Raw genomic sequence first — 50,789 nt, 5'->3', positions numbered from 1 at the left:
TCGAACCCGGCCATGATTGTGCCGAATGCCCGGTCCTGCTCGGCCATCAGGCAGTCGGCAGGGACGAAGACATCATCGAAAAAGACAGACCCGCGACCGACCGGCTTCGTGCCAATATCATCGAACCGGGTACGGGATATGCCTTTTTCGGAAAGATCGACAAAGAAGGCGCTGACCCCCTTGGCGCTGCTCGTGCCCTCCGTGGTTCGGGCGAAGATGACGGCGGCATCGGCCTGATCGGAGAAACTCATGGAGGTTTTCTCACCGTTCAGGCGCCAGCCATTGCCGGTCTTTTCTGCTTTCAGTTGAAGTCCGGCGGCGTCCGATCCGCCGCGGGGTTCGGTCAGGCCGAGCCCGACAACCTTTTCTCCGGCAATGATCTGCGGTAACCATTCCTTGGAAATATCTTTTGTAGCATGTTTTGCGATCATGCCCCCCATCAGGGAGGCGAGAAGCTGGATATAGCTAACATTAAAGTCAGCGTAGGCGATCGCCTCTGTAATCAAACCGGCAGTCACAAAATTCTGGCCCATCCCGCCATATTCTTCCGGCAGGTCAGGTCCAATAAGACCGAGAGCACCCATTTCCCGCATAAGAGCCTTGTCGATCCCGTGCTTCTTCGACCGGGCAAGATAGCCGTCACTCAATCGCTCGCGGGCAAATCGCGCCGCCGTATCCTGGAATGCCTGCTGGTCTTCGGTGGGTAGAAAGTTCATCTCCGGCCTCCCTTGCCATCTGTGAAGTTCTTGATTTTTAAAAATCCTAACAAATGTTAGAAAATATGGCAAGTGGGTAAAATTGGAAATGAACGATTGTTGATTTTCGTGGACCGGGACAGCAAATGGCGCAGTCGCAAAACCCGAAAATTAAAAAGGCGGTGACGGAGTTTCACCGGCACCGCCTTCAGCTTGAACGCAGGATTTCCTATCCGTGCATAGTCAGGCCGCCGGAAACCGAAATTGTTTGTCCGGTAATAAAGCTGGCATCATCGGAGCCGAGAAAGCAGACAATTCCCGGAAAGTCCGTCGGCTGGGCGAGGCGTTTCATCGGGATCGCCCGTTTCAGGCCTTCCGTGATTTTTCCACCGGCGTCCCCAGCGGCAATTTCGGCAAAAAGTGGAGTATCAGTAGGGCCGGGGCAAACGACATTCAACTGAATCCCTTTGCGTGCAAGCTCACGCGCTGTCGTTTTCGTGAAGGAAATGATACCGCCTTTGCAGGCTGAGTAAACTGCCTCTCCCGAGGAGCCGACACGCCCGGCATCGGAGCTGATATTGATGACGCGTCCCCCCCCATTCTTGACCATGCCGGGCAAGACCGCATGATGCATATGCAGAGGGCCATAGAGATTGATATCAATTACCTTTTTCCACAGGTCGACATCGGTGTCGAGGAACGGGACGACCTTGTCCCAGCCGGCGTTATTGACCAGAATATCGACCGGGCCCATCTTTTCAACTTCCTGAACGGCGGCATCAACCGTGCTGCGATTGGTGATGTCCACGACATGGGCCGACGCCTGTCCACCGGCTTTCTCGATCAGGGCGACCGTCTCGGACGCGCCTTTTTCGTTCATGTCAAAAATGGCAACAATGGAGCCTTCCTCGGCAAACCGGCGGGCGATTTCTCGTCCAATTCCGCTGCCGGCACCTGTGATGATTACGCGTTTGTCCTTAAGCCCTCGCATGCGACCCTCTCTTTCTTCCGTGAGTGTTTATTTGTTCTAATATTGATTTTCACTTTCGAATGGGCGTAAAATCGAATAGTTGTTAGATTTATCGTATAGACTGTTCTTTTGTCCAGAGGGAATAGGCCGGAGAGAATAACTAATGAGTTTGAAGCCACGTGTTTCAGAATCTTCCAAGGCCGTATTGAGTAAGTCAGAGCAAACCCGCTTGGTGATTCTCTCGGCAGCAGCGAGTTTGTTTCGGGATCAGGGATATACGGCCTCAACACTTCGGAAAATCGCCAATACGGCGGGCATGGAAGCCGGAAGCATCTATTATCATTTCAGTTCCAAGGACGAAATTCTTGACGAGGTGCTGGATCTCGGGCTCCGGCATGTTTTCGACGCGGTGAAGGAAGCCTGCGTCGAGGGTGAGGCCCGGGGTGCGGAATTTCGCGAAATTTTCGGGACTATGGTTCACACTCATCTCATTTATCTGCTTGAGGCAAGTGACTTCACCTCCTCGAATATCCGTAATTTTTCGATGCTGCCGTCAGCAATGCGCGAACGGCACCGGCCGTTGCGACAGGCCTATAGCGATTTGTGGGACGAGGCACTTGATAAGGCCTTGAAAGCGGGGGATATCCGCTCCGACATCAAGGTCATCCCGCTTCGGCAATTTGTCATTGGCGCGCTGAACTGGACGGTGGAATGGTTTGATACAAGCCGCTATTCCATTCAGCTGTTTTCAGAAAAGGCAGCGGAATTAATTCTTGACGGTATGTTGTCCGATCCCGGGGAACCCGTTGCCGCCGTCGATGCCCCGGGCAGCGGTAAAGTCGACCTGGCGGACATTCGGAAAATTGACGCGCCGGAAGGATCCAAGGCAGTACAGACGCGTCTGCATATCCTGTCGTCCGCCGCGCGGGTGATGCGTAAGCGCGGCTATAGCGCCTCGACCTTGCGCCATATTGCCGACGCCGCCAATATAGAGGCGGGAAGTATCTATTATCATTTTGATTCCAAGGATGAAATCCTTGACGAGGTTTTGGATCGTGGTCTTCGCGACCTGTTCGAGGGGGTAGCGAAGGTGTTGAACGGCGACGCTATTTATCCGGATCACCGCAGCCGGATTGCCGCCGCCATCCGGACCCATATGATGTATCTTTTTGCCCGCAGCGAATTCAGCTCGGCCAATATCCGTATCTATGGCCAGCTACCCGAGGAGGTTCGCTCGCGTCATCGCCCGATTCGCCATGATTATTCGCGGATCTGGGATAAAAGCCTGAACAAGGCACGGGAGGCTGGGGAAATCCGCCCTGATATTGGTGTTACGCCGCTCCGCCAGATCATGCTGGGGGCCCTGAACTGGACTGTGGAGTGGTTCGATCCGGAAAAAGGCGACAACGAGGGGTTTTACACCCTCGATGAGATGATTGCGATGCTGCAGACACTTCTGCTGGACGGGATTGGCCATCATAAAACTTCGAATAATCCCTGACCCTAATTGTAAACCAAATTGTCCGGGATGACAGAATTCAGAAAGCGCATTAATTCTCAACAATGCGTATGTTGTGCAGCTAGTTATAGGCGCGCGGATTTTTTTCGGATAAAGTTAAATATAGCTTGATAGAAAATCTAACGGGTGTTAGTTTTTAAAAAAAGACGGGATAACATCGTCTGAAAGGGGAGCTATGGAAGAGTCATCAGTTCGTAGGTTCGGATTCTCCGAATCTCGACTAAGGGAGAATCCGACTGTATTCAAGACCGACCTGTTCGCGGGACAAGTGGTTATTGTCTCCGGTGCCGGGAGCGGCCTCGGCCGCGCGATCGCGGCGTTGTTTGCGCGTCTTGGGGCGAATCTGGCCATTTGTGGCCGGGATCCGGAAAAACTGGACAAGGCGGCGACATTTCTGCGCAGCTTTGGCGGCGAGGTCATGACGGGTCAGCTGAGTATCCGTGATAATGAACAGGTTGATAAATTTATCGATGACGTTCATGACCATTTTGGTCGTCTTGATGTTCTCATCAACAATGCGGGCGGACAGTTTCCGCAAGCGGCGCTCGACTATTCCGCCAAGGGCTGGAATGCTGTTATCGATACCAACCTCAATGGGACCTGGTGGATGATGTCGGCGGCTGCCCGAAAATGGGTGGCGAACAAGCAATCAGGCTCGATCGTGAATATCATCGCGAGTTTCTGGCGCGGCATGCCGGGCATTGCCCATACTGGCGCGGCGCGGGCGGGTGTTGCCTATCTTTCCAAATCAGTTGCCGTTGAATGGGCACCGCATAACATCCGGGTTAATTGTGTCGCCCCCGGCTGCTGTGAAAGTACCGGTTTTTCGCGCTACCCGCCGGAAGGCGCGGCGACCTTCGAAGAATCAAATCCGATGCTGCATGCTGGCGATGAATGGGACATTGCCGAAGCCGTGATTTATATGTCGGCAAGTTCGGGAAAGTTTATCACGGGCGAGGTGCTGACAGTGGATGGCGGCCAACAGTTGTGGGGAGACCCCTGGCCTACGGGGCGGCCCGATTATTTTCAGACGAGCGGAACGCGCGACCGGGAGTGATCTTACCGTAACGGGGAACATAAATGCAGGGGGGCATGAATTATGTATGAGGGATTGCGGACACCATGAGTGTAAACAGGGACGGGGTTACGGTCAGGGAGGGAGTGCCGTTGCTTGAATGCAGATCGGTCGAACGGCGTTTTGGCGGCCTGGTTGCCGTAACTGGCGTGGATATGGAAATATGGCCGGGAGAAATCTTTGGTCTTGTCGGTCCGAACGGAAGCGGGAAGACAACCCTGACAAACGCAATCACCGGCTTTTATCCACCTAATACAGGCACAATCAAGCTTGACGGCAAGGATATCACGGGAACGTCACCGCATAAGGTTGCGGCCCTAGGGGTTGCCCGTACCTTCCAGAATCTAGCGCTTTTTAACGGCATGAGCGTTCTCGACAATATCCTGCTGGGCCGCCATATCCATATGCGACCCGGCGTTCTGCGGACGGTTCTGTACTGGTGGCTGGCGCGCCCAGCGGAAATGGCCAATCGCGAGATCGTTGAGGAAGTGATTGAATTTCTCCAGCTTGAAAGCATTCGCCATGAACTGGTCGACGGCATTCCGATCGGCCTTAAAAAGCGGGTGGAACTGGCACGTGCATTAGTCGCCGAACCACAACTTCTCATTCTGGATGAACCGATGGCGGGTATGAACCAGGAGGAAAAGGAATATATGGCGCGATTTATTCTGGATGCGCGGGCCGAGCGGGGAGTAAGCGTGTTGCTGATCGAACATCATATGGACGTTATCACTGGTATTTGCGACCGGATGCTGGCCCTGAACTATGGGGAGATGATCGCCAGTGGCATCCCGAAAGATGTCGTCAAGGATCCGGGCGTCATCAAGGCCTATATCGGAGATGGTCATGCGGAATAAGGACGTGGCATCCCAGACGAAATCGGTGACAGGCCAAACGCAGGACACCTCGACATTGATCCAGATGCTGATGCGGAACGCGGACGAACATGGCAAGAAAATTGCGATGCGCGAAAAGGATCGGGGCATTTGGCGTGAGATGAACTGGGCCGAGTATGCCGAGGAGGTCATAAAATGTGCGGCCGGTCTGGATGCGCTCGGTCTGGGCGCGGGTAACGGCATGCTGGTGCTAGGCGATAATCGCATTCGTCTGTATGCAGGGATGACGGCCTCTGCGGTCTTGCGCGGATATGCAATGCCGACCTATTCCGGCGCCACCCTGGCGGAGTTGAAGCATTTTGCCGATGAAACGCCGATGGCGGCGGCTCTTGCTGAAGATCAGGAGCATGTGGACAAGGTTCTCGACCTTCGTGCCGCCGGGTGTGACATTCCGTATATCATTTATGACGAGGAGCGCGGTCTGGGGGATTACGACGTTCCGGGCCTGCTCTCCTGGACGGCTTTGTTGGAAAAAGGCGTTGAAAATCTTGCCGCAAACAAAGACCTTCGGGACCGCCTGATCAATCAGTCGACCCTGAATGATCCAGCAATATTCATGCATTCATCGGGTACGACGGGCAAACCTAAAGGGATTGTATTGAGCCAGCGGAATGTCATTGCGGCAGTCCGCAGTGCATATGCCGGTGGTGGCTTCGATGAAGGCGAGGAAATCCTCGCCTATCTGCCGATGGCGTGGGTCGGCGATTATGCCCTGACCGTGGCGGCGGCTATTTTTTGCCGGTTTACGGTGAATGTCCCGGAGCGACAGGAAACGGTTCTTCGCGATATGCGCGAGATTGCGCCGACCTACTATCTGGCGGCACCCAGAAGCTGGGATAATATTCTGACGACGATACAGGTGGGCATTGAAAACTCGACACCGTTCAAGAAATGGCTGTATCATTTTTTTATGGACCGGGCGGTGACAGCGGAACGGCAGAAACTCGATCATAAAGACGCGGGCAGCCTCGAATGGATGTGGCGGACACTTGGCGAATGGATCATTTTCGGCCCGATCAAGGACCAGTTTGGGCTCAACCGGGTCAAGAACGCCTTTACCGGCGGGGAGGCCATGGGCGAGGATACGTTCGTTTTCTACCGCGCCCTCGGTATCAAGTTGCGTCAGCTTTACGGCCAAACGGAAAACAGTGCCTTCAACGCCATTCAGTCTGCGGACGAGGTTCGCCTGCATACGGTTGGCCGTCCACTGCCAGGAGTTGAGGTGAAAATCGAGGAGGACGGGGAAATTCTGGTCAAGGGTGACGCCGTTTTTGCCGGATATTTCGAGAATCCCGAAGCGACCCGCGAGGCAATCCGGGACGGCTGGCTGCATTCCGGGGATGCCGGCTATTTGGAGGAAGACGGTCATCTTGTCGTACTTGGCCGGGTTTCGGAGGTGGTTCGCACCGCCGCCGGGGAACGCTTCGTTCCGAACTATATCGAAAACCGGTTGAAATTCAGCCCTTATATCCGGGATGCCGCTGTTGTTGGTTCGGGCCGCGACGAACTGGTCGCCATGGTTTGTATTGATTTTGAAGCGGTGGGCCATTGGGCGGAGGTCAACAGTGTGCCCTATGTTTCTTACGCCGATCTGTCGCAGCGCAAGGAAGTGGCCGTCCTCATCAAGGAGGCCTTTGTGCGGGTGAATGCGGCTCTACCGGAAACCCTGAGGCTCTGTCGTTTTGCCAGCCTTCACAAGGAATTTGATCCCGACGATGGCGAGATCACCCGCACCCGCAAACTTCGCCGCAAAGTGGTTGAAGAACGGTATGCACCGGTGATCACGGCGCTCTATGATGGGTCCAGTGAGGTCCGCATGTCCGCGATTGTTACTTATGAAACCGGCGAGACAAGCACGGTGGAACGCACCCTGCAAGTATGGGAGGTTTGAATGGATCTGATTTTTCTAGCTGAACTATCAGTTAATGGCGCATTGACGGGCCTTTTGTATTCGCTTTTCGCGATTGGCCTGGTGCTGGTTTACAAATCATCCTCGGTGCCGAACCTTGCCCAGGGCGGCTTGACGATGCTGGGAGCCTATGTGGTGCTGGCGTTTTCCATTCAGCTCGGCCTCCCGCTCTGGCTGGCGATACCGATCGCGGTTGTCCTCATGTTCTTTGTTGGACTTGGGATCGAAAGAGTAGCCCTTCGGCGTCTCGCCGGGCGGCCGATCGTGATGATATTGATGATGACGCTCGGTCTCGATATTTTTATCCGCGGCAGTACGTTGGCGGTCTGGGGCGGGACGTCCCGCCCGATGGGGCTGGGGATAAGTTATGACCCTTTTTTCTTGGGTCCATTGTTGCTCAGCCGGGTCAATATGGTCGGCGCGGCGGTGTCGATCGCCCTGTTTATCGCCTTTCTGTTTTTCTTCCGCAGTCGCCTCGGCATCCGCCTCAGGGCTATTTCAGATGACTATACTGCGTCCTGGTCGGTGGGCATTTCGGTCGAACGCGGGGTCGGACTGTCCTGGGCGCTGGCATGCGTAGTGGCGGTGGCAACCGGTGTCATCTGGGGTGAAATCCAGGGTGTCGACCAGTCTTTGTCCCTGCTGTTATTGAAAGGCCTGACAGTCGCGGTTCTCGGTGGATTGGATAGTATTATCGGGGCCATTGTCGCAGGCATTCTGCTGGGCGTTATTGAAAATGTCGGATCGGCCTATCTTGATCCGCTGGTCGGGGGAGGCAGCCGCGAGTTGCTGGTGGCCATCGTCCTGATTGTCACCGTCATGGTGCGGCCGCACGGTTTGTTCGGTAGACACGACATCGAAAGGGTTTGAGGCTATGTTCTATCGTCAGGCCGGCATACGGCATCGCAGCTATGTCTCTGAAAATAAACTTTTTCCGATCCCTGCGGATCGCAACATCCTCTGGTTCCTATTGGCTCTCGGGGTTCTGGCGCCGTTTCTCATAGATTCCCTGTATTTGAACAGTTATATTCTGCCCTGGCTGATCTGGAGCGCGGCGGCGCTTGGTCTTAATCTGGTCACAGGTTGGGCGGGACAATTGCATCTCGGCTATGCCGCAGTGATGGCGGTCGGTGCCTATTCGGCTGTCCATGCGGCCCGCTTTGGCGTTCCCTGGGAATTTGCGTTGCTTATCGCAGGCTTTTCATCGGCCCTGATCGGAAGCGTGTTTGCCTTCGCTGCTATGCGAGTGAAGGGGCTGTATCTGGCGCTCACCACACTTGCCATGCAGTTTGTCATGGACTGGGTTCTGTCCCATGTTCCGGCAATTACCGGCGGCTCTCACGCGTCGTTGCAAGCACCAACGTTCAAGCTGCTCGGGCAGCCGATTACCTCAGACGCCGGGTTGTATTATGTCGCGTTCGGCTGGTGCGTTCTGGTAACGATTTTTATTTTGAACATGCGCCGGACGGGCCTTGGTCGGGCGCTGGTTGCGGTTCGGGAGAAGGATTATGCCGCGGCAATCCTTGGCGTGAACAGTTTCTATTACAAGATCATCGCCTTTGCCACGTCCTCCTTTATCGGCGGCATAAGCGGTGCGATCCTTGTTGCAACCTTCTTTTTCCTGGCCTCGCCGGAGCAATTTTCCGTCACGGTCTCTATTCAGGTACTGGCCATGGTGATTGTCGGCGGGCTTGCCAGCATCATTGGCAGCTATTTCGGTGTTGCCCTTATCCTGTTGATGCCGGGCATCGCCAACAGCCTGTTTACCCTGCTTGCCGATTTTTCCGGTTTGCAGTTCAGTCCCGAAACACTGGCTCATATACCCAACGCGGTCTATGGCGCGCTGATCGTCATATTCCTGATGGTGGAGCCGCTGGGACTTGGAAAAATTTACTCCAATATCCGGGACTATCTTCTTGTATGGCCCTTTGACCAGATAAAAAAATAGGGACGCTCATGACCAGCACGGCAGATATGGACACCACAGGCGATCCGATCCTTGTCCTTAACAGTATAGAGGTTTTGTACGACTCAGTGCTTTTGGCGATCAAGGGCGTTTCGCTGGAGGTGCCAAGGGGCGGCATGGTGGCGCTGCTTGGCGCAAATGGTGCTGGAAAAAGTACGACATTGAAAGCGATCAGCGGATTGCTCAAGGCGGAACGCGGCAAGGTCAGCCGGGGCGAGATCACGTTTGACGGCCAGATCATCGGCGACCTCCTGCCTCAGGACCGGGTTAAATTAGGCATTTGCCATGTCATTGAGGGGCGTCGGGTGTTTGAGCATTTAACGCCGGATGAAAACCTTGAGGCGGCGGCGCCGATCTCCATGTCACGGCAGAAAATAAAATCGGAAAAAGAACGAATCTACGAATATTTCCCGCGACTGGCGGAGCGTAAATCTGCAGAGGCTGGATATCTTTCCGGCGGTGAACAACAGATGTTGGCCATTGGCCGGGCATTGATGACCCAGCCACGCCTGCTCATGCTGGATGAGCCGAGCCTTGGGCTGGCGCCATTCCTGGTAGCAGAAATTTTCGATATTATTCAGAAAATCAATCGAGAACAGGGGCTTTCGGTGTTGCTGGTTGAACAGAATGCTGTCGCGGCGCTGAGAATTGTCAGTCAGGGATATCTGATCGAGAACGGCCGGGTTGTCATGCATGACACTGCTGCGGCGTTAAAGGCGAATTCAGATATTCAGGAGTTTTACCTGGGAGGAGGTGAAGGGAAGAATTTTCATGAAATCAAGCATTACCGTAGACGCAAGCGTTGGCTGACCTGATCAATCGCGCCCGTCCAGTTTAACCAATGGAGGAAATGATGTTAAAAATCAATAAATACGTAAAAGGATTGGCCGCGGGCGCCGTTCTGGGGGGCGTTGCGCTTTCTTCGTCTATGGCCCAGGCCGCTGAGCCGGTAAAATTCGGGATTTGTTATGACTTGAGTAAGGCTTATACCTTCGTCACACCACAGGTTGTCCAGGCGGCCCGTGACCTCGCCGACCTTAAGAATATGAATGGCGGCATCGACGGCCACCCGATCGAACTGATCGTTCAGGATCATGGCAACGAGCCGCAACGCGGCATCGAATGCTACGAAAAGCTCAAACGTGATGGCGTTTTCATTTTTGATATGCTGTCTACACCGGTTTCAATTGCCGTGCTGCCCCGCGTTATGAAGGATAAGAACATACTTCTGCAGTCGCTTGCCGGTCGCGGCGATGCCATAGACGGCAGTGTTTTCACCCAGGTTTTTCCGATTGGCCCGACCTACTGGGGACAGGTTGCTAACGATATTGAATATATTCGTCTGCAGCACAACGGTGACCTGAAAGGCGTCAAGGTTGCTTTTGTTTACATTGATTATCCTTTTGGGCAGGAACCGATTGAAATTCTGAAAACTCTCGCCGAAAAAGAAGGATTTGAGCTTGGTCTCTTCCCGTATCCACTGCCTGGCAGTGACCAGTCATCCGCCTGGACCCAAGTGCGTCACTTCCAGCCCGATGCGATTATCAGCTGGTCGCTTTCCAAGATGCATGTGGTTGCGTCGCGCGAAATGAAACGCAACGGCATTTCAATGGACAAGTATATTTCAGTCAACTGGCTGAATGAAACGGACATTGCGAATATCGGCCCGGAAGCGGCGAAAGGCTTAAAGCGTGGAACCAATGTTGCCGGTGGTCAGGACCTCCCGATTATGAAGGAAATCAAGTCCACACTTTATGACAACGGCAAAGGGAATGGCGACGTGGCCGCCATGAAAGATGTGTACTACAATACTGGCCTTGCCATCTACTCTGTCGCATTTGAGGCGGCACGGCTGGCAATTGAAGAGGGTGGCTGGCCGCTGACGCCGGAGACCATGAAAGCCGGTCTTGAAAGCATCAAAGATTATGATGCCAACGGATTGTTCGCCCCTGTGACGGTGACGGCCGATGACCATGGTGGTGGCGGTAAAACCCGCATCGAAATGTGGGATGGCAAAACCTGGGTCCCGCAAACCGACTGGATCGGCGCCTATAACGATATTGTTTGGGATGTCGTCAAGAAAAGCTCCAAGTCATTCAAGGTTGAATAATTTGAACTGCGTTGCCGGAGGGGCGATATCCTCTCCGGCAATTTTTTTTGCTATAGAGACAACGCCGGCTGGGCGCATTGCTTCAGACTAGTTTGATCAAGCTCGTTATAAAAAGCTTCTCGCGCCGCTGCGAGACGGGATTTAAGCCGACAGCTTGGTGTAAGAACACAGGCGCCACCATCAATCCTGAAACATTCGACCAGCGGGTACCGGGCTTCCAGCGAGCGGACGATTTCGCCGATTGAAATCGTTTCCGGCGGCCGGGCAAGGCGAAATCCGCCGCCGCTACCGCGTTGTGTAACAACAATATCCGATCTCGCAAGATCGCGGATTGCCTTGGTGAGATGATTGCGGGAGATGCCGAGTTCCGTGGCAATTTCCTCCGTTGTAAAGGTCCGTCCCGTATCGCTGGCCGCCCGCATCAGGGCCCGCAAGGCGAAATCGGTAAATTTGGTAATGCGCATCACTCACTTCCCGAAAAAAATAATTGGAATTTGCATTTTAACATGTTAAATAGGTATTTAAAATACTTATTAGGATATGCCATGACAGCTGTGCCTCAACGGGTTGCTATAACTGCGGAAATCACTGAGCGGACCGGAATTGATACATCGATGATCGAGAACCTGGTCCATACGTTTTATGGACATGTCCGGGACGATAATCTGCTGGCCCCAATATTTGATGCGCGGGTCAAGGACTGGGACGCACATCTGCAACAGATGTGCAGATTCTGGTCATCAGTTGCCCTGATGTCAGGAGAGTATCAGGGGCAACCCATGGGAAAGCATATCGTCCTGCCAATTGACGCGCGCCATTTCGATCGCTGGCTTGCATTATTTAAGGCGACCGCGAGAACCGTTTGTCCGGAGGCGGCGGCCGATCATTTTATCGACCGGGCGCGCCGCATTGCCGCGAGCTTTGAACTGGCTGTTGCTGGGCAACATAATGTGCTGCTACCCAGGGGCGCACGGTTTACCAACGATGCCTTGGATTGCGGAGATTAGGGAAATAAAACAGGGGAGATGGGAACATGACAGTAGACGATGAAGACGAACAGGCAAGCTTTGCGTCACCTCCTTGTTTCATGCATGAAATCGATCCGGTGTACATGGGGCTGGCACCAGCCAATGATCCGCGCGCCGCGGCAGATGTGCTGCGCTGGCGAAAAGCGGAACGGGCCCGCCTGATCGCGGACCGCATCTCGATAAACGTCGTAGATCGACGACTGCATTCCAAAAAAATCATGGATTTCCTCACCGAAGCCATCGGTAATATGACGGGCCTCACGATCAGCATCTACTGGCCGTTTCGCGGCGAGCCTGACTTGCGGAACTGGGTTGAAACGGTTACCGCCAGCAACGGGCATCTAGCCTTGCCTGTCGTGATCAAGCGGGCGGCGCCTCTCATATTTCGGCACTGGAAACCCGGCGACCTTTTGGAGCCGGGAATCTGGAATATTCCTGTCCCGGTCAACGGCGATGCCATAATACCCGATGTCGTCATCGCACCCGTGGTCGGCTTTGACAGCGGCAATTATCGCCTCGGCTATGGGGGAGGGTTTTTTGATCGGACCCTAGCGTCGTTCGACCGCAAGCCGCGGGTTTTTGGCGTAGGATTTAGTCAGCAGGAAATTCCGACAATCTACCCGCAATCCCATGACATTGCCATGGATGCGATCATCACCGAACAAGGGCTGTACAAACCTGCCTAGCCGCCCAGAACCGGCTTACCGCGAACATGGATATTCGCCAATGAATCTTGATAATTTTGCCGATATACTCCTGCAACAAATGCCGGATGCGCTGGTAGTGTCCGATGAAGCCGGAATAATACAGTTATGGAATAACGGCGCGCAGCGTATTTTTGGATTTACGGCGTCCGAAGCGATTGGCCAGCCACTTGATATTATCATACCGGAAAACCTGAGAGCCCGCCACGGCAACGGTTGCCGCGAGACGATGCGAACTGGAATCACGAAATATGCGGCCGGCGAGCTGTTGGCAGTGCCTGCGCTTTGCAAGGATGGCAAACGGATATCTATTCAATTCTCCATTCTTCCATTGGCCGATCCGGACGGAAAATGGATCGGCGTCGCCGCAATTATGCGGGATGTGACGGCGGAGTTTGCCAAACGCCGGGAACTTGAAAAATCCGTTTCTGAATATCGTCGCATGGCCCGCGCAAACAAGGCTTAACCGGTCAGGGCCTGCCAAGGCATCACACCATCTGACAGGTAGACACCAGATAGTCATTCAGTCGGCGAGAGCGAAAGATTGCTGTCTGATCCTGTATAGTGAGGAGCGCAGGCTCATCGGAGCGCCTCTGACACAGTGCGATCAGTGCCGCTGGAATTGGAAACTCAAGGGAGCCGGTGGTGGCCTTGCAATAGGCCTCGAACAAGGTCCAGAGCCGGTATTGATCCACTTGCCGTGCGGGGAGGTCTGCTTCACAGAGCCCGGTGACGGCCTGTAGTAGCACGGACATATCGCGAGGCACTGTTGTTTTTTCAACGTCGATCCCGATTGATCCAATTTTAGAGACCGTCGCGCAAATGAAGTCACGGCTATGACTGATACTTCCCCAGAGTGGACGGGTTTCGCCTTCGCAATGAAGTTTTACAGCGCCATTTTCAATCGTTGTCATCTTCCAGTCCGCCGGCGAACGCTGTAGGGAATGGGCGCAGAGCATTCGTAGTAGCGCCCGCCCGAGCAGGCTTTGCTCCTGCCGCCTGGGGGAACTAAACTTTCGCGAATGCGTATGATCTGATGCCTCCGCCCATTGCAAAACGGACTGTGGATCACTGGATGAGGTCAGGTCGAGAAAACTGAGAATGAGGTGGTTCCTTTTTCCTTAAAAGTTAATGTCGGTCTGGCTTTTAAGCTTTAGTAGCTGTAAATCTAAATCCTTCGTACGATCAAACCGTGGATTAGCGAAAATATTCGGCTCTCTTGTGAAAGGAATGAATTTATGAAACCACTATATCATATGGCAATGGCGATAGTATTGGCAATTATCGTGAGCGGGTGTGGCGTGCGGTTGCAGCCTGTCTACAACGCCGACCAAATACCCGTTCCTGTGGCGCTACAGGACTCTTCCAGTTCGACAGTTGCAAATATTATTAAAACCTCAGCCATAAATCGTGGGTGGCGGGTGGAAGACGTGAGCCCGAACGTCGTCCGGGCAACATTGGACAATAGAACTCATGAGGCGGTTATCGATATTCACTATTCGAAAACCTCCTATTCGATTGACTATGTTTCCAGCAAGGACCTCTTGTATAACGGCACGCAGATTCACCGGAATTACAATAGATGGGTGAAGACGTTGGAGAATGACATAAATAAAAATCTGAATCTGGCGGCAATGACCAAAAGCTAAGGATTCCAAAATGGAAAGCGGGATCGCTTTCGCGGTAAACCATTGGTCCGCATGGGCGCCGGGGCTGGATAGTCCCGAGGCCTGGCGGTCCTGGGGTGAGACGGTGCAAGACCTACCGAGGGAAGAAGGAAACCCCGATGTTCGGGATCTTCCCGCGGGCTTGCGCCGCCGCCTATCGCGATTGGGTAAAATTGCCCTGCGGGTGGCACTGGACACGGGGCAGGCGGAAAATACTCGCGTTGTGTTCAGCTCTCGCAACGGTAACGTCGTGCAGACGCTGCAACTGTTGCAAAGTCTGGCGGCGGACGACCCGATTTCACCCACGGGATTCGGCATGTCGGTTCATAATTCACTGGCGGGCATGCTCTCTATTGTCACCGGCAACTGCGAGGCACAGACGGCCATAGCTGCCGGTGCAGACAGCCTTTGTCTTGGTATGTATGAAGCTCTGATGTTGTTGCGCGAAGATCCCACCCGGCCGGTGCTGCTGCTTCATTGTGATGAGACGGTGCCAGAATTTTATGCGCCCTCGCGGGACATTTCCGTGCCGACCGGTGGTTTGGCCCTGTCATTACAGCAGGCCGAAACAACATCCGGACATATGACATTCGGGTATTCGGGCGAGGCAACAGCCCGAAAAAGGGGGGACCCGTTGGAAACATTCCTGCGGTTTTTGCTTTCCGAGGACCGGCGCTGGTCCTGGACCGGCGAGCAGGGGATATGGTGGTGTGAACGCCATGCTTGAGCGGCTGAACTACCTCTGGAGACTGTTGGGAACGGGGCTGGCTTTTGCCAGTTTCGGCCTCGGCGGACTGTTTATGACGCTCGTCATCTTTAACATTATTTCGCTGATAACGCGGGATGAAGCGCTTCGTATTCAGCGGGTGAGGCGCGTGATTTATTATGCGTTCCGGTTTTTCGTCTTCTCACTGCGGGCAGGGGGAGTCATCGATTCCCGCTTTCACGGGACTGAACGGCTTGCGACCTGCCGGGGATGTCTGATTGTCGCCAATCACCCGTCCCTGCTGGATACGGTTTTTTTGATGTCCCGTATGCCCGACGTACAATGCATCGTGAAATATGAGCTCTGGGACAATCCGTATCTCGGGGGTGTCATGCGGGCGGCAGGCTATATCAGCAATAACGGTGATGCGGCGGTAATGCTTGAGCAATGCCGGAATGCACTGTCGAGAGGCCAGAATATTCTCGTCTTTCCTGAGGGAACGAGATCAGTGCCGGGCCGCGCCATTAAATTTCAGCGGGGGTTTGCCAATATTGCCACCCACTTCAAGTCGCCCATCCAACTTGTGACTATTAAGTGCAAACCATCAACCTTAACGAAAGGAAATCCGTGGTATGCCATTCCGTCGCGTCAGGCATGTTTTGATATAACATTTGATCAACAACTGGACATGAGCGATTATCTGGAGCATGAACCCCGATCCATAAAAGTTCGGAAATTGACGCGCGAACTGGAGCAATATTACCTTGGAAAACTTTGCAATGAATGAATTTGAGCTGGAAATCAAGAAGCTGGTAATTAAAACTCTCAACCTGGAGGATATAACGCCGGAGGAAATTGATAGCGAGGAACGGCTGTTCGTCGATGGACTGGGACTCGATTCAATCGATGCGCTTGAACTTGGTGTGGAAATTCAGAAGACATATGGCATTAAAATCAATGCCCAGAATGACGACTTGAAGGAACATTTTGCCTCCATCCGCAGTCTTGCCCGCTTTATTATGGCGGAGAGGAAGGAATTGAAGGCATGACACGCGAGCAGGTTTATGAAAGGCTAAAAATCTACTTAACAGATTTATTTGAAGTGCCGCCTGAAGATATCATGCCGGAGGCGCGACTCTATGAAGACCTTGATCTTGATAGCATTGACGCCGTCGATCTTGTCGTCAAGCTTCAGGATTTAACATCGAAAAAAATTCCACCTGAAGAATTCAAGACTGTACGCACCGTCGATGATGTTGTGGACCGGGTATATGCCCTTCTGGAGGAATAGGCAGCGACTTCTGGACAGTGCGCTCGTTCTAATCAGTGTCGCCTATCCATTTTTCGTTTATTTTGGTCTGATGCGGTTTTCGCCGGTAACCATCGGGATTGTATTGGTCCTGTTTTTGGGGTTGCGGCTGTGGTTGCAGCGTGGCCATAAGCAGAAGAAGCTGGAACTTGGGGTATATGCCATCGTCCTGGCGGCCCTGGTGATCTTGCTCCTGATCGACGGAATGTTGGCGATCAAGGCCTATCCCGTCATCATCAGCCTGTCTTTTGCTCTCGTTTTTGGCTATTCCCTGATTTTTCCGCCGACAATCATCGAAAAAATTGCGCGCCTCCGCGAACCCGACCACGATGCTTACGGGGTAACCTATACCCGCCGTGTCACCGTTGCCTGGATATTATTTTTTGTTCTGAATGCGATTATTTCCTTGTGGACGGCGTTGTATGCAAGCCTCGCGGTCTGGACAACTTATAACGGGTTCATTTCCTATATTCTCATTGGCCTGATGTTTGGCGGGGAGTATATTTTACGACAATTCGTGAAACAAAAAAAAGTGAGTTAAAAGGTGCCGTTCCTGCCATTGTCCCGCCTGATGACCTCCCCGAGGGAGAATGACCTTATCGTTGCAATTTCAAAGGGAAAGACGCTAAACTTCGCGCAATTTCGCACTGATGTTGCCGATACCGCGACGCGCGTGCAGGCGGAGGGTGTAGAGGCGGTTGTTCTCGCAACAACGAGTAGCTATTTCTATTGCGTCGGCCTTCTGGGGGCCTTCCAATCAGGCTGCCGCGTTATCGTGCCGCCGAACAGCCTGCCGGGCATGCTCAATCATTTTGTGACGGCCGCTTGTCCGCTGCTGAGTGACAACAGTGCAGATGTGCGAGAGCATCAACTCCTCCTCAGGCACAGCTCAGGCGTGACGTTCGAATTTACGGAGCTTAACCCTGAGGATTGCCATCTCGATTTTTATACATCCGGCTCCAGCGGGGATCCGAAGCGGGTCGCCAAGTCGCTTTGCCAGATCGAAAATGAGCTTGCCGTTCTGCATACAGCCTGGGGCGATCAATTGGACAGCGCGCCCACCCTCGGCACGGTCACCCATCAACATATATTCGGTCAGATATTCAAGACGTTATTGCCGCTATGCGAAGGGCGCCTGTTTTTTCCCGAGACGTTTGAGATCTGGGAAGACATGCTTGCCGTGGCGCCGCCGGGTAGCTGCTTTGTGTCCAGCCCGGCGCATTTGTCGCGCATTCCGCCATTCGATCCACTGCTCGCAGAACAACAACCAAAAATAATTTTCTCCGCAGGGGGTCCGCTGGGCATGGAAGCATCCCATCATGCCGCGACGATATTCGGACCGCTGACAACCGAGATTTACGGTAGCACGGAGACCGGTGCCGTGGCCTCTCGTCAGCAGGACACAAGAGAGAAAGCCTTCCGCCCGCTGGATGGAATGGAAACCCGCGTTGATGCGGCCGGCCGGCTCAGTGTTAAATCGAGCTATACCGATAACGCGGACTGGTTTGAGACGAATGACATTGCAGAACGCTTTGATAATGGCAGCTTCCTGCTGACCGCGCGCGCCAATCAGTTCATCAAAATCGAAGGCAAACGGGTATCGCTTGCAGAGGTCGAGAAATACCTTTGCGGCTCTGAACTCGTCCGCGATGCGGTGACGCTGGTGCTAAAGGACGCCCGGGGATCGCTCGGCGCGGTCGTCGAGCTAACCGAAAAGGGTTGGCAACAGCATGGCGAGATCGGGGCCTTCCGGCTTAGCCGGCGGTTACGTCAGCAGCTTCAATCCAATCTTGAAAATGCCGCCATGCCGCGACGTTGGCGGTTCGTGGAACGCCTGCCGGTAAATACGCAGGGCAAGCGACTGCAGCAGGATCTGCATCAATTGTTTACGGCATAGTCGATGGCGGACTATGATGCGGTCGTCATGAAAAACACGGAATTGGAAAACTGGGCGGAAAGCCCGACAGCGCCAACAATTCTCTCGGAAAAGCGGGAGGGGGAGGTGCTGGAACTCACGTTGTATGTTCCGGCGGAGCTGTTTCAGTTCCGAGGGCATTTTCCGGGAGACCCGATTTTACCAGGGGTCGCACAGCTTGACTGGGTCGGGCGTTTCGCGCGAACTTACTTTGGTTATCAGGGTGGCTTTACCAAGCTCGGCCAGCTTAAGTTTTCCCGGCTGATTAAGGCGGAAACCGAGTTACTGCTGTGTCTGGAGTTAATGCCTGACAAAAACCGGTTGATCTTTACCTACAGCGAAGACGGCACGGTCTGTTCGTCCGGCTTTTTTGAACTGGCGTAAAATGAGTTTTATCCCGTGCGCGATTGTCCCGAGCTATAATCATTACAGGCATATCGCAAAGGTGCTGGAAGCCCTGCAGGGTGAAAATTTACGCATATTCATTATCGACGACGGTAGTTCGGCGCCGGCAAAGACGGCGCTTGCCGCCTTCCATGATCCAGAAAAGGGTATCACCGTTCACCGCTTCGAGGAGAACGGCGGCAAGGGTCGGGCCGTTATCGAGGGATTTCACCTTGCCAATGCCGAAGGCTTCACCCATGCCCTGCAGATAGATGCGGACGGCCAGCATGACCTTGAGGCTTTACCCTCGTTGCTGGAGCTTGCCGCCGCCCATCCCCAGGCCCTTATTAGCGGTGCGCCGCAATATGACGAGACGATCCCGACGTCGCGGAAACTGGCGCGCTGGCTCACCCATGTCTGGGTCTGGGTGGAGACGCTCTCAACGGCCATTACCGACAGCATGTGCGGCTATCGGGTTTATCCTCTCGCTCCCGCCCTGACAGTTATCGCTGAGGAAACCGTCGGTCGGTACATGGATTTTGATACCGAGATCATGGTCCGTATGAGCTGGCGCGGAACGCCTGTTTTGATGACGCCGGTAAAGGTGACATATCCACCGGATAACAGTTCGAATTTTCAGCTGCTCGCGGATAACTGGCGGATCACGAAAATGCATACCCGCCTTGTCTTTACAATGATATGGCGTCTGCCGAAGGTCTTGCGGAACCGTCCATCCCCTCCGCAGGTACCGCGCCATTGGGCCCGACTCAATGAGCGCGGCGCGGCGATGGGCCTCCGGTTCCTTTTCGCGCTCTATAAACTGGTCGGCCAGAGACTATGCTGGTACGTGATGCAACCGGTATTGCTCTATTTCTTCCTGACCGGGGCTCAGCAGCGGCGTGCATCGCGGAATTATTGGCGGCGGCTTTACCGGGCACGGGGCGCGGCGCGGGAGCCGAGCTTGTGGCAGCTGTGGCAGCATTACCGCTCGTTTGGCCGGATGGTGCTTGAAAAGGTCGCTGCCTGGCTCGGGGACATCACGATATCAGACCTCGTGTTTGAAAACGTCGAAGAACTGGATCAGCTCGCGGGGATAAAATCGGGGGTTGTCGTCATCACGTCGCATCTTGGCAATGTTGAGATTTCGCGCGCATTGGCACGGCGGCGCGGGGCGAACCGGATCACGGTTTTCGCCCATACCCGCAATGCCATGCGCTTTAATCGGATGCTAGCAGCCTATAACCCGGCCTCCGCCATCGATATCCTGGAGGTCGAGGAGATTGGCCCGGCAACGCTTATCGAGCTGCAGGAACGGCTGGCGCGTGGTGACTGGATCGTGATTGCCGGGGACCGGATACCGGTTTCCGGTGACCGGCGTATTGTTGAGATGCCGTTTCTGGGAGCGCCTGCGCCTTTTTCCGAAGGGCCTATGATTATTGCCGCTCTCCTGAAATGCCCTGTTTATGTGCTTAACTGTGTGCGGGAAGGCAAAAAATTCCGGATATTTTTCGAAAAGATATCAGACCGGATTGATCTGCCGCGTCGCCATCGGCATGAGGCAGTTAAAAAACCGCTTGCGGATTTTATTCATATTTTAGAGGAAACTTGCAAAAAATATCCCGATCAATGGTACAATTTTTTCGATTTCTGGGCGACGCCGGAAAACCGAAAAAAAAGTGAGTAAAAACAAGGGATACCAGAATGATATCCGCCGAAATTACCATAAAATCTCAATTTTATGATCTCGACCCCATGGGGATTGTCTGGCACGGGAATTACGCTCGCTTTTTTGAACAGGCCCGCTGTGCCCTTCTTGACCACCTAGATTACAATTATCAGCAGATGAGCGACAGTGGCTATGCTTGGCCGATTGTTGAGATGCAGGTCAAATATGTTCAACCCATCCGCTTTCCGCAGGACATCACCGTAACGGCCACTCTTGCTGAATATGAAAACCGCCTTAAAATCAAATACCTGATCCAGGATAGTGAGACGGGAAAGAAGCTTACCAAGGGATTTACAACGCAAGTTGCGATTGATAAAAAGGCCGATGAGATGCTTTTCCAATCTCCGGATATTCTCTACGAGAAAGTTGAAAAATTATTGTGCGCAGAGGAATAGCTTTTTGGATATTAATACTGGGCATGCTGTCTATTGGCCGGGCGCACGCCGATCCGATTGTCCTTGCCGACGGGGAAGGGTTGCAAGGACGATTTGAGCAATCACGGCACCTGCGGGGATTTGACAAGCCGATCCGCTCCACGGGTCAATTTTTCCTGTTGCCGAAATCGAGCCTCATCTGGCAGACTGAGAGACCCTTTTTTACTAGAATGGTAATTGATAACAAAGGGATAAGTCAAAGTGTTGAAGGGGCGGAGGTAACCCGGCTTGATTTTGACAAGTTTCCGGGCCTGCAGGTGATGCGCAGCACCCTTGAAAATTCGCTCAGCGGAAACTGGGCTCCACTTGAGAAGCTGACGGGGTCAAAACTGCAGCCGACAGGGGACAAGTGGTCCTTGAGATTTACTCCCAAATCAAGCGGTTTGACACTTCCCTTTGCATACTTAAGCTTCGAAATGAGCGACTATCTGGAGAAAGTCGAGATCGTCAAGGCCAACGGTGACAAGGACGTCATTACATTCTCCCAGCAAAAGCAGGCTCCCGTTAAGGAGATTTTGGAAGCCGCCCAGAAAAGCCGGGAGAGGCAACCGTGAACCGGATCGGGCTCAGTGTCTATCTGGTGCTGCTGATAAGCTCAATCCTTGTCATCGTGATGCGGGTGAGTGGCGGTTTTCCCCTTGAAACAAATATCCTCGCCCTGTTGCCCGAAACTGAGGAATTGGAATGGGTGGCGCGGGCCGAGGCGGTGGAACAATCCGAGGGTACAAATAGACTAGTTATCCTGATTGGAAATCCGGATTTTGAAACCGCACGAAGCGCCGCCGAAATGCTGACAACGTCACTGGTCGACGCCAAGGTTCTTGAGCGGACAGGGCGGCTATCTCCTTCCGCTGCCGTCAAAAACCTGAGTGCAGCCCTGTTTCCGTATCGCACCGGCTTGTTGAGTGAGGGCGACCGCAAGTTGCTGGCGGTGGATAAGGAGCAGGTGGTTATAAACCGGGCGCTGGTCCAGATTCTCTCGCCGCTCTCGCTTGTCGATGCAGATCTTATCCGCCGCGACCCATTTCTGCTGCTGCCCAATTTTATGGCCGCCCGCCAGAATGTTGAGACGAAGCTGCAAAGCCGCGCCAACGTGTTGGCCGTTGAAGACAATAATATCTGGTACGTGCTCGTTAGCGGAAAACTCATCGGCGAACCCTTTGATCAGGTAGTACAGTCCAGAACACTTTCCGCCTTCGAGGCAGCGGAAGAGCGATTGAAAACGCAGTTTAAGGGCCTCAAAATTCTAAAGGCAGGGGCGGTATTCTACGGTGAGCGGGCATATCATCAGGCGGAGCAGGAGGCCAGCTTTATCGGCGGCATTTCACTCCTTGGTATTGTCGTTCTGAACTTCCTCATTTTCAGGAGTTTCCAGCCTTTGGCACTTAGTATTCTTGCCATTGCGTCGGGAGTAGCTGGCGGGCTTGCGATGACATTGCTGTTCTTCGGCACGTTGCATTTGTTAGCGCTGGTTTTTGGCGCCGGCTTGATCGGTGTTGCCGTTGACTATTCGTTTCACTATGTCTGCGAGCGGTTTCAGGAAAATGTGCCACCGCCCGCCGCCCGCGCCGCGGCCATTCGCTCAGGCCTGACGCTTGGTTTGGTAAGCTCGGTTCTCGGTTTTCTCACCTTGGCCCTCACGCCGTTTCCGGGACTTCAGCAAATCGCGTTATTTTCGGCTTCCGGACTGACGCTCGCCTATCTCACGGTGTTATATGTCTTCCCTTATGTCGATCGGGCAAAACCATTCACTCATGGCGGATCTATCCTTTCCTTTTCAATGGTCCTGCATGATTTCTGGTGGCAGACGGGCTATCGTAAATTACGCTGGGTAATTGTCGTGCTCGTGATTTTTGCTGCGCTTTACGGCGCAACAAAAATCCATATTGATGACGATGTGCGGCGGTTGCAATCCCTGCCGGCGGATTTACAGGGGGAAGAACAGTCTATTCGCACGCTTACCGGGATTGAAAGTGAAACGCACCGCTTCTTTGTTCGCGGCCCGAGTTCAGAAGATGTGCTGCAGACCGAGGAGGCTCTTGGGCTCGACCTCGAAGCACTTCGGGCAAATGGGGTCATTCGCGGATATCGCATGATTTCCCAATTTATCCCCTCGGTGGAGCGCCAGCAAGAGAACAGGGCCCTCGTCAACAAGACGCTGATCCCACATCTCGCCGAGCATATGGCCCGAATTGGGTTGTCGGGCTATATTCCCTATCAACACGGCGACCAGATGTTAACACTAGACCAGCTGGCGGTGACCGATATTCCGTCCTTTCTTGCGCCGTTACTGGTGTATAAGACCCCGGGGGTTGTCGTTCATGCAGTGTCGCTGACCGGGGTCAAGGATTCGGCACCGCTCGCCGCGCTTGCCGCGAAATCGGAAAATATAGAACTGGTAAATCAGGCAGAAAGCCTGAGCCGTACGTTTGGCACCTACAGGCTCAAGGCGCTGATCATGCTAGCCGTCGCCTATGGCGTTGTCTGGGTGTTTCTGTCCCTCCGTTATGGTCCGTTTGGCGCGGTAAAGGCCATGTTACCCTCCATCGGGGCGGTGGTTCTGACGCCGCCATTGATCGCGCTTACAGGGGAGACATTCACCTTCTTCAACGCTATGTCGCTGATGCTGGTGTTCGCAATCGGTTTGGATTATGCCGTGTTCAACCGGGAATCTATCGGTAACCGGAAACGGAGGGCAATGCTGGCGAACGGTTTGTCGGCAATCTCGACCTTGCTCGCGTTTGGCCTGCTGGCCATGAGCGATACCTATGCCATTCATGCCTTCGGGTTTACAATTCTTGTTGGCATCACGCTCGCCTACTGTCTGGCGCCGCTTGCCTCTGACCTTAATCATGATACAACGGATCCCTTATAACGATGACTGTTCCTTCTGAAAAATTTGATGTTGTGATTATTGGGGCTGGGCCCGCCGGGTCGCTGGCCGCCTGTTTGCTGGCTCAGCGTGGCGTCAGTGTCCTGGTCCTCGAGAAAAGCCGCTTCCCCCGATTTGTCATTGGCGAAAGCCTGCTGCCGCAATCCATGGCCTATCTTGAAAAGGCAGGTCTGATTGAAACTGTTGCTGCCGCGTCGTTTCAGGTAAAGGACGGGGCCAATTTCAGCGACGATCACCGTTTCACCTCCATAAATTTCAGCGAAAAATTCACGGAAGGCTGGTCGACGACCTATCAAGTCCAGCGTGAAAAATTCGATATGCTACTGGCAACTGAGGCGACCAAGTCCGGCGCTGATGTTCGCTTCGAGTGCGGCGTTACCGACGTTACTTTCAGTGAGGCCGGGGTTGCGATAACTGGTGCTGGTCCTCAGGGGCCATTTGATATTCGCTGCCGTTTTGTCGTCGATGCGAGCGGGTACGGACGCGTCCTGCCACGGCTCTTGAAGCTGGATGCGCCGTCCGATTTCCCCGTCCGTCATGCGCTTTTTACCCATGTAGAGGATAATCTTGCGACCAAGAAGTTTGACCGCAAGAAAATTCTGATCACCGTTCACCCGCGTCATTCGGATGTCTGGTTCTGGCTTATCCCTTTTTCAGAGGGCCGGTCCTCAATCGGTGTCGTTGTCACGCCGGAGCGGTTGGCGCAATATGACGGGTCTGCGTCGGACAAGCTGTGGGCGCTGGTGGCGGAAACAACGGAGCTCCGATCGCTGCTTGAAGAGGCGCGTGAATGCCGGCCGGTGGCCGAGATGTCCGGCTATTCATCAAAAGTAACTGGTCTTTGTGGGCCGAAATATGCGCTACTCGGCAATGCGGGCGAGTTTCTTGATCCCGTGTTCTCGTCAGGCGTTACTATAGCGTTCAAATCGGCGGACTTGTTGATTGAACCGCTCACGCGCGAGCTTGCCGGTGAAGTTGTCGACTGGCAAAAGGATTTTGTCGCGCCGCTTAAAGTGGGGGTGGATTGCTTTCGGACATTCGTCGAGGCTTGGTATCGTGGAGATCTGCAGGAGATAATCTTTAATCCTCCGGCCGATGACAACCCGATCAAGAAAATGATTGTCTCGGTGCTTGCGGGCTATGCCTGGGATGAAAAAAATCCATTTGTTACCCAGAGCAGACGGTATCTTGATGTGGTGGTGGCTCAATGTGTGTAAGGGGTATTTTCCTTATTTGTTTTCTCGCCTTGGCGGGGTGCGCGTCGAATGTTCCGGGAAAGACCGAGTTTGCACCCTGGAAACTGCCGGACAATCATCCGCGCGAGGTCGTACAGATTCTGAACGGTCATTACGGAGAGCAGGACTTCTCCCTGCAGATACGTCTCAGCCTGACCGGGGAACGGCTGAAGCTTGCGGGAGTGGATGCCCTCGGGCGGCATGCCTTCGATATCCTCTGGGATACGGCGGGGGTGCGGGCCGGCAAGGCGGACTGGGTATCGGACAAGCTGAATGCGGTGGATATACTTAAAGTCATTATCGCCACTTATTGGCCAGCGGACGATCCGATGCAGGCGCAAGTGGCGGATCGTGCCGCGAACCTGGAGATCACATATCAAACGACGCGCGAAAATGCCTGGAACGAAACGGTCGTGATCAAGGATCCCAAAACCGATTATGAAATGACAATTATCTCCTATGAGCTGACGGAATGAGTGGCTCTGTGTATCTTCAGGCGCTGGGCCTGATCAACCCATTGGGGGCGGGCAAGGCGGCGGTGAGCGCTCCGCTATTTGCGGGGTCGACGCAGGGCATGGGCATGCGCACCCACTTTCTTGGCGAGAGACCGGTTTTCGTCGGCAGTGTTGAGGCTGTCCTCCCGGCAATTCCGCCAGAACTAAGCCTCTATGATAGTCGCAACAATCGGGTGATGTTTGCGGCGATCAAGGAGATTGAAGCGGAAATCCAAGCCGCCATCTCAAAATACGGACCGGATCGTGTCGCGGTTATCCTGGGAACCAGCACATCCGGGATAAGCGACAACGAGCCGGACATTGCCCATAAAACCCGAACCGGCGAATTTCCCGCGGGCTTTGACTATGATCGTCAGGATAACGCCTCCCTTGCGCTTTTCGTGCGGGCATATTTCAAGCTGACCGGGCTCGCCATGACGGTGTCCACCGCCTGCACATCGAGTGCGAAAACCCTGTCTTCGGCCCGCCGGATGATTGACGCCGGAATTTGTGACGCCGCGATTGTGGGCGGGGCAGATACGCTTTGCAAGCTGACCCTGAACGGGTTCGCGTCGCTGGAACTGCTATCGGAGACCTTATGCAATCCTTTCAGCCGTAATCGCGGCGGCATTAATATCGGGGAGGCCGCCGCTGTGTTTCTGATGAGCCGGGAGGAGGCTGATATTCGGGTTGCCGGGATCGGTGAAACCTCCGATGCCTATCACATGAGCACTCCGGACCCGGAGGGCACGGGAGCCTTTAACGCGATGAAATCGGCGCTGTTGAACGGTGGCCTGAACCATTCAGATGTGGGCTATCTTAATCTCCACGGTACAGCGACGGTTTTGAATGACAGCATGGAAGCCAAGGCCGTTGCGGGTGTGTTCGGCGATATTCCCTGTAGTTCCACCAAGCCGCTAACAGGGCATACGCTGGGGGCCGCCGGGGCGACGGAACTTGCGTTTCTCTGGCTGGCTTTACACCCGCAATATGCAAAGCAGCTGTTGCCGCCTCATATATGGGACGGCGAGCGGGATGAGGAAATTCCGGCGCTCAACCTGATCGGGGTTGGAGCTGCGGCCGATCAGTCGCGGCGGGCCATGATGAGCAACTCATTTGCATTTGGCGGAAATAACATTAGTGTCGTGTTGGCTAGGGAGTGATGATGCAGCCCTGTCCTTATCCCATAGAAGATATCCTCTTCCATGCGCCGCCAATGATCCTGATTGACGAGGTTGAAGGCTATGATGAGGAGACGGTGATCTCTTCGGTGACGATCCGGGACACAAGCCCGTTTCTTGAGGATGGCGTTCTGCCGTCCTATGTGGGAATTGAATATATGGCGCAATCGATTGCCGCCTATAGCGGGATCAAGGCCCGAAACCAGGGCGGGGACGTAAAAATCGGGTATCTCGTCAGTGCTCGCAATCTGACCCTGGAAACCCCGAACTTTAAGATCGGGGATAAGCTGGAGATAACCGTCCAACTTGTTTATAACGAGGTGCCGATGGCAGTTTTCGATTGCGCGATCACGAAAAATAAGGCGCTTGTCGCCAAGGCGCGGGTTAATGTATATCAACCCTGACTTCGAGACGTGAGTGAATGCAGAAAAAAATATTGGTAACCGGCGCCAGCGGCGGAATCGGGCGGGCAATCGCGACGCAACTGGCGGCGGACGGTTTTGATATCCTCGCCCATTGCGGGCAGAATGTTGAGGCGGGCGAGCGAACGGTTGCGGAAATTGCAGGAGCCGGAGGGACCGCCCGGCTGATCCAGTTTGATATCTCGGATCGGGAGCAATGCCGCGTCAGCCTAGAGCGGGAAATCACAGACCACGGCGCTTTTTACGGCGCGGTTTTAAATGCGGGTATCACTCGGGACACGGCTTTTCCGGCGATGACCGACGGCGAATGGGACAGCGTTATTCACACCAATCTTGACGGGTTTTATAACGTGCTGAAACCGCTGACCATGCCCATGGTCTCGGCCCGGAAGGGGGGGGCGGATTGTTGTTCTGTCGTCGGTGTCCGGTATCATGGGTAATCGCGGACAGGTCAATTACAGCGCGTCCAAAGGCGGGCTGATCGGGGCGGCCAAGGCTTTGGCGCTTGAACTTGCAAAACGCAAAATAACGGTCAATTGCGTCGCGCCCGGCCTGATTGAGACGGCGATGACAGACGACCTTCCGCTTGACGAAATTCTTAAAATCATCCCGCTCCGTCGGCTCGGCTCGGCGCGGCGTCGGAGGTGGCGGCGACGGTGTCTTTCCTATGTTCGGACGGCGCCGCCTATATCACCCGGCAGGTTATTTCGGTTAATGGAGGCATGGCATGACGCGGCGGGTCGTGGTGACGGGAATGGGCGGGGTAACTTCGCTCGGCGATGACTGGCGTGTTATTCGCGGGAATATGCAGGCCGGTAAAACCGGTATCCGGCGCATGGACAGTTGGGATTTTTACGACGGCATGAACACTCGGCTTGCGGGCCCTGTAGAGGGGTTCGATGTGGACACGCGCTATCCGCGCAAGGCTCTTCGCAGCATGGGGCCGGTATCAAAAATGGCAGTTTATGCGACCGAGATGGCGATTGAGTCCGCGGGTCTCACGGACAATCCCATATTGAAGTCTGGAAAAATGGGCGTCGCCTATGGCTCTTCCTTTGGTAGCACCAAACCGGTGTTGGCCTTTACCGATCTGATCCGGGATGGCCATTCGCGGGATCTGTCCGCAACCAGCTATGTCAAGATGATGGGCCATACCACGGCCGTCAATATCGGTGTTTTCTACGGACTATCAGGCCGGGTGATCCCAACGTCGAGCGCCTGCACTTCCGGCAGTCAGGGCATCGGCTATGCGTTTGAGGCGATCCGGTACGGGATGCAGGACCTGATGGTGGCAGGCGGGGCCGAGGAACTCTGCCCAACCATGGCGGCGGTGTTCGATACGCTTTATGCGACCAGCGTCCGCAACGACACGCCCCATTTGTCGCCGCGGCCTTTTGATCGTGATCGCGATGGTCTGGTTATCGGCGAGGGTGCGGGGACATTGATCCTGGAAGAATATGATCATGCGAAAGCGCGCGGGGCGCCGATTTTTGCCGAGATCGTCGGCTTTTCCACCAATTCCGATGGACGGCATATTACCAATCCAACCCAGGCCACTATGGAGATTGCTGTTCAGGGCGCTCTGGATGATGCCGGCCTGACCTCCGGGGATATCGATTTTATCAGCGGCCATGGCACCGCAACGGAGCAGGGCGATATTGCAGAATCACACGCCACCCGTGCCATTTTAGGGAATGCGATACCATTCCATTCCCTAAAAAGCTACTTTGGCCATAGTCTTGGTGCCTGCGGGGCGATTGAGGCGTGGCTCGGGATTGAGATGATGCGCGAAGGTTGGTTTGCGCCCACGGCAAACCTGGAGAATGTCGATGAGGCCTGCGCCGATATTGACTATGTCATGGTCGAGGGACGGAACATTGAGGTTCGCCATCTGATGTCGAATAATTTTGCCTTTGGCGGGATCAATACGTCACTGATATTCCGAAACGCGTCAGACTTATAGACTCAAAAGTTGATTTTATTGATCAATTGATGGGGTTGGGGTCAAGGGCAATACCGGGAAGCGCTGAACTCACCGTGTTATAAATAATTTCCGGTGTATCGTCAAAACTCAGCCCGATGATATGCCCGTTTTGCCAAATGAGGTGGCAATTAAAGCTGCCAAAGCGCGGGACTTCAAGAACCACACCGGATGTTGCCGTGAAATTTTTCGTGGTCTGGAACTTGGCGCCGCTGACGGACATATCGCGGACGACACCCGGAACCGTCTCCGCATCGCCCTTGAGACGGGCACCCCAGAGCAAAGAGAGTTTGCCGTTCCACATCACCGTCTTGCGTTTATACTTCCGTTTATCAAGCCCGGAAACTGCCGCATTAAATTTATCTGTAATCTTACTGCCCAATCTTGTTATCATTCTGCCTCAGGTATGCCGTACCCAGCATTCCGCCTGCAGACTGGAAAATTCGACCGACTATAACGAGAATGAATCTATCGAAAAAAGATTAATATTGTCTCAAAAAAATGGTATAATTTGTGAAAAAAAAGGGCTATTTCGGATCGAGAATGACCGTCACCTGGCGTCCGGAGACGTCGTATTCGCCTTTGACAAACTGCTTGTTTTTGTCGAACCACAGCCGCGCTTTCCATTCCCCGGTGAAATCGAATTTTGTCGTTGGGATGGATGTATCTCCGATTTTAACGGTATCCGGGCTTTCCGATATCTCGACCTTCAGCAATTCAAAATCAACGATGTTGAAAAGCAGGTGATTTTGGGTGATGTCGTAATGCCATGGTGAGGTGGGGAAGGCATCAAGCGGAAGGGTCAGGGAGGACTTGTTATAGGTCGCATCATATTGAACCTGCGTACGTTTCAGACTGATTTCATGGGCCGTACCGTTATCGTCAGTCTTGCCGGACATGTTTTGTAATTCACCCGCGACCCAGTCTTCCTGTAAATTCTGGTTAAAGCCATAAACTTCCAGTCCGAGGAAAGAGATCGATGCGATTGCTTTCAGTTGTTCTATCTCCCCCTTTTCATTCTTGAGTGTCGTCAGATGGACTTGCCCGATTTTATCATTTTTATAATAGACCGAGGCGAACAGGTTTTCCGGTATCTTGCCGGCCAACGCCGAACAGGGAGCAAATGTTGCAATCAGCAGGACAGCATACAGAACGCGACCCATTTTTCTTCTCCTCCTTCGTCCAATTTGCGGGTATCCTACCCTTGATCCGGCTTCTAATTAAATAAAAATGGCAAATACGACCTATAAAGCCCGGAAATATATTTTAAATCTGACAAAAACACCCGGGAAAATTCTTATCAGCGCCGCTCCTAGACTCTGGGACGCCGACTCACTAGATTACAGGGACATGCAGCATGCTGCGACGAGATAATTTTTACCTCGGCTCGGAATGGATTTCCGGCCTTTTCCGAGATATTTATATTGCCATTTGCCCGACTGACATACCTATACTTGCTTGCTATATCGCTGGTGCTCATACCGCTCAGTCAGCAGGCTGTGGCGCAAACGACCGCTCCGGCTGACGCCGTGGAAAAGAGGAGTTTCGAGTATAAGCTGACGGTTGACGGCGCGCCGAACGATGATATCAAGGATTTGATGGAGCAGACGTCCCGGCTGGAACAGCTGAAAAATACGCCAGTGGTAAGCGTAGCAGCCCTGAAACGGCGGGCGAATGAGGATATCGAGGGTTTTAAAAGGGTTCTGCGATCAGAAGGCTATTATAGCAATGAGGTTGACTATAAGCTTGATGAAGACCAGACGCCGATCAATGTCGTCTACACGGTCAAGCCCGGCCCACTATTTCGCCTGACCAAGTTTGATATTCAGTTTACGGCAAAGGATCCTATTCCGGAGGCCCCCTCCCTTGCGGACCTCGATATCGAATTAGGGGAGGCAGCCCGCGCTGATAAAATCCTGAGTGCCCAGAGGAAGGTCGTTACCGACCTAGCAAATCGGGGCTATCCGGAAGCGCAAATTGCGGATCAGAACGCTGTCGTTGATTTTGCGACGGATGCCATGGAAGTCACGCTTACCGTTGATAGCGGACCACTGCTGCATATGGGAAATCTTGCCTTTGAGGGGCTTGAGAAGGTTGAGCCGCAATATCTTGAGGACCTTGCAGAATGGACGCCGGGGGGGCTGTATGATACGCGAACTGTGGATGAACTTCGCCGGAAATATCTCAGAACGGGCCTGTTCGGCACTGTCCGCCTTAAATCGCGCGAGGCTGTCACGGGAAGCGGTACGGTTCCGATTACCTTTATATTCGTGGAACGCGACCGGCGGTCCATCGGTGTCGGCGCCTCTTATTCGACGAGCGAAGGCGTAGGGACACAGTTCTACTGGGAAAACCGTAATTTGTTTGGTAGCGGCGAAAAGTTACGCGCCGATCTGACATTGGCCCAGATACGGCAGGAATTGAAACTGACCTTCACGCGGCCGAATTACCTGACGCCCGGCCAGAATTTCAATGCCAATTTTGATGTCAAACACGAGAATACCGACGCCTATACGGAAGATTCCATCAGTACCTACGCCGGTTTCGATCAAAAGTGGCAGGAAAACTGGGTCCTGTCCGCCGGGACGTCGCTTGAATTTTCAAGGATCGACGATAACGGGGTGACCAACAATTACGCATTGGCCGGATTGCCCCTGACCGCCCGCTATGATTCTACCGATGATCTGCTGGACCCGACGACCGGCTTTCGGCTTGGCACAACGGCCGTTCCTTATCTTGGCCTCAACCAGGTCTCCCCGAACTTCCTGCGGTTTGAGGCGGATGGCTCGACATATTACCCGGTTGTCGAGAGCAAGCGTCTGGTCTTGGCGGCGCGCGGGAAAATCGGCATGATGGCCGGGGAGGATGCTGATGAAATCCCAGCAACGAAACGGTTTTATTCTGGCGGCGGCGGTTCGGTTCGGGGGTATAAATACCAGTCGGTCGGGCCGCTGGATGCCAATAATGATCCGATCGGTGGCCGGTCGCTACTCGAGGTCGGATTTGAGGCGCGCGTGCGGGTGACCGACACTATCGGCATTGTCCCTTTTATCGAGGGGGGCAATGTCTATGAATCAATGGTCCCGGATTTTTCCGGTGAATTTTTATGGGGCGCCGGTCTCGGCTTTCGCTATTACACGGCCATTGGCCCGATCCGGTTTGACGTTGCCGTGCCGTTGAACCGTCGTGATGGCATTGACGATGCCTATCAGTTTTATATCAGCATCGGTCAGGCCTTCTGATGAGCCGGAAATCCATTATTGCGATCGTTCTTGCGACACCCTTTGTCCTGCTGCTTGCCGCAGGAGTTGGTCTGTATGGTTTTGCGCAGACCGATAGCGGCCGCGACTTGTTGGTGCGCCAGATTGAAGCCGCCGTCGATCAGCCGGATGGATTGCAGATGCACCTCGGGCAGCTGGAGGGTAATATATTCGGAGAGTTCACGGTCGCCGCTTTACAGTTGCAGGGGCCGAGCGGTGAATGGTTGACGGTTAAGGACTTATCGGTTTCCTGGTCGCCGTTGGCACTGCTCGGGGCCCGGCTCAAAATTAACGATATCGATATCCAGTCACTCGCGCTTGAGCGCCAGCCCGATCTGCCCGCCAGCCCGAAAGAAGAGACTTCCGGGGGCTCAATCTGGCCATTGCCGGTTGATATTACCCTTACCCGCTTTCGCATTGCCGACATTCGTATCGCCGAACTGGTTCTGGGGCAGGAAACACGGCTCGCGCTGCTGATGAATCTGAACGCGGAAACTGCAGATGCCATCCATAGTGAGTTGAAACTCACCGAAATTGGCGGTAATGGTGGGGATATCCACGGCGTCGTCAATTTTCATCCCGACCATCAGACGCTGGAAGTTGATGTCAAGCTTAATGAGCCGGAGGGGGGGCTGCTGTCCCGGGCGTTGGGCCTACCCGGCTATCCGGCCATCAAAGCCGCGATTGTCGGCAATGGCGTCCTCAATGCCTGGCGCGGGGAGATACGGGCGAGCGCGGGGCGACTATTCGACGCGGATTTTGCCATCAGCACCCGCGGCGACAAGGTGATTGATGTCGATCTCAAGGGCGGCGGAGCCTTCGACGAGGAATTCGCGAAATCGCTACCGCTTGTGGATAGTTCCCGTTTCAGTGTGACCGCTGCGCTGTCCTGGGATACAAAAGGCGGCGATATTATTCTTAAATCCTCCGACATCGAAAATACGACGTTCACGGCGACTGCGAGCGGGCGCGTCAATATGGATACGCGGGAACTATCAGCAAAATTAAAGACGAACTTGCGCGATGCCGCTGCCCTTAACGAGATTATGGCCCCCGCCGCCGTTTCGAAGGCGGCCATGGATCTTGATGTCGATGGGACCTTTGACAAAATCACAGCGAATGCGATCCTGCGAGCAAATGGCCTGATGGTTGAGGATAGTCTTGCGGCCAATGAAATGACGGGCACCTTTACCTCAACCCTAGTACTGGATCAACTTGACACGATCCCGGTCAAGGGGTCCGCCGCATTGGTCGGAGTGTCGAAACTGCCAACCGAGGCAAAGTCGCTGCTCGGCGACAATCTCGACCTCGACTTTGAGGCAACATATACTCTGGCAAGTCAATTTCTCAAGGTGACGACCTTGCGCCTTGCGGGCAAGCATCTGAAGGCGGACGGGCAGGGAGAGGTTGCAATTGGGGAAGGGACCGCAAACGCAGTCCTGTCAGTGGCGCTTGATGACCTGACGGTCGTTGTCCCCGTTGGTGGCAAGGTTATGGCTGATATCACGCTGGAAAGCCGGGATATTGGATCAAAAATGACCGGCCGCATTGTTGCCCATGCCCGCAATGTCGATATGGGGGATCCCGGTTTGCAAGCTATCGTCAGCCGTGATGTGACGTTGACGTCGAATGTCTCGCTTGCTGATGAAATACTGAGAGCCGAGGGGATTGAACTTTCACTCGGCGCGGGACGGGTGACCGGGAACGCTGAAATCCCGCTGTCATTCGAGACCCTGACCGCGAACCTGAAGGCAGGACTTGACAGTCTTGCGCCGCTCAGTCAAATCGCGGGCGTGATGCTGGCTGGCAAGGCCGCGCTTGACACCAGGATAACTGGTGCACTCAGCGATCCGGATATCAAAGGAACGTTGGCACTGACCAGTCTGGAGGCTGAGGCGACGCCGATTGGCGACGTGAAAACCAATTTCAATGTCGCCTCGCTTGCTTCCTCCCCTGTCGGGAGCTTTGATCTTCACCTCGCCCATCAGGAACTCTCGGCCGATGCGGCGGGGAGATTCACTCTGCCCGATTATTCCCGTCTTGAGCTAGCCGGACTATCGATCAAGCAGCAGGAAAATACGATCTCCGGAGATTTGAGTATTCCGTTTAACGGCACACCGCTCAGTGGCTCTATCATGGCTAAAATCCCGGACCTCGGGAGTATTGCCGAAATCGCCGGACAGAAAGCGGCAGGTGCGGCCGAAATGACAGCAGTTCTCGCCAATAAAAACGGGAAGCAGTCTGTCAACGCAACGCTTTCGGGAAATAACTTCAGTCTTAACGGCGGCGAGCAGACAATGGGCAGCATGACCGCAACTGTGAGCAGTCTCGGGGCGTTTGCCAACCCTGATATTGATCTGAAACTAGATGCAAAATCTATTTCCGCGGCGGGTATTAGCTTCAAGGCCGCGACCGTGACCGCGAGTGGAAATCCGAAGAACCTCGATTACGGGTTCGAACTCGACCGGGAAGCCGACCCAACCTTGCAACTAAGCGGGAAAGGCGCGCTTGAACTTGGCGGCGATAGCACAAAGATTGAGCTGACGACGTTGCAGGGCGCGCTTGCGAAGAAGAAAATTTCCCTGATCACGCCCTTCCGGCTCGATCTTCACGGTGAGGATATCACGGTCGATGATTTCCAGCTGGCGCTCGGCGACGGGACTATTTCCGGTTCTGCTGCTCTTACACGGGCGGCCGCCGATGCCGGAATCAAGATCAGCAAGCTTCCACTTGACCTCCTGGCCCTCATCAGCCCAGATACAGCCCTTACTGGCACGCTCGATGGAACGGCCAACCTGTCCGTGAAGCCGGGAACGGACAGCCGGGCGACCGTATCACTGATCGCGTCGGATGTGCGGATTGCGGGCGAAGAATTTACGGCGTTTCCCACCTTCTCCAGCACCTTTGAGGGAAACCTGAAAGACGGACAGTTTCAATTCAACGGTGATGTAAACGGACTGGATGCGACAACGATCGAGACCGCGGGCGCGGTGCCGATGACGATTTCGTCGGCACCCTTTGCCTTTGCGGTAGATGACAATAAACCGGTTAATATAAATGTAAATATTGACAGTGATATCAATAAAATATGGGCGCTTCTTGCACTCGATACTCAGAAGCTCACGGGGACCTTAAAGGCCGAAGCCAAGGTGTCGGGAACGATTGCCGAGCCGGTAATCGTCGGTAAAGCAAGGCTTTCCGGTGGCACCTACGAAAATCTGGAGCAGGGGACGGAACTTGGTAACCTGGCCTTGAAGGCCGATATTGAGAAAAGCCAGATTCTGACGCTGGAGGCGAGCGGTGCCGATAAGAACGGCGGCACGTTTAAATCGACGGGCAGCATCCGCTTTGACGATCTGACGGACCCGCAACTGGATATGAATGTCGCGCTCAATAATCTGCTGGTGTTGAACCGGGAGGATGTTGTTCTGACAACGGATAGTGATATCGATATCAAGGGTGGAATGGCGGCGCTTGATGTGACCGGCTCGGTGACAACCCGCCAAGCGGATATCAATATTGGCGGGTCTCCCGGACCGACTATTGCCGAGATCAAGGTAGAGGAGATTAATCGTCCGGGTGCGACATCCACGGCAGAAGAAAAGGCGGGAAATGATCTTCTTGCGAATATCGCCCTTAACCTCGATCTTTCGCTGCCAAAGCGGGTCTTTATCCGCGGTCGTGGCCTTGATTCCAAATGGGAGGGGGAGTTTACGGTGAAAGGAACCGCGAACAAGCCCGTAATTGAGGGATATCTGAGTCCGGTTCGGGGGCAATTCACCTTTGCCGGGAAAAGCTTTACTCTGCAGGACGGGAAAATCCTGCTGGTGGGCGGCCGCGAAATCGATCCTGAATTGTCGCTGTCGGCAAAATATGAAACACCGGATATTACTGCCATCGTTAGCATCACCGGTACCGTCTCGGACCCGACCATCAGCTTCTCCTCTCCCAGCGGCCTACCGGAAGACGAGGTGCTGGCGCAGGTCCTGTTCGGCAAATCCTCCGGCAAGCTGTCAACGCTTGAGGCCCTGCAACTCGCGGAGACCCTTGGGACACTTTCCGGTAAACTCGGCGGCGGCGGCGGGATCATGGGCTTCGCCCGCAAAACACTCGGGGTTGATGTGATCAACGCGGGAACCGACGCCGAAACCGGTAAAACCGAAGTGAGCGTCGGCAAATATGTGTCTGATAATGTGTATGTTGGCGTTGATCAGGGTGCAGAATCGGGTAGCACGCGGGCGAAGGTGCAGATCGAGCTCTCGCCGCATATTTCGGTCGAAAGTAAAGTCGGGCAGTCGACCAACAGCAGTGTTGGGATTTTCTTCAAGTGGGATTATTAAGCGGGTGGGCGGGGTGCCTGAGTTAGGCCTTATTTCACCCTTAGTTTCCCGGGTGAGACAGACTGAAATAACAGATGGGGTATAAAATGACGTGCAAGACACCGCGAACCTGTCGGATCGGCCCTGCCAGAGCCGCTATCTTCATTGGCGTCGCCGCCATTTTCATCATGGCGGACTCCCTGCCGGTTTTGGCAGACCCGCCGCCATGGGCTCCCGCGCATGGCTATCGCGCAAAACATAAATCCAAGAAAAACAAGCATAAGAACTATGAGAAACATGAAGAGCAATATGTAGCTCCAATTCCCTTCGGAATTGATCTTGGGAGATGTAACCGGGAACTTTTGGGATCAGTGCTGGGCGCTGCGGCCGGCGGGGCCGCGGGGTCTCAGGTTGGCAAGGGCGATGGGCAGCTTGTCGCAATCGCTGGCGGCACGATTATCGGCTATTTGCTCGGTGGCAGTATCGGCCGCAGCATGGACGAGATAGATCAGAACTGTATCGGCCAGATTCTGGAGCATGCGGAAGACGGGCAGGATATCATCTGGAACAATCCGCGGAATGATGCGGTTTACGACGTGGTTCCCAGAAGCACCTATCAGCAGAAAAATGGTGAATACTGCCGCGAATATACGGCTCAATCGGACATCAACGGCAAAACCCAAACCACCTACGGCATTGCCTGTCGGCAGGAAGACGGTAGCTGGAAGCTTAAAAGCTGACCTGAGGTCAGGCATTTCGGGTGGGAAAGATGCCTGATATTGCTATTATAGGGGCGGGAATAAAAATAATATGTCCCGCATGTGAAATGAAAGGGACCCCCTTATGAGCTATGATTACATCTCAGTCGTCTCTGAAAACCGTGTTACCCGGATTACCTTTGGCCGTCCGGAGGTGATGAATGCCATCAACAAGCCGATGCATGAGGAACTGCAGAGCGCTATAGACACCTTTGCTGCTGATTCGGATCAATATATCTGTGTCCTGACTGGCGCGGGCAGCCGCGCCTTTTGCGCGGGCAGTGACTTGAAGGCGATTGCCGCCAGTGACGGTGAGAAACGCCACCAGTACCCGAAAAACGGTTATGCTGGCCTGATCGAGCGCTATGACCTCGATAAGCCGGTAATTGCGGCGGTGAACGGTGTGGCGCTTGGCGGCGGGTTTGAAATTGCCCTTGCCTGCGACATCATCATTGCGGCAGAGAATGCCCGCTTCGGCCTGCCGGAACCGTTGGTCGGGGCGATCGCTATTGGCGGCGGCCTGCACCGGCTGGCGCGGCAGATCGGGCTGAAACAGGCGATGGGCCTGATTTTAAGCTCCGACAGTATCGATGCCGCCCGGGGGGCAGAACTCGGCTTTGTCAATGAAGTGGTGGCACCGGACGCGCTTGACGCTGCCGTCAACCGCTGGTGCGAGCGGATTTTGCGCGGCGCGCCGCTTGCCATCCGTGCCTCGAAAGAGGTGGTAATGCGGGGTCTTGACGAACTCTCTCTAAAGGCGGCGCTCGATGGACAGGCGGATTATCCGGCATTTAAAACATGGCGGGCGGCGGACGATACGAGTGAAGGCCCGCGCGCCTTCGCAGCAAAGAGAAAACCCGAATGGAAAGGCCGCTGAGGCAACCGGCCGTCAGGGGGAATTAATCGGCAACCCGCTTCCAGACCAGATGATGCTCGTGCATTGTGCCCGAATTACTCGTTTCCGGCGCGGTTTTAAGCAGAAGATTGTCGCCGTCCCAGGCTATCGTGCGCATGCGCGGCATGCCGATCCAATGCGGGATAGTGGCATAGAGCACATCATGGATAACCTGGTCTCCGTCAACTCTGAAGATACCACCATACGCGAGGCTTGTATTGTATTTGGCATCGGTGCCGCGCCGGGCCTTGGCGAAGTCGGCCCGCATCAGGAATCCCGACATTCGGCCGTCAGCGGAGTAGATGATCTGCCCGAGGGCGTCATCGCCCATGGGGAAGCCCGCGGGGACAGTGTTTTTAAGCGCCTGCCACCGTTGCAATGTCCAACTGCCGATCAAATCTTCCTCTGTAAACATACATGTACTCCCCATCACTTTTTCGTGATCGTAGCAGTTTGATACACAGGATAAAACATTTAAATTAGAATTATGTCAATTCTGGCGAAAAGAGGAAAAATGTTCAAAATCAAGCATATCGACCATCTCGTTCTGCGTGTGGTTGATGTAGAAACGATGATGAGATTCTATATCGACACGCTCGGTTGCACCCTCGAAAAAACCCAGCCCGAGATCGGTCTTTACCAGTTACGTGCCGGTGGCTCGCTGATCGATCTGGTGCCAGTGACGGGCACACTTGGGAAAATGGGCGGCGCCGCACCGGGAGTGGAAGCGCGCAATCTGGATCATTTTTGCCTCGCGATTGACCCCTTCGATGCGGAGGAGGTTAAGGCCTATCTGAAGGGCAGGGGCGTTGATCCCGGCGAGGTCAAACGGCGCTACGGTGCTGAGGGCGATGGCCCGTCTTTTTATCTGGAGGACCCGGAGGGGAATACGGTAGAGTTGAAAGGCCCGCCCGATTGAGGCGCGGTCAATGAGGGAGAACAAGAGATGAAATATATCTGGCTCGGCATTTATTTTGCGGTTCTGATCTGGTCAGGTATTCATCCGAAGGATTATTTCGTCTGGTTTTTGGAAGTTTTTCCGGCGCTGATCGGCCTTGGCCTTCTCGCAGCGACATACCAGAAATTCCGTTTAACACCGCTTCTTTACGGCCTGATCCTGATCCATTGCGTCATCCTGATGGTCGGCGGGCATTACACCTACGCCGAGGTGCCGCTGTTCGACTATATCAAGCCCTGGTTCGGGTTCGAGCGGAACAACTACGACCGCCTCGGTCATTTCGCGCAAGGCTACATCCCCGCCATTCTCGCGCGGGAAATTCTCATCCGGCTGAAAGTTGTGACGCGCTCAAACTGGCGGAACTTCATCACGGTCGCTATCTGCCTCGCCTTCAGTGCTTTTTACGAGTTGATCGAATGGACCGTCGCCCTCCTCTCCGGTACCAACGCTGATGATTTCCTCGCAACTCAAGGAGACATCTGGGACACCCAGAGCGATATGGCCATGGCACTGCTGGGGGCGATCTGCGCTCTCCTGTTGCTGGCGAGGGTGCATGATCGGCAGTTGGCGAAGCTGGATTAATTTAAATTAGACGATATCTTTGCGTCTTTTTCTCGTCTCAGGTACTAAATGGATTTCTCGCATCAGTAAGTAATTTGCCTCCAATGAGGATAAAGCAGGCGCCGGCGGTGCGCTCAACAATGTGGCTCAGCTTTTCGAAGCGGCGCATGACCGGTTTTGAGGACATGAACAGGCTGACGATTGAGTACCAGAGGAGGGCGCTGGCGAAGACCAGAGCGATCATGAGGAATAGAAGCCAGGTCGGGGTCTCGGCGGTGACGGCGGTGGCGAAGACGCTGGTAAAGAGGACGATTGCCTTCGGGTTGGTGAGAGTGACGAGAAAACCGAACAGGAGCGGGTTACGGGTTGACTTCGCGCGGCCGATTCTGCCGGAAAGATCAACCGCCCTCTTTTTTGCGAGCAGAAGCCGGATGCCGAGATAGATCAGGTAGCTGGCGCCCAGCACCCGCACGGCCCAGGCCAGCCATTCATACTGCACAAGAATGGCCGACAGGCCGAGCAGGCTGAGGCTGGAATACATTAACAAGCCGAGCGAGACACCCAAGGTGGTGAGCAATCCGGATCGCGTCCCGCCGGTCATGGAGGAGCGGACAACACCAATAAAGTCCGGCCCCGGCAGCATCAGCGCGGGGATGAAAATGCCAAAAACGGAAAGCAGGATCAGCGATGTGTTCATGGGTCAGAGGTCCATCATGTGTAATAGGGCGCGGGTGAGCGGATCATCGGGCCGATGCAGCCGCTCGGTGATGTCGAAATGATTATCGGTGCCGGTTTCCAGATACTCGCATTCCAGCCCGGCAGCACGACATTTGTCAGCGAATTCCCGTGACTGGCGATGGAAAGAGACGGACTCGCCCCCACCAACCGCGCAGAGCAGCGGGCAGCTCGCGGTGAGCGATAGCAGTTGCGGGCTGTTGGCGGCGGCCTCTTCCGCAGTGAGATGCAGGTCCGCCTGTAATTCTGTATGGCGATGGGGCTCTATGTCAAACAGGCCGCTCAAGGGCGCGGCGCCTTTCAGAAGGTCTGCGGGTAAGCCAAACTCCCCCTGCCAATCCGTTGCCATCATCATGCCCGTAAGATGCCCGCCTGCCGAGTGACCTGAGAGATAAATCCGCTCAGGATCACCATGGTAGCGAGAGATATTTCGGTAGCACCACTGCAGTGCCCCGCGCATCTGCTGCACAATGTCAGTAATGGTTACGGCGGGGCAGAGGTCATAATTCGGCAATACTACTGTCGCCCCGGCGGCGACAAAGGGCGCGGCGATATCGCTGTAACTGCCTTTATCCAGCGCGCGCCAATAGCCGCCATGGATAAAGATAAAAACCGGGCTATCCTCCGCGGCTGCAGGAAAGATATCGAGGGTTTGAAGATCGCTGTCGCCATAGGGGACATCAATATGGCAAGAAAGTTCGGCGCGGAGGCGGGCACTGCGGCGGGCGGCGCGTTCAAAATACGTGTCAGTATCTGGCACCGTCCGGCGCGGGAGATACTGGATATTCAACTCCTCAATCTCCGTTGGCGTTAAGTGGTCATATCCCATTATATGGTTCTTTCCGGCGAGAGTACGGGCGTACAGAATATCATGATTTTCATTTCAGGGGCAAATATCAGCGCGGGAAATAATCATCAATATCAGACCATTGCGGTTTTGTTTACTGGTAATTAACTAAGCCAATGCTAGCATCCATGTTGAAGTTGAGCTTTAATATTGAATTGCAGCAAATAAACGTAATATGACGGGGAAGTGGCATGGTTTTTAAATGCTTGGTCGGGGGTCTCGCACTTTTCATATCGGTTCTGTCGGGTTCATGGTCGGTGGCCGCTGAGACAACGATTTTCCGCATTGGCACTGGCGGGGTGGGCGGAACATATTATCCCGTCGGTCAGACAATTTCCAAGGCCATTTCCAACCCCACGAGTGCAACGGACTGCGCGCCTGATCCCTGCGGCATTCCGGGCCTGCTGGCGATCAGCCAGGCCTCCAACGGTTCGGTATCGAATATCGAGGATATCGAGAACAATAAAATCGAAAGCGGCTTTTCCCAATCTGATGTTGCCTACTGGGCCCTGAACGGCAGCGAGGTTTTCAAGGAAAAGGGCGAGTATAAAAATATTGCTGTCATCGCCAGCCTTTACATGGAAAACATTCATCTTGTCGCCCGTAAGGGATCGGGGATCAAGTCGGTTTCAGATCTGGTGGGCAAGCGCGTATCCCTAGATGATCCGGGTTCAGGCACCCTTGTCGATGCCCGCATTATCCTGAAAGCCTACGGCATCTCGGAAGACGAGATGCGAGTGCAATATATCAAGCCCTCTCCGGCCGTGAAAAAAATACGGGCGGGCGCCCTCGACGCTTTCTTTATCGTTGCGGGCCACCCGTCCAAGGCAATTGTGGAACTGAGTAATGACGATCTGGTAACGGTTATCAATATTGACGGCCCGGCCGCGGACAAAATTGTTTCCGAGTACAGCTATTTCTCGAAACAGGTCATTCCGGCAGGCAACTATAAAGGGGTTGGTGACGTCCATACGCTTGGCGTTGCTGCCCTTTGGATCGTCGGCAAGGACCAGAGCGATGAGACTGTTTATAAAATCACGAAGGCTTTTTGGGAAAATCTGCCGGGTTTTCAGAAATCTGACGCACATCCCAAACTCTCCTCCATCTCTTTAAAAACCGCTTTTGAATCCGTTAGCGTTCCGTTTCACCCCGGGGCCATGAAATATTATGATGAAATTGGTCTCAAGGACCCTCATTTCACAACGAACCGAGACTAGAATTTAATGTCGAAAAGCTTGTTTTCAAACTTCAGCCTGACTTTTAGGCTACGGACAATCCTGAAACGGCATAACGCCTATATTCTCGGCATCCTTTTGCTGGCGATCTTTGTTGTCGGTACCATTTATTACGTTCAGGTGACGCTTTCGACGATTGAGGAATCGATCCCGCTCAAGGTGATTGAAGATGAACAGGCCGTTGCGACGATCCTGTATGACCTCACCGAGGTAACGCATTCCCTTGAACTAGCAGGATTGGCAAAGGGCGAGAAACGGCAGGTAATTTTGCAGGCCGTCCGTCATAAATTGGGTGGCGTTAATTTTGCGCTAGAATTTAAGCGGATTGAATATGGCTTTGATAACCTGATTGGTACTGCAGCAATCTACGGGATGCTGCGCCCGGCAATCGATGATGTTGGGAGCTGGCTTCAGGACGGTATCGGCGGATTGCAGCCGGAAACTGATATTGTGATCTCAGCCGCGTTGACGCGCGCGCGCGGCGCCATAACCAAAGCGAATGTATTACATGCCCAGGCGAACAGTAATGCAGTCGGGCTTCTGGGAACTCAGGCAAGCCGCATCAACACATTTCGTAGCGGCATGTTGTTGGTGCTGTTCATTCTGGCCGGGCTGGCGCTCATCCTGATTTACTATATTTACAATCGCCGGGCCGCCAGTGTGGCCCTCGAACAAAGTGAATTGAAGCATCGGAGGATTTACGAAAACGCGACCGAAGGGATATTTCTGGCAAGAGCAGACGGCACGCTGATCAACGCAAATCCTGCCATGGCGACCATTTTAAAATACCAGTCGTCGGAACAGCTGGTCCGCAAGTCCAACTCCTTCACCACGGATATTTATGTCGATCCCGAGGTTGCCCAGCGACACTTGATGTTGGTGGCAAAAAAACAATATCTGATTGACGAAATCCACCAGTGGCGCTGCAAGGACGGGAGCTTGACATGGGGGGCCATTAACGCCCATGGCGTTTTCGACGAAAAAGGCAGAATGCTATACCTTGAAGGAACGCTGACCGATATGAATGATCGCGTCAAGGCAGAGGTGAGCCTGCGACAGGCCAAGGATATGGCAGAACTTGCAAACCGGGCAAAGTCAGAATTCCTGGCAAATATGAGCCACGAACTGCGGACGCCCCTCAATGCCATTATCGGCTTTTCTGAACTCCTGATGTCGGAGGCGTTCGGGACGCTTGGGCATGAAAACTACAAGGAATATTCTACAGACATTCACGGCGCGGGTCGGCATCTTCTCGACGTGATCAATGATGTTCTCGACGTTGCCAAGGTTGAGGCGGGTCAGCTTCGTCTGGCGGAAATGAAAATTGATCTTGCAACCGTGGTCAGGTCCTGCTTCCGTATGTTATCGGTCAAGGCGACCGACAGCGGCGTGACCCTGATCGATGCTATGCCGGATGATCTTCCGGTATTTCTGGGTGATGAAACCAGGCTCAAGCAGGTCATTGCCAACCTGATTTCCAATGCGATTAAATTTACGAATAACGGTGGAACGATAACGGTTGCCGCAGAGTTGCAGAGCGACGGCGGATTTATGGTAAGTGTAAGTGACACCGGGATCGGCATTGCCGAAAAGGACATTGCCCGGGTGCTGGACCGGTTCGGTCAGGTGCAAACGACTTACGCCCGTAATAACGACGGAGCGGGCCTCGGCCTGACGCTGGTGCAGATGCTTGTCGAGATTCACGATGGCCGGTTTACGCTCGAAAGCGAGGTTGGTGTCGGCACTGTTTGCACCTTGCGGTTTCCGCCCGAGCGGACAATACATCTCGCTGAAGCAGGTTAGCCGATCACGGCAAGCAGGGGCGCCAGCCCGTCAGACTGCAAGAGCGCCAGGGCGACGGCAATCACCATCAGCAGCGCAAGCGTCACATTGATAATCCTAAGCGCCCTTGTTGAGGTTACCAGCCGGCGCAAGACATCACCGCCATAGCACCAGACGGAATTGAGGGGCAAGCCCACGAGCGTGAATATCAGCATGATTATCGCGATTTGCCCGGCATAGCTAGCTGTCGGCGATACAAATTGTGAATAAGCGGCAATAATCGCCACCCAGGCTTTCGGATTCAGCGGATGGAGGATCAGTCCGGCGAGAAATCCCGGTTGCTTAGCTCTGTCGACTATTTGCGGGTTGGCCGTCGCTACCCGATAGGCGAGATACAGGATGTAAAGTACGGAGGCAAAAAGAAAGCAGACCTGCAGCAATGGAAATGTCGCGAACAGGGTGCCTAGCCCAAAGGCTGTCGCCAGGCACACCAGCAGGAACCCGAAAAGAGTGCCGATCAGGAACGGCAGTGACCGCCAATAACCGTAACTGGCCCCGGAAGCCATGAGTGCCATATTGGCGGGCCCGGGAGAGCCAACCATCGACACTACAAAAAGGGTAATCAGGGCAATTTTTCCGAGTTCCATCGGCTTGATCCGTTATTAAAAGCGATATGAACAATTTACAATGTATCAATATTGTCATAAAATAGTGTCCGTCAATTTCTATATTGTCTTCATGACAATTTAAAGGAATGCCGTGAAGAAATTCGAAGAAATCGTCGATCTGTATATTCAGCTTATCGATGAGGGAAAATTAAAGCCCGGCGACCAACTGCCGACCCATCGCGAACTCGCCTATGAATGGGGCTGTAGTATCGGCACCGCCAGCCGGGCCTATGCCGAGTTGGGGCGGCGAGGCTTTTCCTATGGGAAAATCGGGCAGGGCACTTTCATTTATGGCACAAAAAATGACGAGGCGGCAATTGGCAAGGGAGCCTTTTTTCCGCGTGACAGTTGGCCGAACAATGACGGCGTCGTTACGGACCTGTCAAAGAATAGCTATTACCATCCGGAAACGAATACCCGGTTGCAGGACGCGCTTCAGCGGCTTGCGCGAAATAATGAGGTCAGTTCCTACCTCACCTACTTCGATAGCCGCGGCCGGCCCCGAGATCGAGAAATAGCGGCGCGCTGGCTGCAAACCCAGTTACACTCGGTGGAAAGTGAAAATATCATCATTACCCAGGGTGCGCAGTCTGGGCTTCATCTTGCCATGGCAACGCTGGCGTCTCCCGGTACTGTTGTGGCGACGGAGGCGTTCGGCTATCCGGGGATCCGGGCAGCAGCCCATGAATTGGACCTGCGCCTCGCGCCCATTGCCATGGACGAGGAGGGGCTCCGTGCCGATGAGTTCGAGCAGGCGTGTGGACGCGGCAATATCAAGTTGCTGGTGACCGTACCGACAAACCATAACCCGACCGGCATCACGCAATCGCGGGCGCGACGGGAAAAGATTATTGAGATCGCGGCACGAAATAAAGTGATCATTGTCGAAGATTCGGCTTACGGGCCCCTACACGACCGTGACGTACCCGCCTATGCAGACCTAGCCCCGCAAAACACGATACATCTTACAACGCTGTCCAAGGTTTTTAATCCAGCATTGCGAATCGGATATCTGGTCGCTCCCGCTAATCTGGTGCCGCGTCTGGCGACAAAAATGACAACGATCAACTGGATGACGTCGCCTATCCTCCTCGATTTGGCGAATTTTCTTCTACAAAGTGGCCAGGTTGAGGCGCAGGCGCAGGCATTGATGAGTATTTCCGCCCGCCGGGAAAAAATGGCAACTGACCTCCTTGAGCCTTGGCTCATGACGCGTGGCCGGTCCACCACCGCGCCGCTGGCGCATCTATGGGTGCGACTGTCGCCCACGCAAACGATAGCGGAATTTGTTTCCTCGGCCCGCCGGGAAAATATCGTTGTCGTTGGCGGTAATTCTTTCGCGATGAGCAAGAATATCGAGGCGCATCATGTCCGTCTCTGCCTGATGGCGGAGCCGGACGAGCGGCGGCTGGAAAAGGCGCTACGCCGTCTCGCGGTTCTGCTTGCGCAGGAAAATTCGCCGATTATGCTGACTTGAGCTACCCGTCAGACGACATCACCATCCCGTGGTCGGCTTGGACGTGTCAGGATAAACCCCGCACCGATCCCCATCAGAACCAGCATCGCGGTCAGTCCATACCAGGGGGTATTTGAGAATATAATCACCAACGTGGCGCTCAGCGTCATGGTGGCAAGGGCGATTATTTTGGCACGAAGCGGAATAACCCCGTATTTTGACCAGTCCTGCAAGGGCGGGCCAAACAACCGGTGGTGATACAGCCAGTTATGAAACTTTTCGGAGCTTTGTGAGAATGCCCAAAGCGAGATCAACAGGAAGGGCGTCGTCGGTAATACGGGCAGAAAAATACCCAGCGTGCCCAGCCCGACAAAAAACCAGCCGATCAGCAACAATATTATTTTCCTGCTCGAACCCGTCACCGGCATCATGCCATTCCCTGAACTCACTTTGTCGATCGCGCGCATCCTTCGGACGGCCTAGGATATAACTGATAATGTAAAGATATGTTCAAATATATGTCGATCGCTGAATATTTTCATGGCAGGCTTGATCCTGAACAGCGCTTGTATGTTCCCGGCGGCAGTCATATGATAGAAACAGGAACGCCCAAGGAACGATGCGCAATCAAGGTGGCCGGGTTAAGTCGGTCGGAAGTTCTGGGAGCTTTCCTCGAGGATTGAGCAGAAATCAACATCCCGGGGCGCGGGAGATAGAAAATGCACAAGACCAATATCAGTCTTGACGATAAATATGATTTGGAAACCGGCCAGGTATTCATTACCGGCACACAGGCGCTTGTGCGCATTCCAATCATGCAACGTCAACGGGACACAGCTGCGGGCCTGAAGACCGGCGGATTTATCTCAGGGTACCGGGGCTCGCCTCTTGGTCTGTACGACCAGACCTTGTGGAAAGCCAAGCCATTTCTCAAGAATAATGACATCCACTTTCAACCGGGCGTTAATGAGGATCTGGCGGCGACCAGTATCTGGGGATCGCAGCAGTTGCCTATGTTCGGCAAGACCGATTTTGATGGCGTATTCGGCATCTGGTACGGCAAGGGACCGGGGGTCGATCGGTCTGGCGACGTTTTCAAGCATGGTAATATGGCGGGTAGTTCCGCGAATGGCGGCGTCCTCGTCCTGATGGGCGATGACCATATGGCCAAATCCTCCACGGTTGCGCATCAGAGTGAGCAGGCGATGATCTCCGCCATGATCCCGGTGCTCAATCCCGCGACGGTTCAGGAATATCTCGATTACGGGCTCTACGGTATTGCCTTGTCACGCTATAGCGGCGCCTGGGTTGCCATGAAATGCCTGACCGATACAGTTGAAAGCTCGGCCACTGCCTATGTAGGGCTGGACCGGGTGAATGTGGTCATTCCCGAAGACATCGAGCCACCGGCAGGCGGGGTACATATTCGTTGGCCGGATAACTCCCTCGCGCAGGAAACACGGCTCGTCCGGCACAAGCTGCCGATGATCAAGGCTTTTATTCGTGCCAACAAGCTCGACCGCATTACGCAAGACTCAACAGATCGCAGGTTCGGTATTGTTACCACGGGCAAGGCTTGGCTTGACGTCGAGCAGGCGCTCGGTGATCTTGGTATCCACGAAAATGAAGCCGAGGAGATTGGCCTTAGCGTTTACAAAGTCGCCTGTCCTTGGCCGCTGGAGCCGGAAGGACTAGTTGAATTTGCGATCGGGCTGGATGAAATTCTGGTCATTGAAGAAAAACGCAGCCTGATCGAGGATCAGGTCGCGAAGATTCTCTATGGACTTGAAGCGCATCCCATGCTGGTCGGCAAGGAAGACGAGGAGGGTGAGATGTTGCTGCCCTCGGACGGCGAGCTGACCCCGGCATCAGTGGCACGCGCCATTGCCTCGCGACTTAAACTTCGTGATATCTCGGAGGCCGTACTGGAAGGGATCAGCCTTGCTGAGGCGCGCGAGGACGGTAATTCCATGCCGGCGTCGCCGGTCACCCGCTCGCCTTGGTTCTGCTCGGGCTGCCCGCATAATTCCTCCACCAATGTGCCGGAAGGAAGCCGGGCCATGGCCGGGATCGGTTGTCACACCATGGCTGTCTATATGCCCAATCGGCGCACCGAAACCTATACGCATATGGGGGCGGAGGGGGCCAACTGGATCGGTCAGGCGCCCTTCACTAACGAGAAGCATATCTTCCAGAATCTCGGCGACGGCACCTATTACCATTCCGGGCTGCTCGCCATTCGCGCGGCCTGCGCTGCCAATGTCAATATCACCTACAAAATCCTGTTCAATGACGCCGTTGCCATGACCGGCGGCCAGCCGTTCGATGGGCCGCTCTCGCCGTGGCTGATTAGCCAGCAGGTCCATGCGGAAGGCGTGAAGCAGGTGGTTGTCGTGACCGATGAGCCCGACAAATATGACAGTGCCACAAAATGGGCACCAGGCGTCACCATCCATCACCGCGATGACCTCGATAAAGTCCAGCGGGACATTCGCGAGGTGGAAGGCGTGACGGTGCTGATTTATGACCAGACCTGCGCCGCCGAAAAGCGCCGTCGCCGCAAGCGTGGCACTTTCCCCGATCCGGCCAAGCGCGCCTTTATCAATGACCTTGTCTGCGAAGGCTGCGGTGATTGCGGTGTTGTTTCTAACTGCGTTTCGGTGAAGCCGCTGGAAACCGAGTTTGGCCGCAAGCGGGTCATTGACCAGTCGAGCTGCAACAAAGACTTCTCCTGCGTCAAGGGTTTTTGCCCGAGCTTCGTCACCGTCGAAGGCGGGGGGCTACGCAAGGCGGAAAAACAGGCGGTCACCTCCAGCGAGATCGACATTCAAAACCCGGCGGCAGAGCTTCCCGAACCCGCGCTTCCCGCCATTAACGGCAGCTATAATATCCTCGTCACCGGCATTGGCGGCACTGGCGTGATCACGGTCGGCGCGCTGCTTGGTATGGCCGCTCATGTCGAGGGCAAGGGCGCCTCGATCCTCGACCAGACCGGCCTCGCCCAGAAGAACGGCGCCGTGATGAGCCATGTGCGGATTGCAAACAGTGCGGCCGAGCTTGGCGGCACCCGTATTCCCAATCGCCAGACGGATGTGGTTGTCGGTTGCGACCTTGTTGTGGCAGCAGGACGTGACGCGCTGCAAACCTACGATCTTGGCCGCACGCGGGCCATCATCAACGATCATCTGGTGCCGGTCGCGGCGTTCGCCTTGACGCCGGACCTTGCCATGGACCGGGAGTCGCTTACCGGCCTGCTCGCTGAAAGCCTTGGCCGCGAACAGGCGGAGTTTATTGACAGCACGACGCTCGCCACGGCCTTGATGGGCGATTCCATCGCAGCCAACCTGTTCCTGCTCGGCTTTGCCTTTCAGAAGGGCACCATTCCATTATCGCTCAATTCCATCGAGACAGCGATCGAGCTTAATGGCATCGGGGTTGAATCCAATAAGCGCAGCTTCGCCTGGGGCCGCAAAGCAGCCGCCGCGAAAGAGGCCGTCGAGAAAATCGCCCAGCCCAATGCCCCGGACAAGGGAAAGGAGATCGAGACGCTTGAGCAGAAGATCGACCGGCGCCGCGACTTCCTGAAATCCTACCAGAACAGCCGCTATGCGAAGCGCTATGTGAATTTGGTGGAAATGGCACGGGCCGCGGAGGCCGGGGTCGCACCGGGCTCAACCCGGCTTGCCGAGGCGGTCACGCGGTATTTCTTCAAGCTGATGGCCTACAAGGATGAGTATGAGGTCGCAAGGCTCTATACGGACGGCAGTTTCACCAAAAAACTGAACGCGCAGTTCGAGGGCGACTTCAAGCTCAAGTTCCATCTCGCCCCGCCAATATTCGCCAAGAAAAACCCTGAAAACGGACACCTGATCAAGCAGGAATTCGGTCCGTGGATGATGAAGGCCTTTGGTGTATTGGCAAAATTCAAGGGATTGCGCGGCACCCCGCTTGATCCCTTCGGCAAGACGGCGGAACGACAGGCGGAACGGGCCCTGGTCGGCGAATATGAAACGACCATGCGGGATCTTTGCGACAAGCTGACAGCAGATAACCTGCCGCTCGCCGTTGAGATTGCGGAAATCCCGGAGCATATTCG

The 50,789-nt window shown here is 54.4% G+C and carries 49 protein-coding genes and 1 pseudogene; 39 read left to right on the top strand and 11 right to left on the bottom strand.

What is annotated here, in order from left to right; genetic code table 11:
• Positions 1–716 (bottom strand): acyl-CoA dehydrogenase family protein (locus tag ACESNI_RS03375; protein WP_373085038.1); only part of this gene is annotated, 716 nt, incomplete at its 3' end.
• A gap of 208 nt (positions 717–924) precedes the next feature.
• On the bottom strand, positions 925–1,686 hold the full coding sequence (locus ACESNI_RS03370; protein WP_373085037.1) for a glucose 1-dehydrogenase: 762 nt from the start codon (positions 1,684–1,686) through the stop codon (positions 925–927).
• Positions 1,687–1,828: 142 nt separating this feature from the next.
• Between ACESNI_RS03370 and ACESNI_RS03365 the strand changes: the two genes are divergently transcribed.
• The 8 genes from ACESNI_RS03365 to ACESNI_RS03330 all read left to right on the top strand — a co-directional run bounded on the left by ACESNI_RS03365 (position 1,829) and on the right by ACESNI_RS03330 (position 11,140).
• Positions 1,829–3,166 (top strand): TetR/AcrR family transcriptional regulator, encoded by a 1,338-nt coding sequence (locus ACESNI_RS03365; RefSeq protein WP_373085036.1) that lies wholly within the window; start codon positions 1,829–1,831, stop codon positions 3,164–3,166.
• Positions 3,167–3,359: 193 nt separating this feature from the next.
• On the top strand, positions 3,360–4,241 hold the full coding sequence (locus ACESNI_RS03360) for an SDR family oxidoreductase (RefSeq protein ID WP_373085035.1): 882 nt from the start codon (positions 3,360–3,362) through the stop codon (positions 4,239–4,241).
• Positions 4,242–4,306: 65 nt separating this feature from the next.
• Positions 4,307–5,116 carry an ABC transporter ATP-binding protein gene (locus tag ACESNI_RS03355; RefSeq protein WP_373085034.1) on the top strand — a complete coding sequence of 270 codons (810 nt, stop codon included), beginning with the start codon at positions 4,307–4,309 and terminating at the stop codon, positions 5,114–5,116.
• A complete protein-coding gene (locus ACESNI_RS03350) occupies positions 5,106–7,046 on the top strand; it encodes a long-chain fatty acid--CoA ligase (RefSeq protein WP_373085033.1) in 1,941 nt (646 codons plus the stop codon). Before ACESNI_RS03355 ends, ACESNI_RS03350 begins: the two co-directional genes overlap by 11 nt.
• The gene (locus ACESNI_RS03345; protein ID WP_373085031.1) at positions 7,047–7,934 is read left to right on the top strand and encodes a branched-chain amino acid ABC transporter permease; all 888 of its coding nucleotides are present in this window, start codon (positions 7,047–7,049) and stop codon (positions 7,932–7,934) included.
• A gap of 4 nt (positions 7,935–7,938) precedes the next feature.
• Positions 7,939–9,012, top strand: coding sequence for a branched-chain amino acid ABC transporter permease (locus ACESNI_RS03340; protein WP_373085030.1), 1,074 nt, complete (start codon positions 7,939–7,941; stop codon positions 9,010–9,012).
• An 8-nt stretch (positions 9,013–9,020) separates the two neighbouring features.
• On the top strand, positions 9,021–9,845 hold the full coding sequence (locus ACESNI_RS03335; RefSeq protein ID WP_373085029.1) for an ABC transporter ATP-binding protein: 825 nt from the start codon (positions 9,021–9,023) through the stop codon (positions 9,843–9,845).
• Between the two features lie 35 nt (positions 9,846–9,880).
• Positions 9,881–11,140, top strand: coding sequence for an ABC transporter substrate-binding protein (locus ACESNI_RS03330; protein WP_373085027.1), 1,260 nt, complete (start codon positions 9,881–9,883; stop codon positions 11,138–11,140).
• 50 nt (positions 11,141–11,190) lie between these two features.
• On the opposite strand, the gene ACESNI_RS03325 is transcribed toward ACESNI_RS03330, so the two are convergent.
• A complete protein-coding gene (locus tag ACESNI_RS03325) occupies positions 11,191–11,604 on the bottom strand; it encodes an Rrf2 family transcriptional regulator (RefSeq protein ID WP_373085026.1) in 414 nt (137 codons plus the stop codon).
• 81 nt (positions 11,605–11,685) lie between these two features.
• Here ACESNI_RS03325 and ACESNI_RS03320 point away from each other — a divergent pair, with 81 nt between their 5' ends.
• The 3 genes from ACESNI_RS03320 to ACESNI_RS03310 are packed head-to-tail and all read left to right on the top strand — an operon-like array spanning position 11,686 to position 13,338.
• Positions 11,686–12,147, top strand: coding sequence for a group III truncated hemoglobin (locus tag ACESNI_RS03320; protein ID WP_373085024.1), 462 nt, complete (start codon positions 11,686–11,688; stop codon positions 12,145–12,147).
• Positions 12,148–12,173: 26 nt separating this feature from the next.
• Positions 12,174–12,854, top strand: coding sequence for a 5-formyltetrahydrofolate cyclo-ligase (locus ACESNI_RS03315; RefSeq protein WP_373085022.1), 681 nt, complete (start codon positions 12,174–12,176; stop codon positions 12,852–12,854).
• Between the two features lie 40 nt (positions 12,855–12,894).
• Positions 12,895–13,338: a PAS domain-containing protein gene (locus tag ACESNI_RS03310; RefSeq protein WP_373085020.1), complete on the top strand. Its 444-nt coding sequence runs from the start codon at positions 12,895–12,897 to the stop codon at positions 13,336–13,338.
• Between the two features lie 22 nt (positions 13,339–13,360).
• Here the strand turns inward: ACESNI_RS03310 and ACESNI_RS03305 are convergent, their stop codons facing one another.
• Positions 13,361–13,786, bottom strand: coding sequence for a 4'-phosphopantetheinyl transferase superfamily protein (locus ACESNI_RS03305; protein ID WP_373085017.1), 426 nt, complete (start codon positions 13,784–13,786; stop codon positions 13,361–13,363).
• Positions 13,787–14,110: 324 nt separating this feature from the next.
• Between ACESNI_RS03305 and ACESNI_RS03300 the strand changes: the two genes are divergently transcribed.
• The 18 genes and pseudogenes from ACESNI_RS03300 (at position 14,111) to ACESNI_RS03215 (ending at position 29,201) form a co-directional block, all read left to right on the top strand.
• On the top strand, positions 14,111–14,521 hold the full coding sequence (locus ACESNI_RS03300; RefSeq protein ID WP_373085015.1) for a hypothetical protein: 411 nt from the start codon (positions 14,111–14,113) through the stop codon (positions 14,519–14,521).
• A 10-nt stretch (positions 14,522–14,531) separates the two neighbouring features.
• A complete protein-coding gene (locus ACESNI_RS03295) occupies positions 14,532–15,266 on the top strand; it encodes a beta-ketoacyl synthase chain length factor (protein WP_373085014.1) in 735 nt (244 codons plus the stop codon).
• Positions 15,259–16,032 carry a lysophospholipid acyltransferase family protein gene (locus ACESNI_RS03290; RefSeq protein WP_373085040.1) on the top strand — a complete coding sequence of 258 codons (774 nt, stop codon included), beginning with the start codon at positions 15,259–15,261 and terminating at the stop codon, positions 16,030–16,032. Before ACESNI_RS03295 ends, ACESNI_RS03290 begins: the two co-directional genes overlap by 8 nt.
• Positions 16,025–16,294: a phosphopantetheine-binding protein gene (locus ACESNI_RS03285; RefSeq protein ID WP_373085012.1), complete on the top strand. Its 270-nt coding sequence runs from the start codon at positions 16,025–16,027 to the stop codon at positions 16,292–16,294. Before ACESNI_RS03290 ends, ACESNI_RS03285 begins: the two co-directional genes overlap by 8 nt.
• Positions 16,291–16,536 carry an acyl carrier protein gene (locus ACESNI_RS03280; RefSeq protein WP_373085009.1) on the top strand — a complete coding sequence of 82 codons (246 nt, stop codon included), beginning with the start codon at positions 16,291–16,293 and terminating at the stop codon, positions 16,534–16,536. The genes ACESNI_RS03285 and ACESNI_RS03280 overlap by 4 nt, the downstream gene beginning before the upstream one ends.
• Positions 16,517–17,095 carry a hypothetical protein gene (locus ACESNI_RS03275; protein ID WP_373085007.1) on the top strand — a complete coding sequence of 193 codons (579 nt, stop codon included), beginning with the start codon at positions 16,517–16,519 and terminating at the stop codon, positions 17,093–17,095. Before ACESNI_RS03280 ends, ACESNI_RS03275 begins: the two co-directional genes overlap by 20 nt.
• Positions 17,096–17,098: 3 nt before the next feature.
• A complete protein-coding gene (locus tag ACESNI_RS03270) occupies positions 17,099–18,451 on the top strand; it encodes an AMP-binding protein (protein ID WP_373085005.1) in 1,353 nt (450 codons plus the stop codon).
• Between the two features lie 3 nt (positions 18,452–18,454).
• Complete coding sequence (locus ACESNI_RS03265) at positions 18,455–18,853, top strand: hydroxymyristoyl-ACP dehydratase (RefSeq protein WP_373085003.1); 399 nt, start codon at positions 18,455–18,457, stop codon at positions 18,851–18,853.
• Position 18,854: 1 nt separating this feature from the next.
• Positions 18,855–20,537 carry a glycosyltransferase gene (locus ACESNI_RS03260; protein ID WP_373085001.1) on the top strand — a complete coding sequence of 561 codons (1,683 nt, stop codon included), beginning with the start codon at positions 18,855–18,857 and terminating at the stop codon, positions 20,535–20,537.
• Positions 20,538–20,557: 20 nt separating this feature from the next.
• Complete coding sequence (locus ACESNI_RS03255; RefSeq protein WP_373085039.1) at positions 20,558–20,974, top strand: acyl-CoA thioesterase; 417 nt, start codon at positions 20,558–20,560, stop codon at positions 20,972–20,974.
• Between the two features lie 23 nt (positions 20,975–20,997).
• Positions 20,998–21,567 (top strand): outer membrane lipoprotein carrier protein LolA, encoded by a 570-nt coding sequence (locus ACESNI_RS03250; RefSeq protein WP_373084999.1) that lies wholly within the window; start codon positions 20,998–21,000, stop codon positions 21,565–21,567.
• Positions 21,564–23,888, top strand: coding sequence for an MMPL family transporter (locus tag ACESNI_RS03245; RefSeq protein ID WP_373084997.1), 2,325 nt, complete (start codon positions 21,564–21,566; stop codon positions 23,886–23,888). Before ACESNI_RS03250 ends, ACESNI_RS03245 begins: the two co-directional genes overlap by 4 nt.
• Before the next feature lie 2 nt (positions 23,889–23,890).
• The gene (locus tag ACESNI_RS03240) at positions 23,891–25,123 is read left to right on the top strand and encodes an NAD(P)/FAD-dependent oxidoreductase (RefSeq protein WP_373084995.1); all 1,233 of its coding nucleotides are present in this window, start codon (positions 23,891–23,893) and stop codon (positions 25,121–25,123) included.
• On the top strand, positions 25,114–25,617 hold the full coding sequence (locus ACESNI_RS03235; protein ID WP_373084993.1) for a DUF3261 domain-containing protein: 504 nt from the start codon (positions 25,114–25,116) through the stop codon (positions 25,615–25,617). Before ACESNI_RS03240 ends, ACESNI_RS03235 begins: the two co-directional genes overlap by 10 nt.
• Positions 25,614–26,798: a beta-ketoacyl-[acyl-carrier-protein] synthase family protein gene (locus tag ACESNI_RS03230; protein ID WP_373084991.1), complete on the top strand. Its 1,185-nt coding sequence runs from the start codon at positions 25,614–25,616 to the stop codon at positions 26,796–26,798. The genes ACESNI_RS03235 and ACESNI_RS03230 overlap by 4 nt, the downstream gene beginning before the upstream one ends.
• On the top strand, positions 26,798–27,220 hold the full coding sequence (locus tag ACESNI_RS03225) for a 3-hydroxylacyl-ACP dehydratase (RefSeq protein ID WP_373084989.1): 423 nt from the start codon (positions 26,798–26,800) through the stop codon (positions 27,218–27,220). Before ACESNI_RS03230 ends, ACESNI_RS03225 begins: the two co-directional genes overlap by 1 nt.
• A 17-nt stretch (positions 27,221–27,237) precedes the next feature.
• A pseudogene (locus ACESNI_RS03220) lies at positions 27,238–27,969 on the top strand (3-ketoacyl-ACP reductase FabG2).
• Positions 27,966–29,201, top strand: coding sequence for a beta-ketoacyl-ACP synthase (locus ACESNI_RS03215; protein ID WP_373084987.1), 1,236 nt, complete (start codon positions 27,966–27,968; stop codon positions 29,199–29,201). Before ACESNI_RS03220 ends, ACESNI_RS03215 begins: the two are co-directional and overlap by 4 nt.
• A gap of 22 nt (positions 29,202–29,223) precedes the next feature.
• Here the strand turns inward: ACESNI_RS03215 and ACESNI_RS03210 are convergent, their stop codons facing one another.
• Both ACESNI_RS03210 and ACESNI_RS03205 read right to left on the bottom strand, forming a co-directional pair.
• Positions 29,224–29,613: a PilZ domain-containing protein gene (locus ACESNI_RS03210; RefSeq protein WP_373084984.1), complete on the bottom strand. Its 390-nt coding sequence runs from the start codon at positions 29,611–29,613 to the stop codon at positions 29,224–29,226.
• Positions 29,614–29,746: 133 nt separating this feature from the next.
• The gene (locus tag ACESNI_RS03205; RefSeq protein ID WP_373084982.1) at positions 29,747–30,382 is read right to left on the bottom strand and encodes a DUF6134 family protein; all 636 of its coding nucleotides are present in this window, start codon (positions 30,380–30,382) and stop codon (positions 29,747–29,749) included.
• Positions 30,383–30,673: 291 nt separating this feature from the next.
• On the opposite strand from ACESNI_RS03205, the gene ACESNI_RS03200 reads away from it, so the two are divergent.
• From ACESNI_RS03200 to ACESNI_RS03185, 4 genes are all read left to right on the top strand, one after another.
• Entirely contained in the window at positions 30,674–32,461 is a 1,788-nt protein-coding gene (locus tag ACESNI_RS03200) for an autotransporter assembly complex family protein (protein WP_373084980.1), read from the top strand.
• On the top strand, positions 32,461–36,819 hold the full coding sequence (locus ACESNI_RS03195) for a translocation/assembly module TamB domain-containing protein (protein WP_373084978.1): 4,359 nt from the start codon (positions 32,461–32,463) through the stop codon (positions 36,817–36,819). Before ACESNI_RS03200 ends, ACESNI_RS03195 begins: the two co-directional genes overlap by 1 nt.
• Before the next feature lie 86 nt (positions 36,820–36,905).
• Entirely contained in the window at positions 36,906–37,538 is a 633-nt protein-coding gene (locus ACESNI_RS03190; RefSeq protein ID WP_373084976.1) for a glycine zipper 2TM domain-containing protein, read from the top strand.
• A gap of 103 nt (positions 37,539–37,641) precedes the next feature.
• Positions 37,642–38,433: an enoyl-CoA hydratase-related protein gene (locus ACESNI_RS03185; protein WP_373084973.1), complete on the top strand. Its 792-nt coding sequence runs from the start codon at positions 37,642–37,644 to the stop codon at positions 38,431–38,433.
• Between the two features lie 22 nt (positions 38,434–38,455).
• Here ACESNI_RS03185 and ACESNI_RS03180 read toward each other — a convergent pair whose 3' ends face one another.
• Positions 38,456–38,866 carry a lipocalin-like domain-containing protein gene (locus tag ACESNI_RS03180; protein ID WP_373084971.1) on the bottom strand — a complete coding sequence of 137 codons (411 nt, stop codon included), beginning with the start codon at positions 38,864–38,866 and terminating at the stop codon, positions 38,456–38,458.
• Between the two features lie 99 nt (positions 38,867–38,965).
• On the opposite strand from ACESNI_RS03180, the gene ACESNI_RS03175 reads away from it, so the two are divergent.
• Entirely contained in the window at positions 38,966–39,370 is a 405-nt protein-coding gene (locus tag ACESNI_RS03175) for a VOC family protein (protein ID WP_373084969.1), read from the top strand.
• Positions 39,371–39,397: 27 nt separating this feature from the next.
• On the top strand, positions 39,398–39,991 hold the full coding sequence (locus tag ACESNI_RS03170; protein WP_373084968.1) for a DUF2238 domain-containing protein: 594 nt from the start codon (positions 39,398–39,400) through the stop codon (positions 39,989–39,991).
• A gap of 37 nt (positions 39,992–40,028) precedes the next feature.
• Here the strand turns inward: ACESNI_RS03170 and ACESNI_RS03165 are convergent, their stop codons facing one another.
• Both ACESNI_RS03165 and ACESNI_RS03160 read right to left on the bottom strand, forming a co-directional pair.
• On the bottom strand, positions 40,029–40,667 hold the full coding sequence (locus ACESNI_RS03165) for a LysE family translocator (protein WP_373084966.1): 639 nt from the start codon (positions 40,665–40,667) through the stop codon (positions 40,029–40,031).
• 3 nt (positions 40,668–40,670) lie between these two features.
• Positions 40,671–41,534 (bottom strand): alpha/beta hydrolase, encoded by an 864-nt coding sequence (locus tag ACESNI_RS03160; protein ID WP_373084964.1) that lies wholly within the window; start codon positions 41,532–41,534, stop codon positions 40,671–40,673.
• A gap of 209 nt (positions 41,535–41,743) precedes the next feature.
• Between ACESNI_RS03160 and ACESNI_RS03155 the strand changes: the two genes are divergently transcribed.
• Positions 41,744–42,769, top strand: coding sequence for a TAXI family TRAP transporter solute-binding subunit (locus ACESNI_RS03155; protein ID WP_373084962.1), 1,026 nt, complete (start codon positions 41,744–41,746; stop codon positions 42,767–42,769).
• A gap of 6 nt (positions 42,770–42,775) precedes the next feature.
• Entirely contained in the window at positions 42,776–44,590 is a 1,815-nt protein-coding gene (locus tag ACESNI_RS03150) for a PAS domain-containing sensor histidine kinase (RefSeq protein WP_373084959.1), read from the top strand.
• On the opposite strand, the gene ACESNI_RS03145 is transcribed toward ACESNI_RS03150, so the two are convergent.
• Positions 44,587–45,216 carry a LysE family translocator gene (locus tag ACESNI_RS03145; RefSeq protein ID WP_373084957.1) on the bottom strand — a complete coding sequence of 210 codons (630 nt, stop codon included), beginning with the start codon at positions 45,214–45,216 and terminating at the stop codon, positions 44,587–44,589. The two genes, ACESNI_RS03150 and ACESNI_RS03145, sit on opposite strands and share 4 nt — an antisense overlap.
• A 112-nt stretch (positions 45,217–45,328) precedes the next feature.
• Here ACESNI_RS03145 and ACESNI_RS03140 point away from each other — a divergent pair, with 112 nt between their 5' ends.
• Complete coding sequence (locus ACESNI_RS03140; protein ID WP_373084955.1) at positions 45,329–46,714, top strand: PLP-dependent aminotransferase family protein; 1,386 nt, start codon at positions 45,329–45,331, stop codon at positions 46,712–46,714.
• 8 nt (positions 46,715–46,722) lie between these two features.
• Here the strand turns inward: ACESNI_RS03140 and ACESNI_RS03135 are convergent, their stop codons facing one another.
• Positions 46,723–47,160 (bottom strand): YbaN family protein, encoded by a 438-nt coding sequence (locus ACESNI_RS03135; protein ID WP_373084953.1) that lies wholly within the window; start codon positions 47,158–47,160, stop codon positions 46,723–46,725.
• Between the two features lie 252 nt (positions 47,161–47,412).
• Here ACESNI_RS03135 and ACESNI_RS03130 point away from each other — a divergent pair.
• Positions 47,413–50,789: indolepyruvate ferredoxin oxidoreductase family protein (locus ACESNI_RS03130; RefSeq protein WP_373084951.1), on the top strand; the 3,377-nt coding region annotated here is incomplete at its 3' end.

The sequence above is a fragment of the Sneathiella sp. genome (assembly GCF_041689005.1).
In the GTDB taxonomy this organism is placed as follows: Bacteria; Pseudomonadota; Alphaproteobacteria; order Sneathiellales; family Sneathiellaceae; genus Sneathiella.
This window is presented reverse-complemented; position numbering and strand designations above follow the sequence as displayed.

Excerpts from the sequence above, each read along its gene's own strand:
- ACESNI_RS03190 (WP_373084976.1), top strand. The coding sequence starts at position 36,906 with ATGACGTGCAAGACACCGCGAACCTGTCGGATCGGCCCTGCCAGAGCC.
- ACESNI_RS03370 (WP_373085037.1), bottom strand. The coding sequence starts at position 1,686 with ATGCGAGGGCTTAAGGACAAACGCGTAATCATCACAGGTGCCGGCAGC.
- ACESNI_RS03290 (WP_373085040.1), top strand. The coding sequence starts at position 15,259 with ATGCTTGAGCGGCTGAACTACCTCTGGAGACTGTTGGGAACGGGGCTG.
- ACESNI_RS03160 (WP_373084964.1), bottom strand. The coding sequence starts at position 41,534 with ATGGGATATGACCACTTAACGCCAACGGAGATTGAGGAGTTGAATATC.
- ACESNI_RS03360 (WP_373085035.1), top strand. The coding sequence starts at position 3,360 with ATGGAAGAGTCATCAGTTCGTAGGTTCGGATTCTCCGAATCTCGACTA.
- ACESNI_RS03210 (WP_373084984.1), bottom strand. The coding sequence starts at position 29,613 with ATGATAACAAGATTGGGCAGTAAGATTACAGATAAATTTAATGCGGCA.
- ACESNI_RS03165 (WP_373084966.1), bottom strand. The coding sequence starts at position 40,667 with ATGAACACATCGCTGATCCTGCTTTCCGTTTTTGGCATTTTCATCCCC.
- ACESNI_RS03150 (WP_373084959.1), top strand. The coding sequence starts at position 42,776 with ATGTCGAAAAGCTTGTTTTCAAACTTCAGCCTGACTTTTAGGCTACGG.
- ACESNI_RS03185 (WP_373084973.1), top strand. The coding sequence starts at position 37,642 with ATGAGCTATGATTACATCTCAGTCGTCTCTGAAAACCGTGTTACCCGG.
- ACESNI_RS03195 (WP_373084978.1), top strand. The coding sequence starts at position 32,461 with ATGAGCCGGAAATCCATTATTGCGATCGTTCTTGCGACACCCTTTGTC.
- ACESNI_RS03275 (WP_373085007.1), top strand. The coding sequence starts at position 16,517 with ATGCCCTTCTGGAGGAATAGGCAGCGACTTCTGGACAGTGCGCTCGTT.
- ACESNI_RS03135 (WP_373084953.1), bottom strand. The coding sequence starts at position 47,160 with ATGCGCGCGATCGACAAAGTGAGTTCAGGGAATGGCATGATGCCGGTG.
- ACESNI_RS03265 (WP_373085003.1), top strand. The coding sequence starts at position 18,455 with ATGGCGGACTATGATGCGGTCGTCATGAAAAACACGGAATTGGAAAAC.
- ACESNI_RS03340 (WP_373085030.1), top strand. The coding sequence starts at position 7,939 with ATGTTCTATCGTCAGGCCGGCATACGGCATCGCAGCTATGTCTCTGAA.
- ACESNI_RS03365 (WP_373085036.1), top strand. The coding sequence starts at position 1,829 with ATGAGTTTGAAGCCACGTGTTTCAGAATCTTCCAAGGCCGTATTGAGT.
- ACESNI_RS03285 (WP_373085012.1), top strand. The coding sequence starts at position 16,025 with ATGAATGAATTTGAGCTGGAAATCAAGAAGCTGGTAATTAAAACTCTC.
- ACESNI_RS03235 (WP_373084993.1), top strand. The coding sequence starts at position 25,114 with ATGTGTGTAAGGGGTATTTTCCTTATTTGTTTTCTCGCCTTGGCGGGG.
- ACESNI_RS03155 (WP_373084962.1), top strand. The coding sequence starts at position 41,744 with ATGGTTTTTAAATGCTTGGTCGGGGGTCTCGCACTTTTCATATCGGTT.
- ACESNI_RS03335 (WP_373085029.1), top strand. The coding sequence starts at position 9,021 with ATGACCAGCACGGCAGATATGGACACCACAGGCGATCCGATCCTTGTC.
- ACESNI_RS03225 (WP_373084989.1), top strand. The coding sequence starts at position 26,798 with ATGATGCAGCCCTGTCCTTATCCCATAGAAGATATCCTCTTCCATGCG.
- ACESNI_RS03330 (WP_373085027.1), top strand. The coding sequence starts at position 9,881 with ATGATGTTAAAAATCAATAAATACGTAAAAGGATTGGCCGCGGGCGCC.
- ACESNI_RS03260 (WP_373085001.1), top strand. The coding sequence starts at position 18,855 with ATGAGTTTTATCCCGTGCGCGATTGTCCCGAGCTATAATCATTACAGG.
- ACESNI_RS03280 (WP_373085009.1), top strand. The coding sequence starts at position 16,291 with ATGACACGCGAGCAGGTTTATGAAAGGCTAAAAATCTACTTAACAGAT.
- ACESNI_RS03355 (WP_373085034.1), top strand. The coding sequence starts at position 4,307 with ATGAGTGTAAACAGGGACGGGGTTACGGTCAGGGAGGGAGTGCCGTTG.
- ACESNI_RS03350 (WP_373085033.1), top strand. The coding sequence starts at position 5,106 with ATGCGGAATAAGGACGTGGCATCCCAGACGAAATCGGTGACAGGCCAA.
- ACESNI_RS03325 (WP_373085026.1), bottom strand. The coding sequence starts at position 11,604 with ATGCGCATTACCAAATTTACCGATTTCGCCTTGCGGGCCCTGATGCGG.
- ACESNI_RS03205 (WP_373084982.1), bottom strand. The coding sequence starts at position 30,382 with ATGGGTCGCGTTCTGTATGCTGTCCTGCTGATTGCAACATTTGCTCCC.
- ACESNI_RS03215 (WP_373084987.1), top strand. The coding sequence starts at position 27,966 with ATGACGCGGCGGGTCGTGGTGACGGGAATGGGCGGGGTAACTTCGCTC.
- ACESNI_RS03310 (WP_373085020.1), top strand. The coding sequence starts at position 12,895 with ATGAATCTTGATAATTTTGCCGATATACTCCTGCAACAAATGCCGGAT.
- ACESNI_RS03180 (WP_373084971.1), bottom strand. The coding sequence starts at position 38,866 with ATGTTTACAGAGGAAGATTTGATCGGCAGTTGGACATTGCAACGGTGG.
- ACESNI_RS03305 (WP_373085017.1), bottom strand. The coding sequence starts at position 13,786 with ATGACAACGATTGAAAATGGCGCTGTAAAACTTCATTGCGAAGGCGAA.
- ACESNI_RS03250 (WP_373084999.1), top strand. The coding sequence starts at position 20,998 with ATGCTGTCTATTGGCCGGGCGCACGCCGATCCGATTGTCCTTGCCGAC.
- ACESNI_RS03240 (WP_373084995.1), top strand. The coding sequence starts at position 23,891 with ATGACTGTTCCTTCTGAAAAATTTGATGTTGTGATTATTGGGGCTGGG.
- ACESNI_RS03170 (WP_373084968.1), top strand. The coding sequence starts at position 39,398 with ATGAAATATATCTGGCTCGGCATTTATTTTGCGGTTCTGATCTGGTCA.
- ACESNI_RS03295 (WP_373085014.1), top strand. The coding sequence starts at position 14,532 with ATGGAAAGCGGGATCGCTTTCGCGGTAAACCATTGGTCCGCATGGGCG.
- ACESNI_RS03315 (WP_373085022.1), top strand. The coding sequence starts at position 12,174 with ATGACAGTAGACGATGAAGACGAACAGGCAAGCTTTGCGTCACCTCCT.
- ACESNI_RS03320 (WP_373085024.1), top strand. The coding sequence starts at position 11,686 with ATGACAGCTGTGCCTCAACGGGTTGCTATAACTGCGGAAATCACTGAG.
- ACESNI_RS03175 (WP_373084969.1), top strand. The coding sequence starts at position 38,966 with ATGTTCAAAATCAAGCATATCGACCATCTCGTTCTGCGTGTGGTTGAT.
- ACESNI_RS03230 (WP_373084991.1), top strand. The coding sequence starts at position 25,614 with ATGAGTGGCTCTGTGTATCTTCAGGCGCTGGGCCTGATCAACCCATTG.
- ACESNI_RS03145 (WP_373084957.1), bottom strand. The coding sequence starts at position 45,216 with ATGGAACTCGGAAAAATTGCCCTGATTACCCTTTTTGTAGTGTCGATG.
- ACESNI_RS03300 (WP_373085015.1), top strand. The coding sequence starts at position 14,111 with ATGAAACCACTATATCATATGGCAATGGCGATAGTATTGGCAATTATC.
- ACESNI_RS03345 (WP_373085031.1), top strand. The coding sequence starts at position 7,047 with ATGGATCTGATTTTTCTAGCTGAACTATCAGTTAATGGCGCATTGACG.